The sequence below is a fragment of the Tardiphaga sp. 841_E9_N1_2 genome, assembly GCF_051811065.1.
Lineage (GTDB): Bacteria > Pseudomonadota > Alphaproteobacteria > Rhizobiales > Xanthobacteraceae > Tardiphaga > Tardiphaga robiniae.
This window is the reverse complement of sequence record NZ_JBPWQC010000002.1, coordinates 1-57,323: the sequence shown is the minus strand read 5'-3', so window position 1 is coordinate 57,323 and position 57,323 is coordinate 1. Positions and strand designations below refer to the sequence as shown.

Here is a 57,323-nt window from a genome sequence, read left to right as displayed (position 1 = left end):
TGGGATCCAAAGCTCATCAACGCAATTGCCCAAGACCGGACCGTCATCGTCTTCGACAACGCCGGTGTCGGTACATCCAGAGGCAAGACGCCGGACTCGATCGCGCAGATGACCCTCGACGCGGAACACTTCATCCAAGCCCTCCAGTTAGGAGAGGTGGATTTGTTGGGTTTTTCGCTGGGCGGGTTCATCGCGCAGTTGATTGCGGCGCGGGGGCAGGTGTCCGTCAGGAAACTCGTGTCGGTTGGAAGCGCCCCGCAGGGTGGTGAAGAGCATCTGCTGCAGGTTGTGACCGAAGCCTTCGCGAAAAATGCGGCCGACGTCCGGCTGCCGCTGTTCTTCACGCCATCCGCGAAAAGCCAGGCAGCCGGCAAGGCTTTTATCGACCGCGCGTCGTTTAGAAAGCACGAACGCGATCCCGAAAGTGGCGAGGATATCCGCAATGCGCAGGCCAAGGCGATCATCGCGTGGTGTGCAGACAAGACGGCCGGCAATGCGGTTCTCAAGCAGATCTCCCAGCCGACGCTGATCGTCCATGGCAACGCAGACACGATGTTTCCGGTGATCAACGCCTGGAACATGTTCAAGGCCATGAACGACGCGACGCTGATGATATATCCCGATTCAGCGCATGGCGCGCTTTTCCAATACGCCGATACGTTCGCATCCCACGTCGATCTGTTTCTCACCGCCTGATTTCAACCAAACCTGACAGGACATTCACATGGAAAAGCTCGCACAAAAAATCGTCGAGGCGCATGGCAATCTCGCCGACTGGCAGACATTCAACAGCGTGACGGCGACACTGAAGCAGGGCGGTGCGCTCTGGGGCCTGAAGGGGCACGCCGGAAAACTGGACGACACCTCCGTGACCGTCGGCCTCAAGGACGAGTGGGCGTCTCACGCGCCGTTCGGCCCATCGGGAAAGGTCTCGTTCTTCAGTCCCGGCAGCGTCATCCTCAAAGATGGCGACAGAAAAGTGCTTGAAGAACTCAAAAATCCGCGCGCGTCATTCGCCGGTCATCGCTTGGAAACGCCGTGGTCCGAGCTTCAACTGGCCTATTTCGCCGGCTGCGCCATGTGGACCTATCTCAACATGCCGTTTCTGCTCGCGCGCCCCGACGTTGTCACGTCGCCTCTTACAGACTGGACCGAGAACGGAGTGACGTGGCAGCGGCTGCAGGTGACATTTCCGAACCACATCGCAACGCATAGCAGGGTGCAGACGCTTTATGTCGATGCGGATGGTCTCCTGAAGCGCCACGACTATGACGTCGAGATCGCCGGCAACACGCCCGGCGCCCACTATGTGTCGGACTATGTCGAGGTGCAGGGATTCAAGTTTCCCACCACGCGAAAAATCTTCCCGCGCGGGCCGGACGGCCAATCGCTGCCCGATCCGCTCGTCGTCTCCATCGATCTTTCGGACATCAAGCTCGCACGTACGTAACCGGTCATGAGCCATCAATGAAAGTAATTACAATGTCAGACAACACACGCTTCATTGAGACCGTTGTCCGGATGTTGTGGCCTAGCGATCGATGACGCTGCATAGGCCGTAATGCCGATGACTGAATGCCTCAAAGCCGCACATAAACAGCAGCTATAATGGGCCGCCCTGTCGGCGCCACGTTCGCGACGGGACTGATGAACCCCCGTTGATGTCGTGGCGCTGACCGGCAATTCCGACGGTAACGGCATTCCATCCTGCGTCGAGCGAAACATCGTTCGCTTCGAAAGCCATCGGTGCCGTTCGGAGCACGACGCAACTGGGACCGGCGCTTTCGTAACTCACGGCATGCCAATGCGACAGCCAAGAACAACATAGCGCTCATGGATGCAGCAGTGGCGCCGGCTTATGGCTCACCGGCCAGCTCGCGACAAAGCCGCAACGTTTGCTGGGCAGGCTTAAATCAGAGCGCCAGCGGCCGCCTCGCCCAGAAAACCGTGTAGAGCAGCTACGACTTGCGCGCCTTCGCCGATCGCCCCGCCGACCCGTTTGACCGAGCCGGACCGCACGTCTCCAACCGCAAAGATGCCGGGAACGGATGTCTCCAGCGTTTGCACGATGCGCCCGTGCAGCGGCAGGCCCGTCGTCACGAAGCCAGCGCGGTCCAACGTCACGCCACAATTCTTGAGCCAGGCTGTTGCTGGATCAGCGCCGACGAACAGGAAGAGGTTACTGGTGTCGGTCGTCGCCGTTTTACCGGACAGCCGGCTGCTGGTTGTTACCTTCGCTAATCCCGACGCGGGATTGCCGTCGAGCGCCACAACTTCCGTGTTAAAGACAAGCTCGATATTCGGCGTCGCTTCGATCCGCTCGATCAGATAGCGCGACATACTGTCGGCAAGGCCACCCCCGCGGATCACCATGCGGACGCTTCGTGCTTTGCTGGAGAGAAACACAGCGGCCTGACCGGCCGAATTGCCTCCGCCGACCAGAGCGATGTCCTGGCCCGCGCATAATCTGGCTTCGATCTGCGATGCCCAATACCAGACGCCGCGGCCTTCGAAATCGGAGAGACGTTCGATGTCGGGCCGGCGATAGCGCGCTCCACTGGCGACGACGACCGACTTCGCACGGATTTCCTCGCCGTCGTCCAGGTCAAGCCTGAAAAGGCCGTCGGATCGCGAACAATCTAGTCTCGTCACGGTGACCGGAATCATCATGTCGACACCAAACTTCTGCGCCTGATTGAAGGCGCGCGCCGTGAGCGCCATGCCCGAGATCCCGGTCGGAAAGCCCAGATAGTTTTCGATCCGCGCGCTGGCGCCGGCCTGTCCGCCGAAAGCCCTGGCGTCGCAGACGGTTACCGATAGCCCTTCTGAAGCGGCGTACACCGCCGTTGCAAGGCCGGCAGGCCCGCTGCCGACAATCGCGACATCGTAAAGCCTGCCCTTCGCCGAACGCCTAACCATCCCCAGAGCGTGAGCAAGCTCGGATAGCGAAGGATTGCGAAGCACCGAACCGTCCGGCACCACTACCAGAGGCAGATCGTCGGAAGAGGGCAGGTAGCGAGCAACCAAGTCCGAAGCGTCCTTGTCCAAGGCCGGGTCAAGCAGGTGATGGGGGTGACCGTTCCGTGTCAGGAAGCCTTGCAGCCTGATCACGTCCCTTGAATTGGCAAGGCCAATGAGCGCCGGACCACCCGCAGCGTGTTCGATCAGGCCAACGCGGCGCAGGATCAGCGCTCGCATGATCCGCTCACCGAGTTCCGCCTCGGCAATCAGTAGGGCACGTAACCGCTCGGGCTGGATCAAGAGCGCCTCAACGTCGCCATCGGCGTGGCCGTCGATGAGTGCAGCCCTGCCTGACAATTGTCCGATCTCCGCGACGAATTGACCGGCGCCTTGATCGGTAATCGGCATCACATGACCAAAGCCGTCCCGTTTGGTGATCGCGACGTGGCCCGACAACACCACGAACATTCCGAGCGCGGGCTTGCCCGTTTCGAAAAGCATCTCGCCATCTTTGTAATGCCGGGCCTCCCCAAAGCGCCGCATACGTTCCATCTCGGAGTGCGACAGTGTCGGGAATGTCTGGTCGTGACGCGGCGAGAGGGCCGTTAAGCGTGGGATTGATGGCATCGTGTGCTTCTCTTTCTTGGGGAGCTGAGTGCGCGGGCTCAGGCTTTGCCCGCAACATCCAGCAGCTCGAATTCTTTATCGCTCAGCAAGATGCTGGCCGAGGCGACGTTCTCTTCAAGATGCTTCGGGTCCGCGATCCCGGGGATGGGAATGATCACCTTGCTGCGCCGAAGCAACCAGGCCAGTGCGATTTGACCGGGCGTCGCATTGTGGTTTTTGGCCACGACGTCGAGCGGTGTACCGCGCCCAACCAGTCGGCCCGCCGACAATGGAAACCATGGAATGAAACCGATGCCTGCGCTTTCGCAATAGCGACGCTGACTTCGCTAAGGCCAGCGTGCCGGATCACACCTGTGTCGAGCAGATGCTTCACCGCATCGAACTGCTCCGACGCGGGGACTGCCGGATCGATCCGATGAAGTTGCCAGAGATCCAGCGACTCGACGCCCAATCGCTCGCGACTGATCTCGGCCATCGAGATCAGATACTCCGGGTTGCCGCGTGGAATCCACTGGTCGGGCCCGGGTCGGAAGAAGCCGGCCTTCGTTGCGATGCGCAGGCCGGAATAGGGGTAGAGCGCTTCGCCGATTAAGCTTTCTGAGACGCGGGGGCCATAGGAGTCCGCGGTGTCGATTAGATCAACGCCGAGTTCTGGGAGGCGCTGCAGAGTTCGCATCACGCGGCCGTGGTCAAGCGGTTGTCCCCAAACGCCGGGACCGACAATTCGCATTGCGCCAAATCCGAGACGAGCGATCTTGAGGTCCCCACCGATCGTGACCGTACCGGCATCGCAGGCTGATTGATTGGACATTTCGGCGGCCTCGGGCGGTGACGATTGATTGGCTAGATCGCCCGTGAATAACCGGGTGATCGCAAAACCATTCTGCCGTCATCTTCAAGGCAAGATAAGCATACGCGTGTATGGTCGGCGCCATATCGGTGTAGCTAGGAAAGTGCAGACGGCTGCTCTCCGCGCAAAGCGGGCGTCGCGTTTTTTTGTACGGAGACCTTCTAGCGATACTGACGCTTCGTCAGAAACGGAATCGCATAACATACATTATGGAATATATTCCGCGCCCGGACCGGGACTCGCTGCTGTCGTTGAGCGCCCCATGACAGCCTCAACAGTCCTCCGCCAACGAGTCAGCGTTCAACTGTGACGCTGCAGATCCTTCACTCGAGAGGCAACGTGCCATCGTATCACGTGAATGACGTCTTTGCCCAGCCGGAGACGTCGACCGCTCTCCGCCAAATCGCGAATTTCTGATTACCGTTCTCGGAATGCTCGGTTCATCTGGTCGGTAAACGGCTTCACCAAATACGACGCTGCTGTTCTCTCCTTTGTCGAGATGAACACCTCGGCAGGCATTCCGGGAACAAGCCTCATATCCTTGATCTTCGACATGGCGTCATCCGTGAGTTGAAGATAGGCCATGTAGTGCTCTTGCCCATTTGACGGGTCCTTCACCGATGCCGGCGATACCATAGCGACACGCGCTGTAAGTTCAGGCGTGGTTGTACGGTTAAACGAGGTCAACCGCACCCGGGCACTCTGCCCTTCTCTGACCTGATCAATATCGGTGGGAGAGATCTTCACCTCGAACTTTAGCTCGACACCTTCGGGCACGATGGTGGCAATGCGCGCGGCCGGCGTGATGACCCCTCCAATGGTAAACACGAAGAGCTCATTTACGTATCCGGTGATCGGCGAACGAATCTCGGTACGTGATAGCCGGTCCTCAATGGCGAGCTTGCGTTCGTTCAACTCAGAAATTCGGGCATCGATTAATCTGAGATCACGCTGCGCCTCGGTGCTAGCGTTTTGATCGACGGCAATAATCTGTACGCGAATTTCGCTAGTCCGGACCTTTGCACGAGCAATACTGGAGATGATTTCGCCGCGTTCGCCCCGAATCCGTGCCCAATCCCGGTGAACCGAATAGACGCGGGCGTATTCGACGATCTGCTTGGCAAAAAGATCATTCAGCTTGTCCCGCTCGACGCCCACGAGCTTGATCTCTTCCTCCTTAGCTGCCAGACGCGCTTCCATTCCGTTTATTTCTTCGCCGGTTTGGGCAATGCTCAGTTCAAGCTGCTCCTTCTGGCTATCTCGACCAAGCTTGTTGCCTGCAAATAGGCGCCGTTCTCCCTGAACCACCGTATCAACAGAGGTCGAGATTGCTGGAAGTTCGGCAGGGAAATCAATGGACGGCAAGTTATCACGCTCGGCGATCAATCGTGCCTGACGCCCCAGGGATTCGCCAAGCTGCGAACGCACGATCAGGAGTTCAGCCCTAATCTGCACATCATCAAGCGTCGCGAGAATCTGCCCCTGCTTGACGAAATCACCGTGGCGGACGGCGAGAGTCTTTACGATACCGCCATCCCTGTGCTGAACCTCTTTTAGGTTCTGGTCGACTTTCGCTACACCCGACGCGACAACGGCCCCCTCCAGCATTGCCAACGCGGCCCATCCCCCGCAGCCGGCCACCAATAGCAGAACGAGTGTCAGACCTCCGACGACACGCGGCCATATACGGAAGGAACTGCCGCGAACGGGCTTCGGCGCAACAACTTCTGCCTCAAACTGTCTGGCGTCAAAATGTTTCATTGTCCGAGGTCCTGCCTGCTTTAGCTTATGGCAACGGTGAACTGGAGCTGGTGATGGCCGGCGACTTCGATGGAGAAAAAGTCGTCTGAATCCGATCGGTCATGCACATCCACCACGGTAAATTCACCATCATTCAGATGTTCGAACCGAAAGCGAACCGGTCGGTTATCCTGATTACCCTGCAGATAGATGTCGTCGAACATATCCGCGATCTGCTGCCCGTCGTCCGCTTCTTGCAAATAGGCGATTTCGTATGTCGCCGCAAAAATGCGATCGCCCACCGTGAAGTCGGTGATCTTACGGATCAGGAGCGGCTCATGGTCGTCATCGCTGCGTTGAAATTCAAAACGATCCCTGCCCAAACCGCCGGTCATGGAGACCGATCCTGAACCGGCAATCAGGCGATCGTCACCACCTCCACCAATGATTTTTTCAAACGAATTGATCAGGTCGTGACCAATGTCCTGGCCGTCCGCGCGTCCATTCGCAAGGTCGATGGTGACGCTGAGGGTCGCGGTGGCATAAGACAGTGTATCTGAGCCGTCGCCTCCATCGTATTGATCACTCGCAGCGTCAGCGGTTGCCGAGACGCGATCATCGCCCTCCCCGGTCTGCACGACGTCCTGGCCCGCACCATCCGCGACGACATCGTCACCAATTCCTCCGATCAATCTGTCGTTGCCCGCCGCCCCATCCATTGATAGCGACCACGCTCCAGCGGTGATTGTGTCACCGCCACTTCCGCCAATCACCGCTTCAAATCGCGCGATCTGGTCGTTTCCGATATCCGCGCCGCTCGCTGCATTATTTGCGACGTCGACTAAAACTCCGGATGTCGCAGTCGAATAATCCAAAGTGTCGATGCCCGCGCCGCCATCGTAGCTGTCCGCTTCGCCGTCTGCAGCCGCAATCAGATAGTCATCGCCCGTGCCGCCATCAACGGTGTCGCGGCCGACACCATCGAAAAGTGTATCGTTACCGTCACCGCCAGCGAGGAAATCATTGCCGGCACCGGCAATCACAATGTCCGCGCCATCGCCGCCATCGAGATTATCGTCACCATCTCCACCGTCGAGTGTGTCGTTGCCTCGATCGCCCCTAGCAAGATCTTCCCCCGCACCGGCAAGAATGATGTCATTACCTGCGCCACCGAACAGCACATCATTGCCATGTTCACCCATCAAGTTGTCGTCGCCGTCTTCGCCGTAGATCCGGTCGTTTCCTGCCCCGCCAAAGACGATGTCATTGCCAGAACCTGCAAATACAAGATCATTTCCCGCACCGGCATAGACGACGTCATTGCCGGCCCCAGCGACGATGTGGTCGTCACCCCCGTCACCGAAAATGACATCATTGCCTTCGCGCGCATCTATATTGTCATTGCCGTCGCCAGCGTTGATGGTATCAGCGCATTGCGTACCAAGAAGATTGTCGTCCCCGCTGGTTCCGAGAATCGGTGGCGCTGCCACGACATTAAAATAGGCTACTTGAGGTACAACGACGAACCCGTCAGTGATGAAATAAGTCAACTTGACCGGTCCGAGCATTCCCTGATCATGAACAAAAGACCAATCGCCGTCGGCGCTTTGGCTCACGCTCCCAGAGTTCGCAGACAAGCCGACAACACGAAGACTGTCGCCGTCAGCATCGCTAGCGCCTGCCAGAAGAGCGAGCATTGAAATCAAGAACGCCTGACAACCATATATGTCTTGGAGATATACCGGACCGTTGATGCGCGGCGCCCTGTTCCGCGCCGTCTCTGGATTCACGCCTCCGGGATTTGGAATGTCGATCAGGGGTGGACGCGGTCCTTGCGGCTGTGCGCCCGATCCTCTGCTGTCTCCATCTCCGCCGCCTCCGCCTCCGCCTCCGCCTCCGCCGGTTCGCCCGGTGTCACCCTGCCCCGCTGGCCGGTTATCCTTCGGGCGCTCCGGATCGATCGATGATCCGGAACTTAGGTGCACAACAGGTGGCCGTTCCAGCCCATTCCCATGCGTGACGGAGCTGTTCTGTACGCCCTCTTCCGATTTAGGCAGGACCGGAGCATCGGATCTCGACGATCCTCGCGTCCGTTCCGTGCCGCCAGTTACGTCCTCTTCTGATTCTGCTTCGCCTTCGACGCGTTGTTCGTTGTCGCGTCCGTCTTCGCTGCTCTCTTTATTAGGCTGTTCGTGCTTTTCGTCCGCGCGCGCTTCGACGCGAATCGGCAGAAAGCTGCGCAGATAGGCTACGCAACTGGCCAAAAATAAAAGAAAGACAACCGGAACAAGCCTTCCCTTGTGGTTGTCGCTCTCGACAAAATCATCGCGGCTCTGCTTCGCCGGTCCGGATTCCTGCTTGGTGGCCCTGGCTGTAATCATGCTGGCCTCCTGACCATTGTTTGCTGATCTTCTGTAACCGGCTTGGCAGCTCCCTGCAGACCCGGCGTCATAATGTCGTGCTTATTGCCGAAAGCGACCATCCGGCCATTCTGTACGATGGCGACGAGGTCCACCGCCACAAGCGCGCTTGGCCGATGCGCGATGACGATCGTGATCCCCCCGCGCTCGCGAATACCCTCGATCGCTCGCGTGAGTGCTTCTTCGCCTTCGCCGTCAAGGTTTGAATTCGGCTCGTCCATGACGACGATGAAGGGGTTGCCATAGAGCGCGCGTGCCAACGCGACGCGCTGTCGTTGACCGGCGGACAAAGCCGCGCCTTGCGGACCCAGTTGGGTCCGATATCCCGACGGCATCTTCACGATCATCTCATGAACGCCAGCCGCTTTCGCGGCGTCGACAACCTTACGAAAGTCCGGCTGCGGCTCGAACCGACAGATGTTCTCTTCGATTGTTGCATCCATCAAGCTAACTTCTTGTGGCAGGTAGCCGATGTGCTGGCCAATCTCGTCCTCGCGCCATTGGCTAAGATCGGCCCCGTCGAGCCTCACACTTCCACGCAGCACCGGCCATATGCCGGTCAGTGCACGCACCATGGTGGTCTTACCGCCCGCACTGGGGCCTATGATTCCAAGCGCCTGTCCCGCCTCGATCTCGAAGTTGATATCGCTCAAAATAATTTGGCCTGATCCCGGGGCAGCAATGGTCGCCTTGTCCACCGTTAGACGCATGCTCGGGGCTGGTAATTGCATTGGCTGGTCCGCCGCAGCAAGAGCGATCACCGTATCGCGTAGCCGCGCATGAGCCATGCGTGCTGCGATAAACGACTTCCAGTTTCCGATCGCGAGATCGACTGGCGCGAGCGCGCGCGAAGAGGCTACCGAACATGCAATGATCGCACCGGCGGACAATTCATTCTTGATTGTTAGATATGCGCCAAGCCCAAGCAGCGCCGATTGCAGGATCATGCGGAAGACCCGAGAGACAGCTGCAAATGTACCTGTGATATCGTTGGCCTTGGTCTGCAATTCCAGATGCTCGCCGTTTGCCTCGTTGAAACGACCCACAGCTCGCCCGGCAAAGCCCATGGCCTTGAGAACGTCGGCATTGCGCGCATTGCAGTCGGCAATCGTGTTTCGCGCGAGCGCCGCCTTGCGTGTTGACACGCTGAGACGTTTTGTCAGCACTTCGCTGACAACCGTCATAACCGTCAGAAAGAGCGCGCCCGCGATCGTCAACGCACCAAGCAGCGGATGAAGGAAATAGATGAATGCGAGATAGATCGGCATCCAGGGTAGATCGAACAGTGCTGCCGGTCCCTGACTGCCCAGGAAACCACGAACCGTATCGACATCGCGACCCCGCTCAAGAGCCTCCGATGTCGAAAAGCCAAAACGCGGCATATCGATCGCGACCCGGTGCGCGAGTGGCGCAATCTTCTTGTCCATCCGGGCACCGACACGAACAAGCACTTGGGACCGGATGACGTCGAAGCAGCCCTGAAACAGATACAGCCCCACAGCCAGACCTGAGAGCACGACCAGCGTCGGTATGCTTCCGCTGGTCAAGGCTCGGTCATAGATCTGCATCATATATAGCGAGCCAGTCAGAGCCAGAACGTTGATCAGCCCCGATACGATGAACAAGAAAATAACGATACCGCGCAAGCCGCGCGTGAGTTCTGCAAGGCTCCTGCGTTTTGCGGGAGTGAGTTCTTTTGATTTTACCATTGTGATGCCGCCCGGATTTCAAACTCAAGAGGACGAGTTTGGGAGCAGTGGATCAACGATCCACCGCTCCCAATCTTGCAGACTAGAGCCCGACGTTGGCCGCCGTCAGCTGCTGATGCCCAGCGATTTCGATCTTGAAATCGGCATCCGTGTTTCCATCGATGTTGCCCTGCACGATTGTGAAGTCACCGTCGTCTCGTGACACGAAGCTAACAGCCAGTTGGCCCGCGGCACTGAACGCGGCTCCATTGATCAGCTCGAAAGCCTGATCGCCAGTTGCAGTCATATTGGCATCGATGCCGGTGAGGTCGATCCGGTCGCCCGGCTGGAATCCGAGGATGGTGTCGCCGTTAGTAGCCGACGCGGATGTGAATGTGAACGTGTCATTACCTAGACCGCCGTTCATCACGTTGACGGCATTACTCGCAATGATGACATCGTTCCCGGATCCGGTTGTAACGTTCTCAATGCCCCAGATCGTGTCATTACCGGTCTGCGAGCTTGATACGCTTCCATTGGCAAAGGCGGCCGGGCCGGAGCCCAGATTGACGGTGATGTTGGCGGTGGTCGCCGACATATTGAGGGTATCTATCCCCGTCCCGCCTTCACTATCGTCACCGAAATAGACATCGTCGCCGTCAGCCACCTCCGCCACGATCAGGTCGTCGCCGGCACCGCCGAACACCGTGTCTGCTCCGGCGCCGCCATTGATCAGATCGTTGCCTGCTTCACCCAGGATACGGTCTGCTCCGGATTCGCCGTAGATAATGTCGGCCTGATTACCCCCGAACACCTGATCGTCGCCGTTGCCGGCGAAGATCACATCCCGGCCGTCGCCGCTGTTGACGAAGTCGGCACCGTCGCCCGCCGAAATCGCATCGGCTCCAGCATTGCCGATCACGACGTCATCACCATCGAATGCAATGATGTTGTCGTCGCTTGCCGTTCCGACTAGCACGTCCATCTGCTGGGTTCCGGTTCGGACTGCGCCGGTTGACGGGACAGCATTCCCGGCTTCCTCGTTGTCTTCGTCATCGCCACCACAATCATCGTCGTGATCGCCGGAACCCACCTGAGGGCCGGCGCCGGCTGCGACGTAGCTGATGCTGTGGGCACCGTTAGTTAGGGTCGTTACGCCGTTCGTGACCGTCTCATCGTAGTCGGCGGCCGTCGTACCTGCAGGCAGTTCGATCACATCCTGCGGACGCAGAGTTCCAATGATGGTGTCGTGGCCCCCATTGGAGCGGAACACGATGCGATGCGCCGAACTCAGGGCGGTGATATCCACGGTGTCGTCGCCGACATTGCCGTCGATGGTGATGGTGCTGAAGTTGAGGCTGGTGTTCGGCAGGTTGAAGTCGCCGATCACCGTGATCGTGTCGCCGCTCGAAGCACCGCCGTTCAGGCCGCCGCCGTCATTGGCGGTGACGTTGGTGGTGTTGATCTGGATTTCCTCGATGTTGTCGAGTTCGGCAATGACCGAGGCATTGTTGGTGCCGTTGCGTGTGATCACAATTTCAGTGCCAGCGGCGAGCGAGGAAAGGTTATTTCCCGCCACAGCACCCCATGCCGCCCTTGTATAGATACGGAAGGCTTCGGCAGCGGCAACACCAGTGAGCACGTAGGTGTCCGAGGATGTATCCCGGCCGGCGGTTATCGCGGTCGTGCCACCATCGATGATATCGCGGCCGTCGGTGCTGAGCTGAGTGATCGTGTCGGCGCCTGAACCGCCACGGATCGCATCGTTGGCCGCTCCGCCATTGATGGCATCGTTGCCCCCACCGCCCTCGATGGTGTCGGTACCGCCAAGACCCAGCAGGGTATTGGCATTGCCGTCGCCGGTGATCGTATCGTTACCGGCGCCGCCGGTAACGTTTTCGATGCCCGACACGAACGAGAAGCCCGATGCCGCGCCGTTGTTGAGATCCACCGTGACGGAACCCGCCGACGTATAGATCAGGGTATCGGTGCCACCGGCCAGGTCGGCCGTAACCGATTCAACGCCGGCAATGGTGCCGCCCTCGAATAGGGTAAGCGCCGTGCCGTTGAAGGACACGTCGAGCGTCTCACCACCGCCAGTCCCGGTGATTTCCAGCGCGTCGATATCAGCGCCGCCGTCCACGGTATCGGTGTCATCGCCGAATGTGTAGCGGATGGTATCGTTGCCGGCACCGCCGTTGACGATATCGTTGCCGTCGCCACCGGTCAGGGTGTCGTCGCCGATGCCGCCGTTCAGCGTGTCGGTGCCGTCCTGGCCGAGCAGCGTGTCATTGCCACCGTTGCCGTTCAGGGTGTCGTTGCCGGTTTGGCCGAATATCGTATCGTTGCCGATATTGCCGCTCAGGGTGTCGTTGCCAGCAACGCCGCCATAGATGATGTGATCGTTCGTAAGCGTTATGGCGATCGTATCGTTGGCGTTCGATCCGGTTCTGATCGTGAAGGTCTCGACACGGGTCAACCCGGTGTCGTCCGTTACACGGACATTGAGCGTGTAAGTGGCGTTCGTGCCCATTGTGCCGCCGGTGCGCGCCACCGTGCCGCCGCTGCTCACCGTAAAGCCCGCGCTGCTCCCGGCCAGCAAGGCGTAGGTGAAGGTACCTGCACCATTGGGATCGACTGCGCTCAGGGTTGCAATCGTGCCGTTCCCGGGGAGCGTTGTGTTGCCCGGCGTTACACCGTTCCACTGGATGTCAGTGGGCGGACGCGGCACGTCTATTTCCACGTCGGAGAAGCGCAGGCGCTCCATGTTGCGCAGGATATCGATGCCATCCAGACCACCGGGTGTGAACCCACCTGCCCCATCGGGAATCAGATGCTCCACCCGGATACTGCCATCCGCATTACCCGTGATCGTGTAGTTCGCCCTGATATCAGAGAAGACCGCGGTGTCGGTATCGCCAGTTCCAGTCGCCGAGACGATGTCGCGGACGATCTTGAGCTGCCCGGGATTGACTGTGCCGGACAAAACCGAGGAAACCAGCGTCGTCATCGAGTCGTGGTAGCTCAGGACCGTGTTACCGGTCGGACCATTGGCGTCGTAGCTGGACATGACCGCGATGCGGACCCTCAGCCACTTGTCGCCATCGAGGATGTCGTCGCCGCCACGGCCTTCGATGAGGTCGCTGCCGGCGCCCCCGAGGAGGATGTTGCCCCCGACAAAGCTGCCCTGGGCATCGAACGAGCCTGCCCCGGCTCCAACCAGCAGCTGCTGCAAACCCTGGATAAGGGCTATGCCCTCGGCATCCAGGGCACTGCCGCGGAAGCCTTCGGTCGGCACATCCGCGGCGGTGACGTCGGTACCTCGGATCACGTCATCCTTGGTCGAGCCCGAAGCGCCTTCCACCTGGGTGAAGGTGTCTAGTGCCACATTGGCTGGAAGGACCGGAACACCAGGAAGTATCTGCCGGGCGAGATCGACATCCACCGCGAAGTTCATGTCGCCGTAAGTCGTCCAATCGTAGCCGGACATGCCGTCGAACTTGCCGCGGCCGAGGCTGCCGAACCAGATATCGTCGCCGCCTTCGCCGATGAACTCGTCGAAGCCGCCGTCGCCGTGGAACACGTCGTGACCCTTGACCGCGTCGGCCTGGAACTGGTCGTCGAAGTTATCGCCGACCGCGCCGGTCCAGGCTCCGACTTCAATCCAGTCATCACCTTCGCCGCCAAGTGTCTGCTCGGTAGTCTTGCTGCCCAGCACGAAGTCGTTGCCGACCCCGCCAAAGGCCTCGTCAAGCATATCCGCACCCAGGACGATGAAGTCCTGCCCCGCGTCACCGACGATCAGATCGACGCCCGCGCCGGCATTGATGGCATCGTGTCCTGCGCCGGAGCGGATGATGTCGTCGCCGAACAGATCGGTTATGATGTCGTCGCCGTCGCCGCCAAAGTAGGAGTCGTTGCCCGCGCCGCCTTCGAGCCGATCATTGCCGCCGTCGGCATAGAGCGTATCGTCGCCTTCGCTGCCGATCAGGATGTCGTTGCCATTGGTGCCACCGAGCAGAACGTGTTCAACGCCGGTATATTTCAGGTAGTTCGAATCCGGGCCAACCGTGCCGGGGTTATTACGAATAACCAGCGGGGTAAGAATGCTGCCGCCGGTCGGATCGTTACCCAGGTTGTCGGCGGATTCGTCGATCGCTGTGTTCGGATCGTCCAATAGGATGCCGTCTTGGCCGGCAGTTTCACCGAGGCCGGGATTCCATTGCTTAGTCCGGTCGATTTCCAGAATAAGGCCGGGCGTCGAGAAGACGTCGGAGGGCAAATGGCCCGCGTCCGCGTTGAGGCTGATGATTTTGGCGAAGGTGTTGTTTTCCATTTCCGACAGGAAATGCATGCCATCCAGGCGCTGCAGATAATAGAACCGGTCGCCGTCCTGTAGTTGCTCGAGCTGGACTTCGAACACAAAGTTGAAAGTCGAGCCGAGCATGCCGCCAAACGGCAGGATCTTTTCGGCAAGACCACCAATCCACAGGTCGATGTTGTCGAGTCCGGTGGTCGTGACGCCGCTGGGCAAGCTGGCCCACGCGCCGGTGCCGTTCAAGAAATCCTCCGCGTCAGCCGGGACGCTGATCGTGCGGGCTTCATTCGCCGCAGTCGCCGGGTTATCGAGGATAGACTGTGGCGTGCCAAAGATGATGGCCATCGCCGCAGCGCGCTTACCTTCAATCGTTGCCTCGCCAGTAATCGAGCTGTGCAGGCCATAGGCGGCCATGAAGTTGATGACCGAGGCTTCATTCTTGAGATTGCCGGCAAACTCCACCCAGCTATCGTAGGGCTTGAGTTCTGGCGCGTGCGAACTTGCCTCGAAGAACTCGCGGCGAGCAGCATTTAGCGAAGGAACGCCTGCATCCCGGCCGCGCGCGAGATTGATGGTGGCCAGATCGAGCGGCAGCCCCAGCAGATTGTTGCGCAGCGCACTGGTGACGAACTCGTCGATTTCATTGCCAACCTGGCGCGTCATTCCGCGGATGATATCACCAGCGGCGATGCTGTCGGCGACGGCGTGGCCCGTATCGAACTCGATCGGGTTGAGAAAGCCTTCAATCAGGCTGATCTGATCATTGGTGAACGAAGCATCCAGCCGGTCGATCTGCTCGGTCAGCATGGAGTGGCCGAAGCGGTAAACCACATGGGCGAACTCAGCCACGATGGCCGGGTTAATGTCCGCGTGATACCCGTCCGGAACTACGAAGAAGTCGATATTGGGTTGGATTTTGCGCGCAAAGTCCTCGAACACCGTATGCTGATATTGCATTTCAGTGCCGAACTTGGCTGCCTGGAACAAGCGCTCGCCGTCCCAGGTCAAGGTAGCGGCATAGGCTGCAAGGGCGGCCGGGTTCGTCGGGATGGCATTGACCTGCGCTTGCGTCAGATCGATGTCCAGCCACTCGTTGATAAAGGCCATGTCCTTGCTGGCGAGCACGATTTCCTTGGTGTGCTCGACCAGACGGTTGTGCTCGGAGTGGAAAATGTGATGCACGGCAGTCAGGCCGATATTCTCGTTGACACGGCCGTCACCGGCGATGAAGTGCGCATCAAGCAATTCGTTGTCATAGACCGCCGGGTTGTTGCCGGGGTTCAGCAGGCCGATTTCAATGTCGCCGTCCGCAATGCCATTTGGCACCGCGTCATGGGCAATATCTGCCAGGAATGCCGCGTTGATGCGGATTGCGCTGGCGAGGCCGACCGGGGCGGCAAAGGTGCCGGAGATGACGACGTCATCGGCAGTATTGGGAACGCCATCGGCGCCAACGCCGGTGATTATCTGGGCAAACCCGGCGGCATTTGGGATGAAGTTGCCGTAGGCGTCGGTGCGGAGCAGTGGCACAGCGCCAACATCCTGGTCGGTCAGAAGGATGCCAAGCATCTTGGCCTGTTCCTTGACCTCGGCCCAAGTGGCCATGCCGCCCGGCTGAGCGCCTCCGCCTTCGATGAGTTTACCAGTGGCGTGCGGCTTGCCATCCACACCCATCGCGTACTGCCGCAGGAAAACCTGATGCGAAGCGTGCGAGGTATAGGTCTGATTCTGGTCAACGAAGGGCGTTGTGGTGTTGACCGGGCGGGTGTCGTCGGCCGTTCCCATGATGCCGTCGGCACCGGGGCCTACCGTAGCGCGTGTCAGCACCATGAAATTGGTCGGGCTGCCCGCCACATAAAGCGGGTCGTCCGGCTGCAGCGGAACAAACACTGTGCCGCTGCCGCCCTTGTTCACGAGATCAAGGCCGTGATCGAAGAACTGGCCGAACAGGGTGAACCAAGAATTGAATGGAGCCGACAGGCCTGCGTCAGGTGCCACGTTGGTTACTCTGACGTTATCGCCATCCATGACGATTCCGAACGGCTCAAGCGCCGCATCGCGAACGATGCTCGCGGCTTCAAGATTGAAAACCGCGACATCGTGCGCGGCAGTCGCCGCTGCCAGCGTATCTATCGCAGTCTGCTCGGCGGGAGTCGGGGGTGTGTCCGGATTGCCATCGCTGAGGGCGTTTGCCGCTGCTTTGGCATTATCCATGACAACGCGCGACTGGTATTCCGCATTGGAGACCGGCTTGTAAATGTCGTAAATGGCCTGCACCAGGGCCACGTTGGTGAGGTCCGCGGCCACGAGACCGCCAACCTGCAAACCCTTGATGATGGCTGCCGGATTGCCCAGGGTCTGGTCGACGATCAAGTTGGAGATCGTGCGCAGACTGGAGTCGAAGACCATCGAACCAGGATTGTTGGAGGGATTGTAGTTGGTCGGCACTGGGGGGCCGAAGCCGGGCGGGATGGTTTGGGCCGGCCGAAACACCGGATCGAGCAATTCTGGGAATGGCAGATCGGCCGCGCCCCAATGTTCCTGGCCCGGCAACAGGTTGTTGTATGAGCCGTCGACGGTGCGCAGCCCAAGGCTCAGGGTATACGCGGGAACCGAGCCGACCTGACCGGCATCGCCTACACCGTAGAGCGGGGCAGCGTTCGGATCATTCGGGTTGGCAACATAGGCAGCGTGCTTTTCGGCGATCTTGATCTGCTCTAGAATGAATTCCAGATCGCTCTTGATATAATTGGCCATATTGCTCTCCCTATGTAAGTCGTTTCACCCTTAAGCCCGTCTACGACTATTCCGTCCGACAGTTTTCGATGTTCAACGGAGGTCAAAATCAAGCTGGTGGTGATGGCTGGCCCCTCTGGCATCAGATCTCCACGCTAGGGCCGCCGTATTTGCTTGCTTAGGGGACAAGGTCCGAGCAGCACTCGGACTGAAGACCAACCACGATAGGACCTTGGTCTGACGACCTTTGTGTCTGTAAGGGAGAATGGTCTTTGTGTGCAGGAACCCGCTCTGGATCAGTGCGTCCGCCGCTCATGTTCTCTATTTGGCTTTGTATCGGACCCACGATCGGCGAGTTAGCTTTACGTGGAACAGCTCCCGATCCGACGGAGGCATAAGATGCGACAGCCCAATCCTGACGCTCCACTCAGTGATCGCTTTTAGAAGAATTTGAAAATTCGGCTTTATCCGCCCTACCTCAATTTTCTAAGTCTGACTAAGCAAATCAAACGCGATTTCAGTAACCCGATTATTCAAAGCGGAACCTCGCAATGATCTGGCACCGACCCGATATCGGTCAAAAGTCAAACCTCTTTCGACAATTTTTCATCGCCGCCACGCTGACGATCGTCATTTCCATGACTTTGCTCGCGTATTTCATCTCGCGCCAGCTTGAGACGAGCATGATGGAAACGGCAGCCGAGGAAGGCGCGATTCTGGTCGACGTATTCCTTGGCCCCTCCCTTCAGGAGCTGGCAACGTCCTCGACGCTAACTTCCAACACAGCACTAGCACTGGACAATCTGCTTAAGACAACCATGGGTGAGCGCACTAAGGCGCTAAAGGTCTGGTTACGAGATGGTACGTTGGCTTATGCAACCGACAAGCGGCTCATCGGGCAGAAATTTCCATCTGCCGAACGGGATGCGGCGTTTGCCGGTAAGGCCTTTGGTGGATTTGCGGATACGGACGATGCAGAACATCAGACAGAACAGCCATTCGAACGACCGCTGATCGAGATTTACGCACCAATCTATGCGACGGGAAGTCGCGACGTCATTGCAGTTGGAGAAGTATACAATAGTGGAGCGCGCTTCACCGCCGAACTACAGACGATGAGGGTGACCACAGCCAGCATTGTCGGCGCCGTTACCGCCCCCATGATGATCATACTGTTTGTGACGGTATGGCGCGCCAATGCCATTGTTTCGGGTCAGCGGCTCTCGCTTCAAAAACGAATTGACGAGGCTCAAGCACTTGCAGCGCAGAATGATCAGCTGCGCCGCACTTCCGAAGCCGTAAAACTCGCCGCCATGCACTCCAACGAACGCCTGTTAGGAGAAATCGGACAAGATCTTCACGATGGTCCCATTCAACTCGCCAGCGTTTTGGCACTTAAATTGAGTGAACTTGCTGACACAAATCCGAACACGACACGTGTATTGTTGACGAACGTTACAGACCTCACGTCCAGTATCCTCAAAGAACTGCGCGACATCTCAACCGGCCTCGTGTTGCCGGAGCTTGACGGGCTCACCTGCGCCGAGACAATTGAGCTCGCAGTTTCGCGCCACGAACGAAACACGGCGACCAATGTGACATGCGAGATCGACTCATTATCTTTCCGTCCAGAACAATCACTTCAAGTATGCGTGTTTCGTGTGGTTCAGGAATGTCTGAACAACGCATATGCGCATGGAGACGGCCAGGACCAACATGTGACAGCAATCCAGGATGCATCGTCTGTGACGATCATTGTGGGCAACAGCGGGATCACCGAACTCAGCACTAAACCTTCGTCTGGCAGAGGCGCGCGGCTCGGGTTGTTGGGCCTTCGCAGGAGAGTGACGGCGCTTGGTGGCAGCTTCTTCGTCGAACCGCAAGATGACCGTATGACAGTGACCGTAACACTTCCAATATCAAAAACATCAACGCCAACACAACCTTAAATAGCAACGTATAATCAGCTAGTGCTGGGCTTAACGCTAAGTTAAATTCGACATTTACAACGCCTCTAAAGCGTGCACAGTTTAGCTCATTGTTCATGCACACTAGCATGCGTATTTGTACATATTAGTCCTACTTGATTTGAAATCCTCAGCGTTTTGCGAGGCTTGTGATGAGTTTAATGTCCGTCGCTTTGGTGGATGATCATCCATTAATGATTGAGGCGATATCGTCGCTACTTCTCCGGTCCGGTAGATTTGACGTCATTGCTACAGGCGTGTGTGCGAATGATGTGGTGGACATTTGCACACGAAACGCGCCGCAGGTCATCGTCGTCGATCTGAACATGCCAGGCGATATTTATACTGCAATGTCGGCAGCCATTTGCGCGTCGCCTTCGACAAAGGTTATAGCCTTCACCGCTGCGACGGGTGTCGATTCAGCGATACGCGCACTCGACTCCGGCGCTACCGGCTATGTATTGAAAGGCAGTAGCTCACGCGAGCTTATCGACGCCATCACAGCTGCGCATTCGGGCGAAACCTACATCACACAACATTTTGCCAGCCGTGTCATTGCAGCGCTACGAGATACGTCATTACGACGTCGGGCTGCCGAAGCTGTGAAACTGAGCATTCGCGAGCAGCAAATCGTTCGCCTTCTCCTTCATGGAAAAACGAACAAGGAAATCGCGCTAACAATCCGCATTAGCGAGAAGACGGTGAAACACTACATGACACTGCTGATGCAGAAGCTTCATGTCCGAAATCGTCTAGAGGTTGTCATTGCAGCCCAGAAGCTCGATGAGCGAGGCGGGGCGGCAATGCACTAGGGCAAGCGGTTGTGACGACGCCCCAAGGACAGTCGCCGTTTGATAGCGACCGTATTGAGAACTGGGCTCGACGGCATCGCCCATCCGCGCTTCGAGCCGGACTAATCAATCGTATTGATGGTGGCGGAGTTGCTACTTGCATATGAGGATTCGTCCTTAGTTTTTTGATACTGCCGTCTTTCTTCCAGAAGCATCCGCATCCAAGCGGATGCGGTCTCTGTTTCGCAGCAAAATTTGTTATTGCACACCGGCAACATGATCGCACCGTATACAGTGGCCGCTGGTCGCTCTGTCCTCTAGAAGAGTCTCTTTCGAACAATCAACACGGGGGCGACTGGGCAATGCGTGCAGACGCGTGCATCACAAGTGTTCGCGTGTACCGCTTGCGAGGTGATCTACTGGCGAAATTCCAGGGGCTGCGACCCCGTGTAATGCAAAAAACCGAGCATACGGTCCCTACGCCCGGGGGGCCTCCCCAAAAACCTGCTGTCGTGCCCTGCCCCGCAGCGCTGCGAGAGCGGGCAAGAGCCGGTTTGGGCATGTGAGGCGCCATCAAGCCGATTGAGGCGCATTGACGGGCCTTCTTTCACCCTGCCCTCGCCTACTTCAGCGGCACACATCAGTTAATCAGGACTCTGATGCTGGACAGGGCGAACCACCACCCGCACGACACTGGGCTGCTCGGCTTGCCACTCATCGAGCAGCGGCACACCGAATTGGGCGGTGATGTAGTTAGCTGTGAACCTTTTTGGCGCCGCCAGCGTCACGATATCCGCCGTTTCGTCAACAAAGCTCAGCTTCATGATCCAGGCGGCACACTTATCATCGCCGAGCCGCACCCGGAGACGCGACGCCACGGCGGCCAGTAAGGGGTGCATGTCGGGCCGCTCGAACGGATCGGAGCGAACAACGGGCACAGCTGTGTCTGGTGTGTCTAGCTGCTTTATTTGGTCAGATCGCCCATCGTCTTCCATAACGCGCACTAGTCCCTCGATGAGCTTGCCCAGCAATTTCGCATCGGCATCATCGACCTTGCGCAGTGTGTCCGCCAGGCGAAACAGACGGTCCGTTGAAATGCTGCCTGTCATGAGACCCTCCCGGCCAACAGCTCAAGCCGAACCTTTGCCAGGCCTTCTTCAGATAGTCTGCCCGATCGCTGCTGAGCGGTAAGCTGGTCGAGCCTGCCAGGGCTAAGTTTCTGGAGCATTCCCCAACCCAGCTCGACATCGCCTTCGCCAAGCCGGCTGGCGACTTGCGATTGCAGCTCCTGGGTTTGGAGAGGCGGTGAAGTTGAAGGGGGTCGCGCGCGCGCAGCAGTAGAGCTCGCTTCAAGAAGAGAAGGTTTAATATAATCAGTACTTAGTACTTTCATTTCTTTATATGCAGCCGCCTTACCCGGCGCCGGGTCAGCCGGAGCCGGGTATTCAGGCTGAGGTAGAAAAGCCACAGGTTCTGTGACGACGTCGGCATCCTCATCATCGATGTCCGTTACCGGTTCGGGCTCGTCACGGACGACGTACTCGAGGGCGACGATTACGCCAGTTTCATTGCGGACAACTTCCCGGGTGACGTAGCCGGCAGCAATTAGCGAGCGGAAGATCCGCTGCATGCGATCTTTGCCGACTTTCATCACATATCCGACCTGCGAAAGACTCACCTTCCAAGTGGGCGGGCGTGACAGCAGGTAACCTAAAACGCCCTTCTCATCGGCGCCGATCCGACCGTCTTCCCAGACCGCGTTCGGGAACGCTGCGTAGCGAGAATTGTGTTTTCTTCTGATAATTGTCATCGACGCTCGTTCCGTTCGGGCGACTGGGGGATCGACGCACCCTCGCGGGGCGCGCGCCTGCATGCAGCGGGAAGGGTTATGAAAGAGACACTCTCAGTCACGAGTCTCGTCCTGACATCCACCGGCCGCCGACATGGTCCCTTGCCGCCGTTCCCATTCGATGATCTCGACTTCATAAAAATAGCGACGACCACGAATCAGCGTGGGTCTCGGGAAGCCGAGAGTTTCGTCGTTCAGCCAGCGAGCCAGCGTCCGGTCTGTTTTGCCGTAACGCTTCCATACTGCTGGCGCTGGCAGCATATTATCTTTGGTTGGGGCCATCTTCCGCTCTTGTCAGTGATTGACTGCGAGTCGAACGATGAACCAGCCGGTGCTGCCGCGAACAGGAAGAATAATTGAGAAAAACGAAGAATAATGGGGCGTTACTCAAGGCTCTGATAGCGCTTCCGATATTGCCGCGATAACCGAATAATAATGCTCTCTTTCGTAATTCCCTCGAGTGCAAACAACCCTCCGAGCACCACTTGGCGAGCGGCATCGGTTGCGGACTTTGCGCGTCTCGATTCAATCAAACGGTGCATTTCGTCCACAGCCGCGGCGTCGGCGGCTTGGTAGCCCGTGCCCTTTGGTCTGCCGGCATTTTTCCGTTCTGCGGCCGCTAAGGGTGGCGGGGCTGTATCGGCAGTCGCCGGCCAGATCGCATACAAATGCGGTTCGGAAATCACGACGCCAAAAGCCTGGATGGACGGACTGTACATCGTCGCCGCCGGGAATTTCCGCCCACTGGTTTCCCACACGCCCCACTGGGTCACGCTCGTGGACTCTTTTTGCGATACAGATGAACGACCCCAATCAACGACAAAATGTTTCCATTGATCAGGCGTGAGATAGTGGTCACGCGCCACCGGCGGTGCCGCCTGCTTTACCAATCGATGCGGCACCAAATGATAGAGTGCTGCGCGGGAGGCGATTTTGGCATTCACAAGAGCATCACGGAGCGCGGTCTCAGCCAGCGGCGGAGAGTGCCGATAGGTCACGACGTGTTCTAACGCAGAGCGCAGATTGATCCAACGAGGGGAAGCAATCGAACTTTTCAACCCACCCTACTCCGAAATCCGAATTGCTCCCAATTAGCATGCTGCTTCACGATTCGAAGCAGGTCGCTACGCAGTTGCGCGCCGCTCATGGCTGCACTCCCCCGTCCTGGCCGGTGCGAAGAATTGTTCAACTTCGGAACATTTCTTGAGACCAAACTTTGCAGGAAAACTGTTCCGGAGAGGAACAGTTTCGGCCAACGTCATCGTTTAGTGCTGTACTCTTCAAGAACAGCACTTGCGGCTTTACCGATGCCCGCGTCCCCGTAACCTGTTCCGGCGCGGAACAGGTTTTGTCGATGCTGCCCCGCTCCCGCTCGCGCGCCCGATTGAGCGGATTACTCGTGAGCTGATCGGCCATGCGTCACGCCCGCCGCTTTTCACGAAGCTTCGAATTGATCTGCGACATCAAAATCGGACCGAGTGAGAATTCCCCGTCCCTCGCCTTCTGCGTCAACCCGCGCAGGTAGCCGCCGGCGGATCTGATCGCCTCGCCGCGCTGCAGGATGCACGCAACAACAATCGCGGCCGGCGTTTCTCCGAGCACCTTTTCGGCCTCCTCCCAAGCGCTTGGACTGATCCCCAGCATCGACCGGATGACCGCGGCGGTGGCGAGAAAATCGCGCCAGTTCGCAATTCCGCTCTTCGCGTAATCGACGATGTCGGGGCAGGCGTTCAGCACCATCCCTAACGGATAGGTCGCTTCCACCCTCGCCTCTGCCCGCGGCTTTGTCTCGAGAATTTCAGCCCTGCCTTCTGCAAGGCTAGGTTCAAGATCAATAAGGGGGTCTGTATTTGAACTCTGTATGTGACGCTCGGAATGGGACTCATTGGCGCTCGTATTCTTGGATTTAATGTGTGTTTCGAGAAGATTGAGGACATCGTCAGCAAGCTGCGAAAGCTCCTCGGCGATCGGCTCCAACTCTTGCCTGGTCGCCGTGCGCGGAATCCCATCCACGATGGAGCGGAAGGCCGTGTGGACCTCCTGCCAGTCGGCGGGGCCCTGCCCTCCGCTGCGTGTCGGGACATCATCCTCGATGCCCGTAGCGATCATCTTGGCGATGTCCCGCCGGCAAAGCGTGATCCGCTCACGGACAAGCTTGAGCGCCCGCGCTTCTGCCTGGATCTCGGCGGCGAGGCCTGCGAACTCTTCCGATCGAACAACCAGCGGAGACAGGTCGAAGCCGAAGGCGAATTCGATCTCACCTGCGGTACCCTTGCGGGCGTAGCGCTTGCCGTTCGGGCTATCGCGCCGAACGACCAAGCCGGCATCGACCAGCACGGCAAGATGACGCCGTAACGTGGATGCCGGCATCCCGTGCGCGCGCAACGACAATTGATGGTTGGACGGGAAGACGATCAGATCGCCCTCACCCGTCAACGTGGTCTCGGGATGGAATGTCAGGAGCGCGTTCAGCACCGAGAGCGATCGCTCGGAAACCGCGAGCCTTGGTCGGGCGGCACAGATGGTCTGATAGACCTTCCATTTGTGCACGACCTTCTCAGGTGGCCTCTCAGTGGCCACCATCTGGCTTGCCACATGGGCGAGCGTCAGCGACCGCCGCCCAAAGGGCGTCGTGGGGGAATGTGACTGCATGTCATTGCCTCAGTTAGGGCAAAGAAAATGCGCTCGTCAAAACGACGCCGTCTCTCACGAGAGACTTGACTACGATTCGCGGAGGTGATTCTCTGTCAGTCGCCAAACACGACAGAGGCTTCCGGGACGGTGACGTTTCGGGGGCCTTTTCTTTTGCCTTTGATTCTCCGGGTTGGTTGCGGGTCTTGATCCGGTCGGCTCATTCCGCCGGACAAGCTGGGATTCACGCCGACTGGTCGCCGGCTTTAAATTCATCATAAAGCTTCTGCAGCCGCTCCTTGACGAAGTCGCCAAACTTCGGCGCAACGCGATCGTCAAATGAGAGGGTAAGCTTCTTACCCTCACGCGATACTTTGGCGGCCTGGGTCCCGTCATCGGCGGTCCAAGCTTCGGCGCGTGCGCGAGCTATCCGCCCGCGCACGCCAGCGGCAACCGTTTCAAAACGTCGATCAGTGTCCATCGCAGCGAAAGTGGGTGAGTTCACAATTTCAACAGCCCGGCCGCGCTTGTCGTCATCTTGTAGGAGGTCGCTTAACTCCTGCCAGCGCACACGGCCGATGGCCGGCGCTGGTCCAATAGCGTCAATCACCAATGCGGGCACACGAGTGGCCACGGCGATAAGCCGGGAAAGAGCAGCCTTGTCGACGTTAAGCGAAGCCATAATGACCTCGCGCGAAAATTTACGATCTTCAAGGCGCGCAGCAAATCGCGCTCGCTCGATAAAGGTAAGATCCGTACGACCGCTGTTCTCCTGACCCTGTGCAATAACTAATTGCTCATCCGTGAGGGGTCGAACTACTGCCCTCACCTTGATATTGAGCTCGCGAGCGGCCCTCAGGCGGCGATGACCGAATGCGACTTCATAGCGTTCCGGTTCTCGAGTGTGGGGACGAACAAGAATAGGAACATTCTGACCGTGTTGGCGGATGAGCTCGCGAAACGCTGCGAATTGTTCCTCTGCTCCCTCCATCCGGTCTGCAATAAACGAGTTATCGATGAGGCCAGGATCCAGTTCGACAATAACCTGCCCTTCGATGAGCTTCTGTTCGATTTCGTCCGCCCGTTTGACCTTCTCCGAAATGCCGCCCAGTGACTGTGATATGGCACCCAGCGCGCCCGACTGCTTGATCGTGCGCTCAAGCCCGAGGAGAGGGCGCGTGCGTAGCGCTGTCCCCTCACGCGCTTCCGGTGCGGCTACTGCCGGGGCGTCTTCGCTTGCAGGTGGGTCGAAGTTGATTTTTCGCGCCATAATCAGCTCCTGCCCCAGACCTGTCTAATCAGTCCTTCGATTTCGCCGTTCACTTCGTCGAGCGCTTCAATTGCCCGGTCATACGTGCCGCGCGTGAACTGCTGTCGTTCAACCTCATAAAGGGTTTGCTTAGTGAGCCCTGCATCCGCAATGGCAGTGCTCTTCACCATCGGGTGGGTCAGCACGCGCGAACCAAAAATCGAGCGCATGAGGCCAACCATTGTCGTTTGTGGGCCGTCGCTAGGCTCGTACCTGGTAACCAGGTATCGCATCCAATCGTACTGGGTTGCGCCACCGGCATTTGCTACGACATCGAGCAGACTTCCGGTCATATTAAGAAACTGAGACATCGACATTACGTCGAGCATCTGTGGGTGAACGGTGATCAAAACCGACGTTGCAGCACAGAGTGCCGACAGTGTGAGAAAGCCTAGCTGCGGCGGGCAATCGATCACGACAACATCATACGCGTCGCTGACTTGCGCTAACGCCTCGCCAATCCTCGCGAAGAACATTGAATCATCGCTCTGCCTCGTCATCAGCGCCTTTGGCGTCTCATGCTCGAACTCCATAAGTTCGAGTTGACCCGGGACGAGGTGGAGGTTGGGAATGTAGGTACCACGCACAATCTCCGCCATTTGGCGGCGTTCAGCGTCGTAGCGGATAGCGCCATAAATCGTTTCGTTCTCGCCGACATCGAGTTCGGGCTGATGTCCAAACAGGGTCGAAAGACTGGCTTGCGGATCGAGGTCTATTGCAAGGACGCGGTAACCTCGAAAAGCAAGGTATTGGGCGAGGTGAGCCGTGGTGGTGGTCTTACCGCTACCACCCTTAAAGTTCATGACGGAGATGACTTGGAGTGCCTCAGAATCTCGCCGGTGAGGCACGTAGCGACGCCCCCCCTTGCTCGCGCCATCGAGATTGCTGCGGAGGGCGTCGACGTCCTCGATCGAGTAACTTCGGCGGCTGTTAGCCGGCGCAGCCGGCCCCTTCCCTTCAGCGACAAGCTGCCGCAAATACCCTTCAGCGATGCCAATGAAGCGGGCCGTTTCAGCTGAGGAAAATCGGCGGATAGTCTTTTCAGCGGCCGGCGGAAAATCACGAAGTTGCTGAGCGCGTAAGCGTGTAGACAGCTCTTCTGCATCTGCGTTGATGAGTGACCGCAAATCTTGGAAATTATGGTCTAGGGACTTTGAAATCGGCATATCGGATCATCTCTGCATCTGCGGAAATTTGAGCAGTTGGCCCAAAAATGCGCTGATCCACACTAATGCCCGATTCTTGCGCCCCCGCAAGTATTATTGAGTTAACAAGCGGTTAACAGCGTGGCCGCAGATAGTACCGCCACACCTGTTGTACGCGTACAACTGAACGCCGTTTTCCTCCGAGTTGTACGCTGACAACTGAACTGCCAGACGGCCACCGACTGCTTCGGAAGCCTCACGTGCATCATATCGAAGGCTCGTCGATCCAAGGGTTGAACACCGGCACCCCCAGTGGAACGAAATCCTTGGTATTGCGCGTGACAAGAACAAGCTCGCGGACGAGAGCCGTCGCGGCGAAAAATCCATCCATGACAGAGAGCGCTACACCGCTCTTTCGCGCGTAAGCCATTAGATCCCCCCAGCGCTCAGCAATCTGGGAATCGATCGGGATGATGCGCTCACCGAAGCGAGCAGGCAAATCCTCAGCGAGCCAGACCGACAACGTGTCACGGCGCCTGCCCTCATCCATAAGCGCCACCCCGCGCTTCAACTCAGCGATTGACGCGACGCTGATGAAGGCCCGGTCTTCGTCTAACGCATCCAGCCACCCTAGAACCTTTAGGTCCGGAGCAGGTCGACGAACTTCCGAGAGCACGTTGGTATCAAGCAACACGTTCACAGATCGATGTCTCGTGGCTGATCGTGAAGACGCTCCAGATCGAGATCAGAATCTCGGAGTGGCGACTGCATCAAAAACTCTGCCAACGAGCCCTTTCGGATGGTCTTGCGCGCCCACTCGTCAGCCGAGACAACGACGACGCTGGGTTTGCCATGCCGGGTGATAATTTGCGGATCGGTTTGGGCTCGCTCAATCACTTCGGAAAACCTCGCCTTTGCGCCTGCAACGGTCCACAGGTCCGACCCGCTTGTTGAAGCTGTTTGGGACATTACAACCACGCTCCCTAACTAATATGACTAGTATGACTATAATGAGCGCCTCGTCGATTTTCAATCGCGTCCCGGCCCAGCTACCTCCGCCTGAGGATGACCGACTTCTGACTACAGCCCTGCCGCTTTGGTCAGATTGACCCGGAACCGATCTCGGCGCCGCTGGTACTTCCGGGTCTGTTCGGCGCCGGCGTGGCCGAGCTGTTTCTGGACGTAGCGTTCGTCGACCTCGGCGGAGGAAGCCAGGCCGGCGCGCAGCGAATGCCCGGCGAACTTGCTCTCCCGGTCGCCTTCATCCAGATCGGCGCGGACGCCGGCAGCGAGCGCGGCCCGCTTGACCAACCGGGCGACCTCCTGGTCGTGCAGCCGATCCGGGCCGACCTCCCTGCCCTGGCCGGTGACCCGGCGGAACAGCGGGCCGTGGCCGATGCGGGCGAGGTTCAACCAGGTCTGCAGCGCCGTGACCGGGCAGGTGACATCCGACGAGCCACGGCCGATCTCGATCTCGCGCCAGCCGTTCTTACCGCGCAGAGTGACAAGCATGCCCTTCTCAAAGATCTCGACCCAGCCGCGGCCGTCCTCGGTGTCGTCCCGGTGCAGATCGAGGCCGACGATCTCCGAGCGCCGCAGCCCGCCGGCAAAACCGAGCAGCAGCATGGCGCGGTCGCGCATCCCGCGCAGGGTGCCGCGCCCCAGCGTCTCCAGCATGGCGATGATGTCCTCGGGCAGCACGGCGTCTTTCTGCCGGGGCGGGGCGCCATGGGTGTTGCGGATGCCGGCCATCACGGTGGCGATGTGGCAGTCGGCCCGGTCCAGCGCAGTGCCGCGCTGCGTGCAATGCCAACTCAGTGCCGACAGTCGGCGCTCGATGGTAGACACCGAATTCGGCAGGCCATCGGCGACCGCGGCGCCAGAGGCACAGGCGGTGACGTAAAGGCCGACGGTCTGCGGCGAGGGCGGTAGCACCTCGAGGTCATGGCGGCGGCACCAGGCGGCAAAATGCGTCCAGTCGGCGGCATAGGCGCGGCGGGTATTGGCGGAGCTTGCGGCATCGACATAGTCGCGGGCGCGGTCGGCCAGCCGGGCGAGCTGCGGCGGCATCCGGAGATCTCTGGCCGGGACGGGCAGGGTGCTGGGGCCGTCACCCGCCGGGTCTGCGACCGCACGATCGCCGGCGGCGGCCGCGCCGTCAGGCAGAGCGGCGCCGTCTGAAGTCTCGGATTCGGCGCTGGAGGGGGCGTCAGGACTCATGCCAGCGACTATTGGCAAAACGAACGATAAGGCAACATTATCGTTCGTTTTTATTAACCATAACCTGGGGCGGTTTGGGCCGATTTTATGGCAATAAGCGCCGCGCCGACTTACGCTGCGGCATGCCGCCATCCGTGCCCGAACGATTCCGGCGCCGCTCACCGCCGCGCCAAAACTGTGCAGTAGGGATGCCGGCGCGATGGTGGCGATACTGCTCAGCCAAGACGCCAGCTGGCGCGGGCAGGGCAGGAAACCGGCCAGTGAGCGACAGCCGCCAGCTGCTCAAGCGGCTGTGTCGCTCGGCGCCGTCCGCGAACTGACCGGCCCGCCCCACGCTGACGCATCTGCCGACCGCATAGCGCTGGTGTGAATGGGTGGGCCGGGTCTAAGCAGTGATCCTTTGCATCGAGCGAGCCCGTCAACCCGATGCTGGCGAAGGTCGTCGGTCTCGAACAGGGCCGGGGCGGGGATCCGACCAGCGCCGCTGATAAATTGCCTGTACGGTTTTCCGGAACGATAAGCCCGAACACGCCGGGACTGTCTGGATCCACAAAGACCCGCACAGCGTGCACAAGGGTGTAGCCATAAACCATTAGCTGTGAGCATGTTTGGTATTCGCGCTCCCTTACTAAGGGTGTTAGCGAAAAAAATGTTCGTCGCCGTGACCCAGCAATACTGGCTTACCGAAGAGCTTGGCGCCGGTTTCCATCGCGTCAAGGGTTCGCACAAAGCCGGATTGCCGTGGCAACACGCGTGACACGGAGCGACAGGCAGGCAAAGCGATCACCACTGAGCTCGACGGTGGCTCTCGTCACCGGTGGCGCGGTGATGGTAGGTCGTTATTGCGCGCTGCTCGGGCCTTCGCAGCGTGGCCCTTTGCTTCGGAGCACACTATAGCGGTCATCTTGAGCGGCGCAGCTCTTCCAAATTCAGTGGCTGCTCGGAAAATGTCGTCGCCCTTGAGCGGAAACATGTCGAATCCTCCATCATCCTTTTGCCAAACGCCCCAAACGACCTCATAACTTTCAAACAGTGCATCCATGAAGGCTTGAGCTTCATCGTCTGTTTTTTCGCGGATGATCTTATTGTGCTCATTCGCAATGTAGATGTTGTTTTCTACCATGGCGCGGATCTGGTCATCGCTCATCGCTGATCTCACCCGTTTGATTTACCGATCGGATCTCCTGCAGCATCTCCGCTGACTGTGTGACAATGCCGGTGACGATAATGGAGTCTCGGAACGCTATCAAAAACGCGGAGATATCGCCTGCATCGTCTCGCCCATAACGATAGAAAAACTGCTCGGATAAATCTTTACTATTGCGAGCAAGACGCGGTGCTGCTGGTAAAGCTTTATAGAATGATGAATCCTCATCGTTCTCGAAAACACTAAAATATGCGTTTGTGTACCAAGTGAAATTGACGCCAAGTGCGTCGTGAACAATTTTGCCCGTGTGTTTCCAATGAAGGGCTCGCAATAGTTTTTCGATGGATGTCTCGAAGAGATTCTCAGCCGATCTTGCTTCGATCCCCACAGCGTGCAGCTCTGCCAAAGACTGGCCAGGCGCACGCTGTATACCTGACGATTTGAAGAATTTTCTCTTGTCGTTTGCGGAGAGGGGCTTGAGCAGGCCGGGAAAATTATTGCGCATCCCTGCGAGATACTTGCGGAATTCCTGTCTGCGGGTCGGATCGTCCTCTCGTTCAGACTTCACGCGGACCAATAACGCGAGCTTATGCTCCGCATCCTTCGAAGCCTGGTTGCACTGTTCACAGGCTGGGAAGGCGTAACCCTCTGGCCACTCTCTGCGATCGAATAACGATCGTGCCGGCTGGTGATCGACCGTTGTCGCAGGGCGCAACCCCGCACAAAAAATGCAATCGCGAGTTTCGGACACAATCTTTCTGACCCGTACTTTCGACTCGCCCACCACAAGCCCTTCCGCTGCATTGAAGCACAGAGCATCGATCAGGAATTCTCCGCGGTTACCGAGTAGAATGAACCGCCGATGGGGAGAACTTGACTTTGTAGCGTGATCTTTGAGATGTCAAAAGCTGATCGCGACAGCTGGACCAACTGGCCTGCCCGAACAGCGCCGATAATGGCTGCCCAATTTGGGCTCGATCAGATGGCGCTGACGATTTACCTTGAGGAGGAGGCCCGGCAGCATCTCACCGAGCGCTCCGACCCCAAACTGCGTTTTGAAGTGCCTAGCTAGCTAGGTGTCCTTGAAGGTCCGGCCGTATCGGCCTCGCCGTGGCCGCTGTCGATTTCGCTAATTTGGGGCGAGAACTCTCCGAGCTGAGCGCAAGAAATCGTCTGCTCGGCGTTCGAGTATGAATATACGATCGCGCATTTCTCCGATGTCTCGCGAGTCAAAGAGGGCAACGTTCAGATCATCGTTAAACAAGGCCATATCGAAGTTTATGTTCTCCTCGCCATCCACGCCGAAAGCGGCAAGCACCATCTCAAGACTCACGATCTGCACCTTCAGGGTGTTAATCGCGCTGCTGACCGAGTTGAGGGGCTGCATCAGAGCCTGCATCTCCTGCTGATTAAGAGGCAGTCTAATGCCGAAGCCCGCCGCTTTGTGGTCAATGGCCGTTCCGCCGGTGCCTGAGATGTGGGCTCGCTCGAGCTGACGTACGGCTTCTCGCGTATTGTGGAATAGATCGTCTAGAGTCTGCTGAACTTGCCTTAGGCTTTCGCGGATGTGGACCTGCTGTGCCTCATTCCGGTTGCGTTTGCCAACCTTTCGATACTCACTCCACGAAGTCGCTAGCTGCGCAATGCTCGACAAACCTGACAGGGCCGTAACGAGCAGGTCAAAATAGTCGGGATCGATATTGCGTATTTGACGATCAACTTCGGTCATCTCGCATTCCCCATGGTCACATGTCGTTTTTATTCAGCGATCAGCATTGTCTGGGTTCGTGCCCACGAAAAGGTAAATTAGGTCGCCCCATTCGGGCACGGTCGGCTTATCCAGTTCTATCTTGTATGGAGTGCTCGCTTCGATGGCCTGCTTAACAAGTCCGGCTTTGCCGGTCCCGGCGCCCGCTATGATGCCAAGGTGGGCGCCGCCTCCGTCAGAAAAAGTTGCTCCTTCCCAGCCTGCCTTTTGAAATGCCCGATAAAATGACTGAGCAAGGTCCTTCCCAAGCTGATTGCCATACATGACCTGCACTCGATGCTTTTGCAGCGGCGCGAGACGATTGCTCAGGTCGGTGATCTGTTGGTCAGTTAGCGGCTTCCATCCATAGCCTATGGTAACCGAGATGATCCGGTTCAATCCCACAAGTTCGCCCTGCAGGCGATCGACTTTAGATTTTGCTTCGTCGGGTGTCGAAACCGCGAGCTTGTTCTTGAAGTCATCGCGCTGCTCTCTGGCGAGCGTTGCTTCTCCCTTCGCAGTGGTCACCTGGCCGGAATAGTAAACCGACGCCAAGGTCCAGATGCCGCCCGCAACGAAGGCCGCGAGAAGAATGAACGGCAGCGGATTGGCCGTGAAGATGGCCCAGTTTTTCTCAATGAAGGCTAGCATCAGTCGCGGTACCGCTTTCCGCCGGCTAGAAAGATAACGCGCGCTTCTTCGACGAATGTTGCGTCATTATCGATGGCGCAGTTTGTCAATGACGGATCTCTCCACGGCGAGTATATGTTCATCGGTTCGCCAGGCTTCACATCCACCATCTGTTTCGTATCGCCCTCTATCAGCACGCGAGCCAATTCTTCGGTTTCTGCGTCGATCCAACATTCTTCTTTCAGAGATGTCGCTGCCCAGCTGTCATTATTCAACGAGTCCTTGACCGGCTGTAACTTGTAGATCGGCATTTTTTGATTCTCCCTCGAATTAATCAATCAAGCGCAACCAGAGCGGGAGAGCAACGAGACTTTAGCCGGACCAGTGGAGGTCGCTTCCCCCAATGGGGGACGAATAGGGTGCCGCTAGCGTCCGCTTCGGGGCAACGCGCCAAGGCCAGCTTGTGGCGCACTACGGTGAAAAGCATCAATCGCCTGGCCGCATCGACCTTGGCTGACCTGGTTTGCGATTAATCGATACAAGGCGATCTGACCTGCAGCCCAGGTTTCGAACTCCCACAGAAAATCGGGCATCACCGTCACTGCGCGGCCGCCGGGATCAACTGCAAAGCAGCCGCGTCTCTCTGCCTCATTGAAGATATTGCCGATATGCTGGCGTGAGAGACGGAAGCGCTCTGCCAGTGCGCCGTAGGAAAGCAGCACAGGATCAGCCTTATCAACGCCGCCGCCATAATGCGCGCTCAGCACGGCCGAGAGAACCGGGTAGCCGCAATCTTGCTCAGTCAGCCGAACAATATTCCCGAAAGGGGAAAAGTAGAGGTCTTGCTGGACGAACAGATCGTAGGAATAGCCGAGCCAGTCGCCCAGCATGGCGCTTTCGACGCGTAGTTGTGTGGCGAGCGGTCGTGGCGGTGGATCAATGCGCTCGGAGGCTTCCAGAAACGCCAGCGGAGAGCGAGCAATTTCCAGCAGTAGCGTCATCGTAGGCTGCAGCCGCACCACGCGCCGATCGTGAGAACAGCGAATTGCGACGACATATCCGCCCAGCTTCAACGATGCGACGAGATTAGATACTTGCCGGGCGCTCGCATGCGCCGCCCGTTGAAGGGAGGAAAGCGTCGCCAGCTCTCCTCCGCTCCTCCGCCAGCGGGCATCTTGACCGATCAAGGCGTAGGAAACGAGATAACGCAGCTTCTGCCCGAAGAACTTATCCGCCGGCCAAGCCATCTCCGGCGGCTGCATCATTGCCCTACAGTAAGCATGCAAAGCCGGGCGGAATGACGCCGAGCGGAGCAGGTCTCCCGCTCGGGACCACACTGGCCATTCCGCATAAGCAGCCACCGCGGGATGCAGGCGCCCGGAGTTACAAGCTGGCTCGAAACCGTTGTTCATGGCGCGATACATGCAAAGTTTGGACTTCGCCGTTTCCGGCATCTGTACGAGAACCGGTTAATCCAACGCGGCTTCCCTCGGTTTACGCGAGTCGTACTACTAACGCTTTTCTATACTCCCGAGTCCGGCCCCATGAACGTTGACTTAATCAACATGATCGCCGCCTCGCCTGATGCTACCGGGCAAAAATGGCCCCGATGAAGATCGTTGACAAATCTCGGTTCGTGCAGAGCTCCCGTTTCATTACAAGGAACGTGCGACGTTCGCTCCTGCGCGGAATTGCTCACCCCGTTGTTCTCCTTGTTCTGATTGCGCCTCACCTCGCTGCTGCCCAGTCCGGAGGCAATGGCGGATTTGGCAGCGGCGCCCAGCCGGGCGGTGCAGGCGGCGGGCCCTTTATGGCTGGAGGTCCAGGCAGCGGCGGGGCCGGAGGTGGCGGCGGCGGAGGCGGCGGGCCCGGCCAAGCAGGCGGCATCTCATCCTCCGGCTCAGCCGGCGGTGCGGCTGGCGTGGACGGGCACTTCAGCAACGGTGGTAATGGCGGAAACAGCAACAGTTCCGCGGGCCCGGGTCAGAGCGGCAGCGGCGGTGGTGGCGGCGGCAGCGGCCTGGTCACCGCCGGCGGGCCTGTGAATGTCAACAGCACCTTCGTCGGAGGCACCGGCGGCCGCGGCGGATTGGCCTTAGAGGCTGGCGGTGGCGGTGGCGGCGCGGGCGGTTACGGCATTCTCACCACTGGAGCAGGCGCGATCGTGGTCGATGTCGGAACATCGGGTGCGATTGGCGGTGGGGCCGGGGGTAATGGATTTGGTCCGGCGTCGCTCAACGCAGTGACGCATATCGGCGGCGGGTTTGGAGGCGGCGGAGGCGCAGGCGTCGGCTTCACCGCCGCGGGCTCACGTCTCGAACTGTTGTCTGGCACCCTCGCGGGTGGAGCGGGAGGGATCGGCGGTAGTTGGGGAGGGGCTCAACAGGGGTCCACGATCACTGGTGGGGATGGAGGAGCAGGGGGAGTCGGGGCGCTGGGCTCCGGCCAGGTCATCAATTCCGCCGGCACGATTATTGGCGGTGCGGGCGGAAGAGGCGGCAGCTCATATGACGCGCCCGCCGGTTCCGGAGGAACGGGCGGAGATGCCATCCACGGATCGGGCAACACCATCTTCAACAGCGGGACTATTTTGGGTGGCAACGGCGGTGCAGGCGGATCCATTTATAACACTGCGACGACGGGCGCCGCTGGCTTGGGCGGGATCGGCATTTCAGGTTCGGATCTGTCGGTCACCAATGCCGGGTCGATAAGTGGCGGTTTGGCGGATGTGGGCGCCGGCCCGCGAGCCAATGCGATATTGTTCAGCGGCGGCGTGAACCGGCTTGAACTGCAAGCCGCGCCTGCTGGCGGGACCTATTCCGCGATCACCGGCAATGTTGTGGTCGATACCGGTGCAGGCGCCAGCGGAACGCTCGCCCTCGGCGGGACGAATAACGCTTCATTCGACATCTCACAAGTTAGCGCATCCGGGCAATATCGCGGCTTCGCGTCGTTCGAAAAGCTGGGTGCCTCAACCTGGACTCTTGTTGGCACGACCTCGAATGCCACGCCATGGTCCATTAATGGTGGCACATTGTCGGTTGCATCAAATGGCAGTCTGGGTGCCGGTGTCGCGGGCCTGAGCTTCGACGGTGGGGCCCTCCGCGTGACCGGAACGGGATTGCCGGTTCTTGCCCGCACTATAATCTTGGCGGCCGGAGGCGGCACGATCGAGGTCGCGGATTCGACACACACGTTGCTGCAATCCGGCGTGATCAGCGGCACGGGCGCTCTAACCAAGGCCGGCCCGGGATCGCTGCTTTTGAGCGCCGCGAACTCATATTCAGGCGGCACGACCATCGCAGAAGGTTCGGTCACGCTGGCGGCCGCAGACGCGCTCGGCACGGGCGGCCTGAACATGGCCGGCGGAACACTGAATGTCGGCGGCTTCGACTTGCGGTTGCCTTATCTGCAGGGGACCGCAGGCCGTATCAGCAACAATGTCGCCAGTGCCGCATCGCTCAGCGTGGGGGCTGGCTCTTTCAAGGGATATCTGGAGGATGGGGTTGGCCGTCTGTCTCTGGTCAAGGAGACTTCGGGCACCCTGATATTGGAAGGCAATAGCGTCTACACCGGCCCGACCCTCGTGAATGAGGGGAAGCTGATCGTGAACGGGTCGATCGCGTCATCGTCAAGCGTGACGGTGGCGGCAGGGGCTCGGCTTGGCGGCTCCGGCGCGCTCCCCACGACAGTCATCAATGGCGGCATCCTGGCGCCAGGCAATTCGCCGGGAACTTTGACCGTGAACGGCAATCTGACGCTCGGTGCAGGCTCAGTCTACGAGGCGGAGATACAGGGCGCGGTCTCGGATAGGGTCAACGTCACCGGCACGGCCACGCTCGCTGGCACGCTCAAGATCATTCCGCTCGGCGGCACCTACGTTTTCAACCGGCCCTATACGCTGCTTTCGGCGGCTGGTGGCCGCACCGGCACGTTCAGCCCCGTCGATGTGACCGGCACCTTCGGCGCCGGCGTCGCTATGGCAATGGGCTATACCGCGACCGACGTCCAACTGACACTGGCTCCCAAGCAGTTGACGCCGACTGTTGGCGCTCCCAATTCCGCTGGCTTCGCACCGGCCAATGCCTATTCGGTGGCCACGGCGATCGACACAGCCGTCGCGGCTGGGGGCGATCCCTCCCTGCTGTTCGCGATCTACAACCTGCCGGCTGCGGCGATCCCAGCTGCGATCAACCAGCTTTCCGGAGAGATCCACACCGCCGCCCCGGCTATGGCCAATGTGGCAGCCGACCAATTCCTGCGCGCGATGCTCGATCCGATGGCGGCCGGACGACTTGGTGCCAGTGCGGCAGGCACGGGATCTGCGACCTTCTCGGGGCTGGTCCACAGAGGCACCGAGAAAACGGGCGTCGCGTCGCAGCTCGATGCATCCGGTTATTCGGTTTGGGCCTCGGTCTTCGGTTCCCATGGCCGCACCAACGGCGACGCGGCGATCGGTTCGGCGCAACGCGCCATCGACGATACGCATCTTGCCACGGGCATCGATATGCGATTGACGCCGGACACGATCGCCGGCCTCGCCATCGCCGGCGGCAAGGCCCGCGCCTTGCTGCCGGGGAGCGTTGGCAAGGTCGATGCCGATGTCTTCCAGGCCGGCATCTACGGCACGATGCAGCTCGGCCCAGTCAAACTCGGCGCCGCCGGGGGGTATGCAAGCCTCGACAACGACATCAGCCGGGGCATTCCGGCGCTGGGCTCGACCTTGTCCTCATCCTACGCGACCACGGCCTGGAGCGGACGCCTGCAGGCGAGCGCCGCTGCCTTGACCTGGAACGGACTCAGCCTCTCGCCCCTGGCCGCACTGCAGGCGACGCATATCCGCAACCCGGCGACTGTCGAGGCGAACTGGACGGGTGCCAGCGCGGGGGCGCTCGCCTTGAGCAGGCGTAGTGAGACCGCGGCACGCAGCGAGTTCGGCCTACAGCTCGACACCGACGGCCTCTTCGGCGGCGTTCTCGCCACCGGTTATGTCCGCGCGGCCTGGGCATATCACTTGCAGCGCGAGGGCGACCTAACAGCGAGCCTAGCAGGGCTGCCCTCCGCCGCCTTCAGCGCCACGGGAGCGGTCACCGACCGCAACAGCGCGCTTATCGCCGCCGGCATTAGCGCCCGCCTCAGCGAACACATCAGGCTCGGCCTCAACCTTGACGGAGAACTTTCCGCCAACGCCAACCGCATCGGCGGGTCAGCGCAGATCAGGGTCAGCTTCTGAAGGACTGTTTGGTGTACTAAAGAAGCGCGTCGCCAGCTTTGGCTGCTGGGGCTTTGTGTTGTGACGGCTGGATCCCTCTCCGGCGGAGATGCGAATTCACGTTGTGGGCGTTCCATAACATTCGAACGGCGAACACCGGGTGTAGCAGCAAAGCTAGAGCGTCCGCGCGGCCCACCTATCCTGGTCGCCTATGGCTTCCCCGCACTCGGAGGCCGCCGAGCCATCTGCCAAAGGCGGCGATCGCGAGAACAGGCGCCAGCAACAGCGGCACAGTGAAGATCGCGATATAGGCTTGGCCGGCGTCGCGGACACCACTGGCGATTGCGGCGCCCCAGATGCCATGCACCATGGCGACCATCACCAACGCCATCGTGGCGACGACACCGCCGAAGCTGCCGGTTGCAGCCACGGCCCCGAGCGACCACGCGAGCATTAAGAGATAGAGCCCGATCCCGACCTTGTCTGAGCCATGCGTCACAAAGAGCAGAACAAATGCTGTTGCTGCGAAGGCGATGCCGACGGCGTGAACGATTGCCGTCCGCTCCGTGCCGAGGCGTCGCGCCTCCGCTCCGATCAGGTGCACGTAGCCGCTGCCGGCCAACGCCACTAACCCGTTGGTGACGCCGTCGACTCCCAATCCGTAGAGCGCGCCCGACAAAGGGCCGTTTAATGACAAGCGAGAGAAGTACAAGCATCCCCAAGCGCCGAAGCCGAGGGCGGAAAGGCCCGTCGCGATCAAGTGGGAACGGGTCAGCATGAACAGGCCGGCGCCGGCCAGCAGCGGCAATAGCGGCACGACGACAACGAGGTAGAGCAAGTCGAGAAGGGGCATCGTCGATTCCAATCCGCCAAGATGACGTCCGAACCGTGCCACAGCCGAAAGCGATGGCAATGAAAACCGGCCAAACTGCTGTGCCTTAGTGGCCCGGTCCTGCGGTTCGGTTCATGCGGGCGAGTATCGGGGGTGGCAAGCATGTCGGCGTCGATAGCAACGGAATGCCGGTTCGCCTTGAACTGACGACCGGTGAAGCCCACGACAATCGGCTCGTTACCGAGCTGCTGTCTGATCTAAAATCAGGCGCGATGTTGTCGCCTGATCGAGGGTACGATGCAGACTGGATTAGGGCATTCGCCGGTGACCGAGGTGCGTGGGCCAACATTCCTCCGAAGCGAAATCGCAGAGACCCAATCTGTTTTAGCCCATATTTGTATCGGGCAGGCAATTTGGTGGAGCGTTTCTTCAATAGGATAAAGCAATGCCGGCGCGTCGCCACCCGATATGACAAACTCGCCGCAAATTACCTCGCCTTCATAAAGCTCGCAGCCATTCGGTTTTGACTGCGCGCTTATGAGTCTACGCCCTAGACTGTCGGCACTGAGCAAAGTTCAGATGTCAGTTCCAGTCCTTTTAGGAGGCGCCGGTCTGTTCGGTGACGCCGGAGCGGAATTGGTCACCATAAGCGAGAACGAAGCCTCAAAGCCCAGATTGGCCGCGGCGGCGTTATCCCGCGCGATCACGAGCACGCTATCCAAGACTCCTCGGCACTTGAGACGTCTTTGAACCCGAAGCCACGGCTGCGACACCAATAGTTCCATGACATCTACGATGCCGTGACAGTAATATAAAAAAGGGCGAATGGGGCACGAGTTATTGCCTCCTCTCAAGAAGCCGTTTGTGCTCTTCGTCATTCAGGTCCGGCGCATACATAGGTGCCCAACATCAGAATCCTCCGTGTCACATGACAGTCCCCAAAGTCACGTCCTTCCGACTTTTTGTTCTGGCTTCCTGCCTGACGCTGCTGTTTTACCTTTCGCTTCATTCTGCCAGCGACTTCGTCGGCGGCATCATTTTCCTTTTGGTGGGTGGAGCGCTGCCGAGCTTGATCGTCGTCGCGCTCGCGCTCGCGTTAGCTTGGCTTCTACCGACGACACGCTTTGTTAGATTTCTCACAGCGATCGCGTTGACTGTCCCGATCGGCTTGAATTCGTCTCTGCCGGACGTTGTCGCTTCCCCGGGATATCGCGCCGAAGTATCGTCCGACATTCGCGGCCGAGTAGTCTTGGCCAATGCCGGTCCGTTGAGAAGTGTCGACGTCAAGTATTCAAATTGGGGAGCATTCTTTGTTCATCCGGCAAGGGCGCGGGTGGAATTGGGAGGCGACGAGGGGTGCGGATGCTTTTATTTTCTCGACGCAAAAACGAATCTTTACAGCGACCTCATTATCGAAAAGCTTTTTGCTACCGTTATGCGACGAGGGGCCTTAGTAAAGTACGACGCGCTTGACGATCCGTCCCAAGAGCGGCGCGATGTCCACCTCGAGCTGAGCTTCTGGCAAGAGGCGAGTTCATATCGCTCGCTTGTCGAAGTCTTCGATCGCGGCATCAAGATCGCAGCGTTTGCACACACCAACATCCCCATCCGGGCTTACGTTGAGCCAATCGGTGTAGGCCGGGGACATTTTGATAAGAACTTCTGGCAAAATGCTACGGATATTCTGCTTCATTCGAACCTTTGGACATGGTTGGCCGATCAAATCTTGCCAAACTACTTCCCGGATCGGGAGTTCGAACGTTTCATTGTCGGTGTCATTTCTCCCTTGAAGTAAGGGATCCGGGACTCTGGCATCTGCGAGTGGAGGCTGGCCTTCTGACGAACTGCGGCCGGATAACCAGCCTTTTTTGCTCCGCGCCAATTAATGGCTCACCGACAATGACGATTATATTGCCCAATCACCCGGTGATATCATCGGACTTCCAGCCAGCGTTGTCAGTCCTTAATCAGGACGGCTGCTTTTGGCCTCTTCGGTAATCTGAGCCCTCGTTTAGAGGGTGGCTGGTGGCTTGGGCTGCTGTCGATCATCGTTTGGTCTCGCACCGATGCGGTCTGTCCATCCATACCAAGCTATGCAGAAAAACGACCATGCCATTAGCTTCCAAGAAGGCTGCAGATCGCACCACGCGGCGACGATAGGTAACGGCAGCCCAAAGACGATGGGCCGCACGACCCAACTTCGCCAGGCATTTCGTGTGTCGATCTTCAACAAGGTTCGCACTCTGACTAAAATGGTATGTCGCTTGCTACGCTCGCGTGGTTCGAAAGCTCATTTGCCCTTTGGGTGGTATGCGTGATGAGATGGTGGACGTCTGAGCGATATAGTGGCCAACATTCGAGATGATCCATAACCTCCGTTTGGCGAATGCCCAGCGGCGGGTAACTGAGCCGAGCGCGGATCACGGCACCGCCCAGCGCCGCTCCGATGGCGACGCAGGTCCGCCCCTGCGGCCAAGAGCTGTCACGCCGGCGGGTTGAGCAGCACCCAGAGGCGAACGATCCGACCAGCCTCGATCTCCGCCGCGTCGGCGCCGGTGACCGCGATAGGACCGTCCTTCGGCCCGGCGTGCCAGCGCAACACGGCGAGGCCGTGATGGCCAACGGCAGGGCCATCGGGCACAAAAGAGAAATCTGGACCGAACTGAGCCAGCAGCTTGCCAGCGACGTCCGAGATGTTGCTGCGGCCTTGCACGACGCCGGTCGGCTCGTACATCACGGGATCGGCTACGAACAGTTCGGCGATGGCAGCGTCACGCCGAGCCGCATCGCGCTCGTTGAAAACGCGTTCGAGATTGTCGCGAAGCAAGCGGTCGTAGTCCGGCATGGTCTCTATCGCTGTCATGGTGGATCCCTGGATGCGCAACGTTGAAACGCCCAATCTCGCCGTTCTATCTAGCAACTGTCAAAATGCTGAGCGAAGCGGGGGATTCACGTTGAACTTGATTCCGATGTGAATGACGTCGCGCCGACGGACGACGAGATCACCACTTTTGATGACGGCAAAGCCGACCGGCGTCCCAAGAGTAATAAGTCGCGTTTCGAGCAAAAAAGTGCGTTTAGCAACATAACATCCTAGGCTAGCCCAATTACATCGCTCTCTATTGCGTTTCGGAACCACTCGGTCTATATTGCTTGCATGATGGCTACCAATTCTCAACTACCTGTCGGCCGCCCCCGTGAGTTCGATCTCAACGAGGCGGTGAGGCGAGCAATGCAGGTCTTCTGGGATCGTGGCTATTACGATGCCTCGTTGCCCGACCTTCTTGCGGGAATGAAGCTTTCGAAGGGCAGCTTCTACAAGGCTTTTGGCGATAAGAAGTCTGTCTTCCTGCGCGCGCTCAAACTCTATACCGATGACGGCGTGCGGAACGTCCAGGAGGTTCTTCGATCGGATCCTTCGCCGAAGGCGGCAGTCCGCAACGCTCTCATACGGTACGCGGATTTGTCTTCTGGAAGCAAAGGTGTTCGCGGATGCTTCGCAGTCCTGACTGCCGCTGAGATGTTGCCGGGAGATCCAGACATCGCAGACCTGATCAAGCGTCTTTTCACTAGGCTTCAGGACCTGTTCGCAGCGACGATCGCGAAGGGGCAAGCTGCCGGCGAGATCCGGAAGCATTGCGATGCCGGGGTCATGGCGCATTTCATCGTCTCCCATGCTCAAGGCATGAGGATTCTTGGAAAAGTCGGATCGCGTCGCGACGACATGCTGAAAAATATCGATCTCCTGATGGAGACAATTCTTTAAACTGCAATTTGGAACCGAACGGTCCTTATTGCGGATAGATCGAAGGTCAGGCGACCTCAGGAGCTTCAATGTTCGACGCAACGGCGCGCATGTTTGGAATTGGTATGATGATCATAAAGGCAAGGCACTTCGCGCGCCTCTCAGGGATCGCTGTAATCACAGTCTTACTGGCGGGTTGCGCCAGCCGCAGTAGCAGCTTGGCGGAGAAGGAGATCAACACAACGCCTGCCGCCTACGCCAAGCTCATCGACGGAATTCACACCATACCGGAAGTCGATACATCCGGCATTGATGCAGCCATGTTGCGGCAACGCGTGGACTATCCGACGGATGAGCCGGCCGGAACGATCGTCGTGAATACGGCTGCTCGTCACCTCTACCTGGTGGAGGGTGACGGGAAGGCCATGCGCTACGGCATTGGAGTGGGCAAGGAGGGACTCGCCTTTGCGGGCGCTGCGACCATCAAGCGGAAGGCCGAGTGGCCGCATTGGCGACCAACGCAGAACATGATGGATCGGGAGCCGGCGCGGTATCGCCATCTCGCCAGCGGGCTGGCGGGCGGCCTCGGCAATCCCCTCGGCCCCCGTGCGCTGTACCTCTATCAGGGCGACCGGGACACGATGTTCCGTATCCATGGAACGACCGAGCCGGAGACCATCGGCAACGCCGTTTCAAGTGGATGCATTCGATTGATCAACCAGGACATCGTCGATCTCTATAGCCGGGTCAAGATCGGAAGCCGTGTCGTCGTGGTTCAGGGCGGCCGGGCGCTGAGCTCATAAGCGCGGCATCGACAGCAGAGCTTTCGTCGCAACGGCCTTGGGAAACGCGGCAGCGGCGTCGGGTTCTGAGCCCAGCACCCATCTGAGCAAAAGGAGATAGAAGATGCAGGTCGGATTTATCGGTCTTGGCAGTATGGGCTCGGCAATGGCCCTGAACCTGGTGAAGGCCGGCCATGACGTATTGGCCTGGAACCGAAGCAGCGTCATTCAGGACAGCGTTCGCGGGGTCACTCTGGTCAAACACGCGGCGAACGCTTTCGCAGCTGACGCAGTGTTCACGATGCTGTCCGACGATGCGGCCATTCGGGAGGTGATCCTGGACGCCGGTCTGCTGGCCAGCGCGCGGCCAGGCCTGACCCATGTCGTCACATCGACGATCTCGGTCGCTTTCGCGCGAGAGCTGGACGACCTGCACGACGAAGCGGGCCTTGGCTATGTATCCGCGCCGGTGCTCGGCCGACCGAGCGTCGCGACGCTTGGTCAGTTAAACATCCTGGCGGCGGGCAAGAGCAATGCAATGGCCGCGATCGAGCCGCTGCTCGCACCGCTCAGCAAAAAGGTCTGGAAGCTCGGAGAGAGCCCCGCTCGGGCGAATACGGCAAAGCTCGCCTGCAACATGATGATCGGCATGGCGATCCAGGCAATGGCCGAGGGCGTCGTGCTGACCGAGAGTGCGGGCCTAGACCGTGCGGACTTCTTCAAACTCATCCTGGGCACCCTGTTCTCGGGCCGCGCCTATGAGAGCTACAGCGCGCAGATCACCGAACGATCTTACGAGCCGGGTTTCAAAGCCGGGCTCGCGCTCAAGGATATGCGCCTGGCGACGGAGGCCTGCAACGAGATCGGACGCACGCTGCCGATGCTGGACGCCGTCCGCGAGGGCCTCAGCAAAGCCGTCTCGGCGGGCCTTGGCGAGAAGGACTGGTCGATCATGGCCGATATGACGGTTCGCGGCGGCGGCCGCGCGGCGACATCTGAAAACAACTCGGAGAAGAAGTAATGAAAACCTGGCTCATCACAGGCTGCTCAAGCGGCTTCGGTCAGCGGCTCGCGCTCGCTGCAGCCCGGCGCGGCGACCGAGTGATCGCGACGGCCCGCAATGCCCAGACCATCGAGGAGATGGCCAAGCCGTTCGGCGACCGCATGATTACCTTGCCACTCGACGTGACCGATGCGACGGCCGCCAGGGCCGCGGTCGCAAAGGCGGTCGAGACCTTCGGCGCGTTTGACGTGCTCGTGAACAATGCCGGCTACGGACTGTACGGCGCGATCGAGGAGGGCACGCCCGAGGAATATCGGCCGATGTTCGAGGTGAACGTCTTCGGTCTGATCGAAACAACCCGAGCCGCCCTGCCGATCCTGCGACGCTCGGGCGGAACGATCGTCAATATGTCGTCCGGCGCGGGCATCGCGGGCGGCGGCGGTGGTGGTTATTACAACGCTGCCAAGTTCGCCGTGGAAGGGATATCCGAAGCGCTGGCCGACGAGCTGAAGCCGTTCGGCATTCGTGTGCTGATCGTCGAACCCGGACCGTTTCGCACCGACTTCCTTGGTCGTTCGATCACGATAGCGGCCGGCGAGATGCCGGAATACGCCGCGAGCTCACGCAGGCACTATCGCGAGACCAACGACGGCAGTCAGGCCGGCGATCCCGACAAGGCTGTCGCGATGATCCTGAAGGCAGTCGACGCCGACGACGCCCCGCTGCATCTTCCGCTCGGCCCGGTCGCGCACACAATCGCCGAGCGAAAGCTGGCCGCGTTCCGCAGCGATATCGACGCTTGGCGCGACCTCACAATCGCCACCGATTTCGATCGGCCATGAGCGCTGGCGACGAGCTCCGTTTGAACGTCAACACCTGACAGGAAAGCGATCATGATCGCAACTTTGCAAGGGTTCACCCAGCAACTGGTGCCGGTGAATGGCATCAAGATCAACGCTGTCACGGGAGGCTCGGGCCCGCCGATCCTCCTGCTGCACGGCTGGCCGGAAACGTGGTGGGAATGGCACCATGTGATGCCGGGACTGGCCGAGCATTTCAGTGTGGTGGCCATGGATCTGCGCGGCGCGGGCTTTTCCGACTGCCCGCTCGACGGCTACGACAAGGCGACGATGGCGCGCGACGCGCATGACGTCATGGTTGCTCTCGGCCATGAACGCTACGCCGTCTGCGGGCATGACATCGGCGGAATGGTCGCGTTGCCCCAGGCCGCCATCTATCGGGAGGCTGTCACTCACCTGGCCGTGCTCGACGTTCCGCTTCCCGGCTGGACGGGTTGGGAGGCGACGGCCGCCGGGCTCTGGCACTTCAGCTTCCATATGAATCGGGATCTGCCCGAACGCCTGATCTATGGCCGCGAATATGATTATGTGTCGGCCTTCATGGCTGAGCGCTTCTACGATCACAGCACCTTCAATCCGGTTGACGTCGAGATCTATGCGAAAGCGATGGCGCTTCCCGGCCGCACCCGCGGCGGCATGGAGTGGTACCGCGCCTTCGCCGCCGACCATGCGGCCGCGCTCGAATACAAGAAGCAGCCGCTCGAGATACCGGTGCTTGGCCTCGGCGGAGACCACAGGTTCGGCGCGCAGATGGTGCCGATGCTCAAGGAGTTCGCTGTCCATGTGACCGGCGGCTCGATCGCGCGGTGCAGCCACTATGTCGCGGACGAGCGCCCGGACGAAGTCGCAGCTGCCCTGATCGAGTTCCTCAAGGCCCATTGAAGCTGGCGCCCCCCGCTATCGGGGGCGCGTGCCGATCAAGTCAACAACAAAGGAGAGTGTCATGACCACACCCGTCATCCGCGGGGTCAATCACATCGGCATCACGGTGCCCGACATCGAAGCAGCAAAGTCGTTCCTGTTGGAAGCTTTCGGCGGCCAGGTGATCTACCAGTCCTTCGGGCCGCAGGATCCGCCGCGGCAGGGATCCGAATTCGAGCGGGCCACTGGCGCCTTTCCCGGAACGGTCGTGCGAGCGCAGGCGATGGTCAAGATCGGAACCGGACCGGACATCGAGCTGTTCGAAATGCACGGCCCTGAACAAGCCCAGCCGGTCCGGGCGAGCGACTTCGGCATTACCCATTTCGGTGTCTACACCGACGACATCGACGCTTCGGTCGAGCGCTTCGCAAAGGCCGGAGGCACTCCGCTGACCGCGCCGCGCGCTATTCCTTATGTCACCGAGAAAGGCTCAGGAAACAAGGTCTGCTACTGCCGCATGCCATGGGGCACGACGATCGAATTCATCACCACGCCGGACCGCATGGCCTATCATGACCAGACGAATCTGCGCAGGTGGCAGGACGAGGACTGAGCAGGGCGGGAGAGGGACCCGTATCAATCGTCAGAATTCCATAACATTCGAACGGCGAATGTCGGGTGCTTGGCCAGAAGACTGCCGCTGCAGCCTGATCTTATATTATTCGCAACGTAGCGAGGCCGTCTTCCCGAATCTGGAACGGCGGCCTATTCATGCGACCGGCAGCAGGATCTGAACAGCCGTTCCCAGGCCCTCCGAGCTGCGAATGGAAAGCTGGCCGCCGTGGCGATCGGTGAAATCCTTCACCGACCAGAGGCCAAGGCCCGACCCTTTGGCAGGACCCTTGGTGGAATAATACGCTCGACAGGCATATTCGATTGCATCCGGTGACATGCCCATACCGGTGTCGGCCACCTGCAGGCCGACGAAGCTGTAGGAGCGCTCCTCACCGGGTGGTACGACCACGGTCTCTATCAGGAGTGCTCCGCCGGCGGGCATGGCATCGCGCGCATTGTTTACAAGATTGACCAGAACGTTTTCGATGTCCCGGGCCTCGCAAAGCACCTTTTTGCCATGGGCTGCGAGGCGCAGATTGACCGCGATATCATCGCCTATGGTAGCGACCAGCAGCGGCTGCAGCGATCTGACGACGTCATCGATGACCGTTGGCCGTGCCGATGAGGCGCGCTCTTTCATGCAAGATGCCAGTTCGCGCACCCGCAAATGAGCCTTGTCGGTCGACGTCAGCGCGATGTCCATCAGGTGATCGAAGTCCTTGATGCTGCCCGGGCTGATCCGGCACTGCAAAAGATTCAATACGCTGACGATCGCCTGCAACGAATTGTTGAAGTCGTGAATGACAGCGCCGACGCGGCAGTCCATCACATCCGGGCCCGATGTGATCGGGATGTCCATCAACGCTGGCAGCATGGTCAGATCGACGATGGAGGATTCCACATCGTCGATCTCGCTCTGGGCCGCATCGCGCGGCATTGTTAGGTCGGAGTGCATCATTGCACGGCCCTTTCTCGGAATAACACAAAATTGGCTTGGTTCAGTGAGCGAGTACGGACGCGCCGCTGAATTCGACCGCGCGGACCAGATCGGGCACATTCCGCACCGCCATCTTCCGCATCATGCTGCCGCGATGCAGCTTCACGGTGATTTCGCTCAGCCCCAGGACCCCCGCGATCTGCTTGTTCATCAGGCCGCGCACGACATGCCCCATCACCTGGCGCTCGCGTGCAGTCAGCCTGGCAAGCTTGGCGTCGGCCTTACGGCGGCGTGCATCTTCCGCATGCCGTTCCCTGTCCTTCTGCAAAGCCGTCCTGACGGACGACAACACCTCCGCCTCATGCAGCGGCTTCAGCAGGAAATCGACCGCGCCGGCTTTCATGCCGCGGATGGACCAGTTGATGTCGGGATGCTGGGTCATCAGGATGACCGGCAGATGAATGCCAACGGCCGGCAGGATCTCCTGGAAGTCCAAGCCGTTCGCGGTCGGAAATTCGATGCTGAGAAGGAGGCAGCAGGCCTCGGCTTCGCGCCGCGCCTGAACAAAGGCTGCGGGCGATCGATGGTTTTGTACGTCGAAGCCCGATGACTTCAGCTGGTTAGAAAGTCCGTCGGCGAGCGTCACGTCATCGTCCACGACATGGACGAGCCCCCGCAGATTGTCTTCACTCAAGCAGATCATCATCAAGTCCTCGTCATGACGCCGGTACGATCACCGGCCCGTCGTCAATGTCGGGGGATGCGCCGGAAAACACGAGTTCAGAGTTGTTAAATCGGCTTAACGGCGCACACATGACGAAAAAGCGGTGAGATATCAGTGAGCTGACACGCGCGCCTGTAAACGGCAGCGGGTGTCCCATACGCCTGTATAGGTGGAAAGCCATCCAAGACAGGCCATCCTCGCTGCGTCATCAACGACGAGGCGCTGTGGGGGGAACATGACTGACGAGAGTGTCAGCAAAGCCGCGGAATTGAACCCGCGTACACGACGGCTACTGGAGGAGTCGCTGATGTCCAACATCATTCGTCTCGCCATTCCCAATACCGTTGTCATTGCGGTGCAGGTGATGATCGGTTTGCTCGAGATTTTCTTCGTGTCGCGCCTCGGCGTCGAGGCGCTGGCGGGTGTTTCTCAAGTCTTTCCGTTAGTCTCGCTGATCGTCGGCGTGTCGCAAGGAGCCGTCGGCGGTGGCATCGTCACCTCGATCGCGCGCTGTCTCGGACGTGGCGAGGTCAAAGCCGCCAGCAATTTCGCCTGGTATGCCTTGGCACTCAGCGTGGTCTTCGGTGCGTTGACGACCGCCCTGATGATTGCCTTCGGTGGATGGTTTTACGCTTCGATGGGTGCCAAAGGCGAGCAGCTCGAGATCGCGAGCGCTTATTCTACGATTATCTTCGGGGGCGCCGGACTGATCTGGTCGTTCAATCTGCTGATGGCCTGCGTGCGCGGCACCGGCAATCTGTTCGTGCCGGTGATGGTTGTGTGTGTAGGCGCGGTCATCACAGTTCCAGTCTCACTGCTCCTGATTTATGGCGGACTGGGTTTTTCCGGCGTTGGTCCGTCGGGTGGTGCGATCGCCATGCTGCTTTATTATGCATTTGGCAGTCTCGCATACGCTTGGTATTTATGGTCGCACCGCGGCGTCCTGCGGCCCGACCATAGCCCACCGCGGTTGTCGCTGGCGCCCGCACTCAAAGTGCTGCGGATCGGCGGCATGTCGGCGATCGTTGGCAGCACGACCAATCTGACCCTCGCCATCGTCACCGCCTATGTCGGCCTTCATGGCGTGCAGGCGCTTGCCGGCTATGGCGCAGGCTCACGCCTCGAATTCCTGCTGATTCCTCTTTCCTACGGAATCGGTGGTCCGGTGGGCATCATCGTGAGCACCAATCTCGGTGCCGGCTATATCGACCGTGCCGTAAAGGCCTCTTGGCTCGGTATACTCATCGCTTTTGGTATCGCCGAGATTGTCGGTGTATCGGCTGCGCTCTTTCCGGAAACCTGGATCAGCGTGTTCAGCGGCGATCCACAGGTTGTGGCCGTGGGTAGCAGTTATCTGCGCATCGTCGGTCCGTTCTTCGGCTTTTTCGGCATGGGCTATGTTCTCTACTGCACGGGACAGGCCACCGGCCGCATGACCTTGTCCGTGCTCGGCGCGCTCGTCCGAGCCGGCGTCGCCATTCTCGGCGGCTATGTCCTGATCGTGACGGGGGCCGGTTTGCGCGCAAATTTCATCGCCGTGTCGGTCGGCATGGCCGCCTTCGGCGTGATCGCGCTTCCCGCACTGATCGGCCGCGTGGGCTACCAGACACGATGAGCACAGAACTCAGCAAATTTCTCAAATCTTCGAGGAGATGAAAATGCCCACAATTTTGAACGTCCCGGCAAGCTATTTCGGCATGGTGCTCGGACTTGCCGGCCTTGGCGGCTGCTGGCGTGTGGCGGCCCGGCTGTGGGGGCTGCCTGCGATGATCGGCGAGACGATCATCTGGATAACTGTTGCCGTGTGGGCGGTGTTGAGCCTGCTCTACATCGGGAAATGGAGCTATCGCACCAGCGACGCTGTCATGGAATTCGAGCATCCCGTGCAATGCTGCTTCATCGGGTTGATGCCGGTGTCGACAATGCTCGTTGGCATCCTACTGATTCCCTATGGTTCATTGGCTGGCGCAATCATCGGCACCATCGGCGCCGCGGGGCAGGTCACATTTGCGGTCTATCGCACAGGCGTGCTCTGGACAGGCGGGCGCGATCAGACCACGACGACTGCGGTTCTCTATCTGCCCACGGTGGCGGGAAATCTGGTGTCGGCCAATCTTGCCTCGGCGTTTCATCTGCCGGATATCGCCGCCATGTTCTTCGGTGCCGGCGTCCTGGCCTGGTTCGCGCTGGAATCCGTGCTGATGCATCGGCTCTACACGCAAGCGCCGATGGCCCCGGCACTGCGGCCGACGCTCGGCATCCAGCTCGCGCCGCCGGTGGTCGCATGCTCCGCCTATCTGGCGCTGACATCCGGCGAGCCGGATCTGCTCGCAAAAGGGCTGCTGGGCTACGGTCTGATGCAGGCCCTGATCCTTGCGCGTCTGCTGCCCTGGCTCATCCAGCAGTCCTTTACGCCGGGCTACTGGGCCTTCACCTTCGGCTTGACGGCGCTGTCCTATGACACGATGCGATTTGCCGAGCGTGGCGGGTCGCACATGTTTACAACTCTGGCGGAAGGCGTCTTCGTGATCGTCAATCTGCTGCTGGGCATCATCGTAATCGGAACTCTGATGTTGCTGGTACAGGGGCGACTGCTCCCAAGCGCCACACCCGCTGGACCGAAGACAGCCTGAGCCGTCAGAGCTGCTCCAGAAAGTCGTTCGCTTCGACGAGATCGCGGGTCTCAAATCCTTCGTCGAAGCGCGACATCACATCCGATAGCATCTCGCGCGCGTCAACGGAACGATCTGCGCTGGCCCACAAGCGAGCCTTGCTCACCGTTGTTCGCAATTCCCAGCTCAGTGCGCCCTGATGACGGGCAAGCGAGAGCGAACGGTCCAGAAGCGCTTCACGTCCGGCCACGTCGGCGAGCCGTTCGGCCTGGAGTCTGAGCAGTTCAGGCGCATACCACCGCGCATCATTGCCCTCGAGCTGTGCGAAGTCGTCAGCAGACAGGGCGTCCGGGCAGACCGTCAGCAGCAATTCACTGATGAACGGGTTTCGATGCGCCTGGCGATCGGGCTGCGGAACGTTCGTCAGGTTCCCCGACAGATGATCGAGGGCGCGGAGATAATGCGTGCCGAAGCTGCCCCAATGCGAGTAGCCATAGCTCGATGCAAGGGCGATCAGCCTCTCGGCATAATAGCGCGCCCCTTCGAAGTCGCCGATCCACATTGAGACAGGGCAGATGCCTGTCACCAGACTGTAGCAGTAAGACAGGATATGCTTCTTCTCGAGCGCATAATCGGCGGCATCTTCCGCTGCCTGCAGCGCGAGGTTCGGCTTTCCGTGCAGCCAGTAAACGCGGCTCATCAGCGAGTCGCTGGTCACCTTGGCGTCGAGCAGGATGCCTGGCCAGCCGCTCGCAATAGCGGGCTGCCTGGCTTGCATCTCCTGCGTGATAGCGCTCGCCTTTCGCTGCTCGCCAAGCCAGTGCAGCGAAAGTGCCTTCATCCGCAGGTTGGTCAGATAGTCATGCGGATTGGCGACCGGGTCGACCAGTGCCGCGTGCAGGTCGGCGATCGCGAGCGCCTTGGACTCGTCGCCAGCGATGCTGGTCGCGCGCCATAGACCCCACAGCGCGAGCAGGCGGCTGGGCGTATCCTGCAGCCGTTCCGCAATGTCCGACGCCTCGCTGAAATAGCGGATCATCTCGGACGGGCGGCCGGTCGTGTGCCAAGTTACATAGCCGAGCGAAATGCAGATTGACATGCGTTCCGGATGCAAAACCTCGTTTCGCTTGTCGAGCGCCGCCAGGGCGGTCTGCAGGCGCTTCAGATATTCGCTGGTCAGCGATAGCTGAAACCAGATCGTCGATGAACGCGCGACCAGACGAATGCCGGTAAGCTTGTCCTCCTCGGAGGCGGCGTCGGAAAATGCGAAGGCGAGTGCGGACCGCACATCATAGACATAGGCGCCGTGCGCCTTGATCCATGCATCGGCCGACTGATTGCGCCAGGCGCTATCGGCTTCCTCCACGGCCCTGAGGAGGTAGTCGAGATAGCGCTGCTTGGTCTTGTACCGAAACGGTGCGCCTTCAAGCTTGAGCGCAGCGTAGGCGCGGGTCGCGTCGAGTAGGCGATAGCGCGGCTCGGTGCCCGTATTGTCGACCGTGACCAGCGAACTAGTGACGAGGTATTGAAACACCTCGCGGAAATCACAATTTTCGCCGCAAAGCGGGGCGGCCACGGCCTGCGCGGCGCGAATCCGGAAAGCACCCTGAAAGCTCGATATGGCAGACAGGACCGATCGTTCGTCCGGACCCAGCAGCGTAAAACTCCAGTCGATCAGGGCATCGAGCGTCTGGTGTCGCGTCGGTGCGGTGCGCCGACCCTTCCAGAGCATCTTCACACGATCATCCAGCACGGCATGCAATTCCGGCAAACCGTAGGTGTCGCAGCGCGCCGCCGCCAGTTCGATCGCCAGCGGAAGACCGTCGAGTTTGCGGCAGATGTCACCGATCAGTGCGGCGTCTCCGTCTTGCAGAGGCGCAGCGGAACCGGCAGCCGCTGCGCGCTCGACGAATAGTTCCATCGCCGAGAAACGCGCAATGTCCGCGACCGTCGCCTGTTCATCGATGCGGGGGGCGTCTAGCGGACCGACGCGCAGCAGGTGCTCTCCCGCCACGCGCAGCGGTTCGCGGCTGGTCGCCAGGATATGCACATCCGGTGCGGCAGCATGGATCTGCTCGACGATCGGCGCGGTGCCTTCAATGACATGCTCGCAATTGTCGATCACGAGCAGCAGCGTCTTGTCGCGCACGAACTTCAGCAGATTTGTGGTCGGATCGTCTGACGACACCGAAAGACCGAGACTGGATGCGATCGTGCTGGTGACCAACGATGCGTCGCTAAGCGGCGACAGATCAACGAAGCAGATTGCCTCGTCGAACTTGGCGCTGAGATGCCGGCTGACGACCAACGACAACGTGGTCTTGCCGACGCCGCCGGGGCCGGCGATCGTGACGAAGCGCTTGTCATGCAGTCGTTCGAGAACCTGCTCGACGACCTGATCGCGTCCGATCAGGCGAAGGGGATAGTTCGGCGGCTTGCTGAGCTTGTCGCGATAGAAGATGTCCGGACTGGATGTCCTGCCGCCCTGGGCTGCGATCTCGCCAGAGAATTGGTAGCCGCGCCCGACGATATTCTTAATAAATTCATTGCCGAGGATCTTGCGCAGCGCGGAGATGTGAACCCGGATGACGCCATCTTCGACGTGAACATTCTTCCAGACCGCCTGTTTGAGATCGGCGACCGTGAAGACGTCATTGTTGTTCTGAACCAGGACGCACAGGATGTCGAAGGCGCGATCGCCCACGACAACCCTTTGACCCGCCTCTTCCAAAATACGGGTAGCCGGCCGCAACTGGAACGGTCCGAACTTGAAGATCCGGGATCCCGTAATTTCCGTCTTTTCCATCATGACAGACTGAAAGCGCGCAAATTCATCCCAGCCGACAGACAGCTGATACGATGCAAAATTCATGCGATCACTACCCGATCCGGGCGTATGGGGCGAATAAAATTATTTGACAGCCAGTGTTAGGGATTTTAACAGCCATGGATGTTCCGGCTTCCACCGCTTGAAACGCTGCGCGTCTTTGAGGTTGCCGGAAGGGTCGGTAGCTACTCACGCGCGGCAGCAGAACTGGGCGTCACCCATGGCGCCGTCAGCCAACGCATCGCCCAGCTCGAGACCCATCTCAATGTGCAACTGTTCCAGCGCAGGGGAAACCGGATGGCGCTGACGCCGAGCGGCGTCAGGCTGCACGCGACGGTGAGTCAGGCCCTGTCGCAGCTCGTAACGTCGATGCGCGGTCTCTCATCTGTAGCGACGGACAGCGAGATCAATGTCAGCCTGCTGCCGGTGATGGCGTCGCGCTGGCTTGTGCCAAGATTGCCGCGCTTCAATGCGATCTACCCGCGGATCTTCGTCAACGTGACGGGCAACCGCACACTCGCCAATTTCAAGACCGATGGCATCGACCTCGCGATACGCCTCGGCAACGGACACTGGAAAGGCGCGCGGTCCAAAAAACTGTTCGATGAAGACGTGTTTCCGGTCTGCAGTCCGATGTTCAATGGCGGCAAGTTGCCGAAGAAGCCGTCCGATTTTCCCGGTCTGCCGCTGCTGCTCGACCGCAATATCCCGTGGTCGCTGTGGTTTCGTGCCGCCGGGGTGAAGGTCGATCGCCGCCTTCTGGGAACGTCATTCATCGATGCCAATCTGCTGATGGATGCAGCATGCGCGGGGCAGGGCATTGCCCTCATCAGGGCCTCGGTTGCGGCGCCAGACCTGAATAGCGGTCGGCTGGTGCAACTCTCCAGCCTTCGTTACAAGCTGCCGCTGTCCCATTATGTGGTCTATCCACCTTCGGCAGAAGCCGATGACAGCGTGATGGCATTTCGGGATTGGCTGCTCGAGGAAGCGCAGCTCGTTTAGCAGCGCTAAGATGGCAGCCGCTCGAAGGAGACCAGTTCGCTGGATTGCCGATCTGCCTTCTCGCGTGTGCCTCGTCAGCGGTGCGCTATATGCGCCCCTGTATGAACGCCAGCATGTCGGCATTGATCGTCTGCGGATGCGTAGTGCACATGCCGTGCGGGAAACCCGGATAGGTCTTCAGCCTGGCGTCGTTGACCAGTTGGACCGCAAGCCGTGCGGAATCCTCGATCGGGACAATCTGATCGTCCTCGCCATGCATGAAGAATGTGGGGACAGCGATGGCTTTCAGGTCCGATGTGAAATCGGTTTCCGAAAACGCCTTGATGCAATCGTAATGAGCCTTGGCGCCGCCTTCCATGCTCTGCCGCCACCAGTTGCGCACCGTCGCTTCGGACTTCACGGCATTCGGCCGATTGAAGCCGTAGAAAGGGCCGCTCGCCACATCGAGGAAGAACTGCGCGCGATTGAGCGCCAGCGACTTTCGGAAGCCATCGAAGACGTCCATCGGAAGGCCGCCGGGATTGGCCTCAGATTGCACCATGATCGGCGGCACGGCACCGACCAAGATCGCCTTGGCAACCCGGCCTTTGCCGTGTCGTGCCACATAACGGGCGACTTCGCCGCCGCCGGTCGAGTGGCCGACATGGACGGCGTCCTTCAGGTCTAGCTCCTTGGCGAGAACCGCGACGTCGGCGGCATAGGTGTCCATGTCGTTGCCGTGATCCGTCTGGCTGGAGCGCCCGTGACCGCGCCGGTCATGCGCAATCACGCGATAGCCCTTGTCGAGAAAGAACAGCATCTGCGCATCCCAGTCATCTGACGACAGCGGCCAGCCATGATGGAAGACAATCGGCTGACCAGACCCCCAGTCTTTGAAAAATATCTGCGTACCGTCGGAGGTCTTCACGAAGCCGGTGGTCATTGGGCGGTTGCCTTTCTTGGAAGATGGGGTGCCGGTGAGTTGTGCGAAGGACGGTGTCGTCAGCGCCAGGGCGCTTGCGAGCGCCAACGAGGCGGACACGACGTCGCGACGGGTTGGGTGAATGCTGGTCAGCGTCATGATCGCCACGCTCCCGGTATGTGACTTCGTCGGCCGTGAATTCCGGCTCTTCCAGACCATGCGCCGGGGAACCAGTCCGCGACATCGCGCACAGATCTAGGCCGGCCTATACCTTGGTAGGTAGTGCATCGTCAGGTTGGGCATCGGTAAATTGCGCGCGATATACCGCGGCACTTGCAAAACAGTTTTCGCCGGCCTTAAACGTCACCGCTCGCAAGAGCCGCCAAACAACGGGTCTGGTTGCCGAATGTCGATGCGCCGCGCGCTGTTTGTCCTGCTGTCGGTTCTTTGTTTCTTCCCGCCGGCGCAGGCTGAGTTTGCCGATCGGCCCGTCCGTCTGGTGGTAGCCCTACCGGCGGGAGGATCGGTCGATGTCGTGGCCCGCATCCTAGCAGACCGGTTGCGCGACGGGCTGGGAGAAACCGTCGTTGTCGAGAACAGGGCAGGCGCTTCCGGCAACATAGCGGCGCAATCGGTGGCTACTGCGGATGCCGACGGCTACACCTTGCTGTTCACAACCTCGGCCATCACCAGCAGCACGCACCTCGCGGCAACGAGTTTCGATCCGCCGAAAGATCTCGTTGCGGTGACCCGTGTCGGGCTTTCTCCCTATGTTCTCGTCGTCCGCTCAGAATCGCCGATCACGACGCTCGATGATTTCGTGGCAAAAGCGCGGTCTGAGCCCGGCACATTTTCATGCTCGACCTATGGGGTCGGCTCGCCACCGCATCTTGCGCTTGAGATGTTGAAGCAAGCCGCGGGGCTCGACATCGTTCACATTCCCTATCGCGGTTTCAACCAGTCCTATCCCGATATCAGGTCCGGCCTTTTGACCTGTGCGATGGAGGTTCCGGCGAATGTCGCGCCGTTCGTGAAGGACGGCACGTTACGCGCGCTGGCGGTGACGACGGCAATGCCGATGACGCTGTTTGCAGGCGTGCCGACAATTGCTTCCCGCTTTCCGAATGTCGTTGTGGAAGGATGGCAGGGCGTTTTCGTGCCGGCCGCGACGCCGCAACCGATCATCGATCGGCTTAACGCGGAATTCGTCAAGGCGCTGCGGGACCCGGAGGTCATCCAGCAACTCAGGAAGCTCGGCTTCGAGCCGATAGGCGACAGCAGCGCTGACGCGGATAAAATCTTCCGCCACGACTACGTGCGTTTTGGCGCCACGATCGAATCCCTCAAAATACGCTAGGCGCCGCTCGGCCCGCATCGCTGCGTCAGCGATGACGCACTACCCTCAATGAGGGACGCACCTAACCCTCCGTATGATTTCGAGCGGGGTGAAAATGAACGACACCGGATGGCGTTTAACTCACCTCGAGGAAATCGTCATGGACTCCAAATTCGAAACGACCCCCAACCTCTACGTCGTTGCATCTGATGGCGTAGAATACGCGTACAGGAAAATGGAGAAGCAGGGAACGACACCGTTGCTGTTCCTGCAGCACTTCACCGGGACGATGGACTCC

General features: G+C 59.4%; 44 protein-coding genes and 2 pseudogenes. 18 read left to right on the top strand and 28 right to left on the bottom strand.

Annotation, left to right across the window (positions count from 1 at the left end):
- Positions 1 to 696 (top strand): alpha/beta fold hydrolase (locus AB8A50_RS30230; RefSeq protein WP_439080095.1); only part of this gene is annotated, 696 nt, incomplete at its 5' end.
- Between the two features lie 28 nt (positions 697 to 724).
- Complete coding sequence (locus AB8A50_RS30225; RefSeq protein WP_439080094.1) at positions 725 to 1,450, top strand: hypothetical protein; 726 nt, start codon at positions 725 to 727, stop codon at positions 1,448 to 1,450.
- Positions 1,451 to 1,908: 458 nt separating this feature from the next.
- Here AB8A50_RS30225 and AB8A50_RS30220 read toward each other — a convergent pair whose 3' ends face one another.
- The 6 genes and pseudogenes from AB8A50_RS30220 to AB8A50_RS30195 all read right to left on the bottom strand — a co-directional run bounded on the left by AB8A50_RS30220 (position 1,909) and on the right by AB8A50_RS30195 (position 17,361).
- Positions 1,909 to 3,588 carry an FAD-dependent oxidoreductase gene (locus AB8A50_RS30220; protein WP_439080093.1) on the bottom strand — a complete coding sequence of 560 codons (1,680 nt, stop codon included), beginning with the start codon at positions 3,586 to 3,588 and terminating at the stop codon, positions 1,909 to 1,911.
- Between the two features lie 38 nt (positions 3,589 to 3,626).
- Positions 3,627 to 4,399, bottom strand: a pseudogene (locus AB8A50_RS30215) (aldo/keto reductase).
- Between the two features lie 456 nt (positions 4,400 to 4,855).
- Entirely contained in the window at positions 4,856 to 6,199 is a 1,344-nt protein-coding gene (locus AB8A50_RS30210) for an HlyD family type I secretion periplasmic adaptor subunit (protein ID WP_439065981.1), read from the bottom strand.
- Positions 6,200 to 6,219: 20 nt separating this feature from the next.
- Entirely contained in the window at positions 6,220 to 8,559 is a 2,340-nt protein-coding gene (locus AB8A50_RS30205) for a calcium-binding protein (protein WP_439080092.1), read from the bottom strand.
- Positions 8,556 to 10,307, bottom strand: a complete 1,752-nt coding sequence (locus AB8A50_RS30200) for a type I secretion system permease/ATPase (RefSeq protein WP_439065983.1) — start codon at positions 10,305 to 10,307, stop codon at positions 8,556 to 8,558. Before AB8A50_RS30200 ends, AB8A50_RS30205 begins: the two co-directional genes overlap by 4 nt.
- 82 nt (positions 10,308 to 10,389) lie before the next feature.
- Positions 10,390 to 17,361 (bottom strand): peroxidase family protein, encoded by a 6,972-nt coding sequence (locus AB8A50_RS30195; RefSeq protein WP_439080091.1) that lies wholly within the window; start codon positions 17,359 to 17,361, stop codon positions 10,390 to 10,392.
- Between the two features lie 530 nt (positions 17,362 to 17,891).
- Between AB8A50_RS30195 and AB8A50_RS30190 the strand changes: the two genes are divergently transcribed.
- Both AB8A50_RS30190 and AB8A50_RS30185 read left to right on the top strand, forming a co-directional pair.
- Positions 17,892 to 19,289, top strand: a complete 1,398-nt coding sequence (locus AB8A50_RS30190; RefSeq protein ID WP_439065985.1) for a sensor histidine kinase — start codon at positions 17,892 to 17,894, stop codon at positions 19,287 to 19,289.
- A 179-nt stretch (positions 19,290 to 19,468) separates the two neighbouring features.
- On the top strand, positions 19,469 to 20,119 hold the full coding sequence (locus AB8A50_RS30185) for a response regulator (protein WP_439065986.1): 651 nt from the start codon (positions 19,469 to 19,471) through the stop codon (positions 20,117 to 20,119).
- A 623-nt stretch (positions 20,120 to 20,742) separates the two neighbouring features.
- On the opposite strand, the gene AB8A50_RS30180 is transcribed toward AB8A50_RS30185, so the two are convergent.
- The 12 genes from AB8A50_RS30180 to AB8A50_RS30125 all read right to left on the bottom strand — a co-directional run bounded on the left by AB8A50_RS30180 (position 20,743) and on the right by AB8A50_RS30125 (position 31,183).
- Positions 20,743 to 21,207 carry a DnaA N-terminal domain-containing protein gene (locus AB8A50_RS30180; protein WP_439065987.1) on the bottom strand — a complete coding sequence of 155 codons (465 nt, stop codon included), beginning with the start codon at positions 21,205 to 21,207 and terminating at the stop codon, positions 20,743 to 20,745.
- Positions 21,204 to 21,908: a hypothetical protein gene (locus AB8A50_RS30175; protein WP_439065988.1), complete on the bottom strand. Its 705-nt coding sequence runs from the start codon at positions 21,906 to 21,908 to the stop codon at positions 21,204 to 21,206. The genes AB8A50_RS30180 and AB8A50_RS30175 overlap by 4 nt, the downstream gene beginning before the upstream one ends.
- A 93-nt stretch (positions 21,909 to 22,001) precedes the next feature.
- The gene (locus AB8A50_RS30170) at positions 22,002 to 22,229 is read right to left on the bottom strand and encodes a DNA-binding protein (RefSeq protein WP_439065989.1); all 228 of its coding nucleotides are present in this window, start codon (positions 22,227 to 22,229) and stop codon (positions 22,002 to 22,004) included.
- Positions 22,230 to 22,330: 101 nt separating this feature from the next.
- Entirely contained in the window at positions 22,331 to 23,005 is a 675-nt protein-coding gene (locus tag AB8A50_RS30165; protein ID WP_439065990.1) for a hypothetical protein, read from the bottom strand.
- Positions 23,006 to 23,366: 361 nt separating this feature from the next.
- Positions 23,367 to 24,599, bottom strand: a complete 1,233-nt coding sequence (repC, locus tag AB8A50_RS30160; RefSeq protein ID WP_439065991.1) for a plasmid replication protein RepC — start codon at positions 24,597 to 24,599, stop codon at positions 23,367 to 23,369.
- A 223-nt stretch (positions 24,600 to 24,822) separates the two neighbouring features.
- Positions 24,823 to 25,848, bottom strand: coding sequence for a plasmid partitioning protein RepB (gene repB, locus AB8A50_RS30155; RefSeq protein WP_439065992.1), 1,026 nt, complete (start codon positions 25,846 to 25,848; stop codon positions 24,823 to 24,825).
- Between the two features lie 2 nt (positions 25,849 to 25,850).
- Entirely contained in the window at positions 25,851 to 27,053 is a 1,203-nt protein-coding gene (gene repA, locus AB8A50_RS30150; protein ID WP_439065993.1) for a plasmid partitioning protein RepA, read from the bottom strand.
- A gap of 244 nt (positions 27,054 to 27,297) precedes the next feature.
- Positions 27,298 to 27,732: a type II toxin-antitoxin system VapC family toxin gene (locus AB8A50_RS30145; RefSeq protein WP_439065994.1), complete on the bottom strand. Its 435-nt coding sequence runs from the start codon at positions 27,730 to 27,732 to the stop codon at positions 27,298 to 27,300.
- A complete protein-coding gene (locus AB8A50_RS30140) occupies positions 27,729 to 28,001 on the bottom strand; it encodes a type II toxin-antitoxin system Phd/YefM family antitoxin (RefSeq protein ID WP_439065995.1) in 273 nt (90 codons plus the stop codon). Before AB8A50_RS30140 ends, AB8A50_RS30145 begins: the two co-directional genes overlap by 4 nt.
- A 111-nt stretch (positions 28,002 to 28,112) precedes the next feature.
- Positions 28,113 to 29,252, bottom strand: coding sequence for a site-specific integrase (locus AB8A50_RS30135; RefSeq protein ID WP_439080090.1), 1,140 nt, complete (start codon positions 29,250 to 29,252; stop codon positions 28,113 to 28,115).
- Positions 29,253 to 30,063: 811 nt separating this feature from the next.
- Positions 30,064 to 30,399: a hypothetical protein gene (locus tag AB8A50_RS30130; RefSeq protein WP_439080089.1), complete on the bottom strand. Its 336-nt coding sequence runs from the start codon at positions 30,397 to 30,399 to the stop codon at positions 30,064 to 30,066.
- Entirely contained in the window at positions 30,389 to 31,183 is a 795-nt protein-coding gene (locus AB8A50_RS30125; protein WP_439080088.1) for a hypothetical protein, read from the bottom strand. Before AB8A50_RS30125 ends, AB8A50_RS30130 begins: the two co-directional genes overlap by 11 nt.
- 114 nt (positions 31,184 to 31,297) lie before the next feature.
- Here AB8A50_RS30125 and AB8A50_RS30120 point away from each other — a divergent pair, with 114 nt between their 5' ends.
- A complete protein-coding gene (locus AB8A50_RS30120; RefSeq protein ID WP_439080087.1) occupies positions 31,298 to 31,471 on the top strand; it encodes a hypothetical protein in 174 nt (57 codons plus the stop codon).
- 57 nt (positions 31,472 to 31,528) lie between these two features.
- Here the strand turns inward: AB8A50_RS30120 and AB8A50_RS30115 are convergent, their stop codons facing one another.
- The 4 genes from AB8A50_RS30115 to AB8A50_RS30100 form a co-directional block, all read right to left on the bottom strand.
- Positions 31,529 to 32,128: a hypothetical protein gene (locus AB8A50_RS30115; protein WP_439080086.1), complete on the bottom strand. Its 600-nt coding sequence runs from the start codon at positions 32,126 to 32,128 to the stop codon at positions 31,529 to 31,531.
- A gap of 33 nt (positions 32,129 to 32,161) precedes the next feature.
- Positions 32,162 to 32,797 (bottom strand): hypothetical protein, encoded by a 636-nt coding sequence (locus AB8A50_RS30110; RefSeq protein ID WP_439080085.1) that lies wholly within the window; start codon positions 32,795 to 32,797, stop codon positions 32,162 to 32,164.
- Positions 32,797 to 33,087 (bottom strand): hypothetical protein, encoded by a 291-nt coding sequence (locus AB8A50_RS30105; protein WP_439080084.1) that lies wholly within the window; start codon positions 33,085 to 33,087, stop codon positions 32,797 to 32,799. Before AB8A50_RS30105 ends, AB8A50_RS30110 begins: the two co-directional genes overlap by 1 nt.
- 114 nt (positions 33,088 to 33,201) lie before the next feature.
- Positions 33,202 to 34,188 carry a MarR family transcriptional regulator gene (locus AB8A50_RS30100; RefSeq protein WP_439080083.1) on the bottom strand — a complete coding sequence of 329 codons (987 nt, stop codon included), beginning with the start codon at positions 34,186 to 34,188 and terminating at the stop codon, positions 33,202 to 33,204.
- Between the two features lie 398 nt (positions 34,189 to 34,586).
- On the opposite strand from AB8A50_RS30100, the gene AB8A50_RS30095 reads away from it, so the two are divergent.
- Complete coding sequence (locus tag AB8A50_RS30095) at positions 34,587 to 38,009, top strand: autotransporter outer membrane beta-barrel domain-containing protein (protein WP_439080082.1); 3,423 nt, start codon at positions 34,587 to 34,589, stop codon at positions 38,007 to 38,009.
- Positions 38,010 to 38,184: 175 nt separating this feature from the next.
- Here AB8A50_RS30095 and AB8A50_RS30090 read toward each other — a convergent pair whose 3' ends face one another.
- A complete protein-coding gene (locus AB8A50_RS30090) occupies positions 38,185 to 38,841 on the bottom strand; it encodes a hypothetical protein (protein WP_439080081.1) in 657 nt (218 codons plus the stop codon).
- 140 nt (positions 38,842 to 38,981) lie between these two features.
- On the opposite strand from AB8A50_RS30090, the pseudogene AB8A50_RS30085 reads away from it, so the two are divergent.
- Together AB8A50_RS30085 and AB8A50_RS30080 are read left to right on the top strand one after the other, a co-directional pair.
- Positions 38,982 to 39,347, top strand: a pseudogene (locus AB8A50_RS30085) (IS5 family transposase); the annotation flags it as partial.
- A gap of 401 nt (positions 39,348 to 39,748) precedes the next feature.
- Positions 39,749 to 40,615, top strand: a complete 867-nt coding sequence (locus tag AB8A50_RS30080) for a hypothetical protein (RefSeq protein ID WP_439080080.1) — start codon at positions 39,749 to 39,751, stop codon at positions 40,613 to 40,615.
- 687 nt (positions 40,616 to 41,302) lie between these two features.
- Here AB8A50_RS30080 and AB8A50_RS30075 read toward each other — a convergent pair.
- Positions 41,303 to 41,683 carry a nuclear transport factor 2 family protein gene (locus AB8A50_RS30075; protein ID WP_439080079.1) on the bottom strand — a complete coding sequence of 127 codons (381 nt, stop codon included), beginning with the start codon at positions 41,681 to 41,683 and terminating at the stop codon, positions 41,303 to 41,305.
- A 369-nt stretch (positions 41,684 to 42,052) separates the two neighbouring features.
- On the opposite strand from AB8A50_RS30075, the gene AB8A50_RS30070 reads away from it, so the two are divergent.
- The 6 genes from AB8A50_RS30070 (at position 42,053) to AB8A50_RS30045 (ending at position 46,684) form a co-directional block, all read left to right on the top strand.
- On the top strand, positions 42,053 to 42,586 hold the full coding sequence (locus tag AB8A50_RS30070) for a TetR/AcrR family transcriptional regulator (protein WP_439080078.1): 534 nt from the start codon (positions 42,053 to 42,055) through the stop codon (positions 42,584 to 42,586).
- A gap of 107 nt (positions 42,587 to 42,693) precedes the next feature.
- Positions 42,694 to 43,368, top strand: a complete 675-nt coding sequence (locus tag AB8A50_RS30065) for a L,D-transpeptidase (protein WP_439080097.1) — start codon at positions 42,694 to 42,696, stop codon at positions 43,366 to 43,368.
- A 103-nt stretch (positions 43,369 to 43,471) separates the two neighbouring features.
- The gene (locus AB8A50_RS30060; protein ID WP_439080077.1) at positions 43,472 to 44,368 is read left to right on the top strand and encodes an NAD(P)-dependent oxidoreductase; all 897 of its coding nucleotides are present in this window, start codon (positions 43,472 to 43,474) and stop codon (positions 44,366 to 44,368) included.
- Positions 44,368 to 45,192, top strand: a complete 825-nt coding sequence (locus AB8A50_RS30055) for an oxidoreductase (RefSeq protein ID WP_439080076.1) — start codon at positions 44,368 to 44,370, stop codon at positions 45,190 to 45,192. The genes AB8A50_RS30060 and AB8A50_RS30055 overlap by 1 nt, the downstream gene beginning before the upstream one ends.
- A gap of 51 nt (positions 45,193 to 45,243) precedes the next feature.
- Positions 45,244 to 46,092, top strand: a complete 849-nt coding sequence (locus AB8A50_RS30050; protein WP_439080075.1) for an alpha/beta fold hydrolase — start codon at positions 45,244 to 45,246, stop codon at positions 46,090 to 46,092.
- A 61-nt stretch (positions 46,093 to 46,153) separates the two neighbouring features.
- On the top strand, positions 46,154 to 46,684 hold the full coding sequence (locus tag AB8A50_RS30045; protein WP_439080074.1) for a VOC family protein: 531 nt from the start codon (positions 46,154 to 46,156) through the stop codon (positions 46,682 to 46,684).
- A gap of 156 nt (positions 46,685 to 46,840) precedes the next feature.
- Here the strand turns inward: AB8A50_RS30045 and AB8A50_RS30040 are convergent, their stop codons facing one another.
- Positions 46,841 to 47,623, bottom strand: a complete 783-nt coding sequence (locus AB8A50_RS30040) for a sensor histidine kinase (protein ID WP_439080073.1) — start codon at positions 47,621 to 47,623, stop codon at positions 46,841 to 46,843.
- Between the two features lie 61 nt (positions 47,624 to 47,684).
- Positions 47,685 to 48,326, bottom strand: coding sequence for a response regulator transcription factor (locus AB8A50_RS30035; protein WP_439080072.1), 642 nt, complete (start codon positions 48,324 to 48,326; stop codon positions 47,685 to 47,687).
- A 328-nt stretch (positions 48,327 to 48,654) separates the two neighbouring features.
- On the opposite strand from AB8A50_RS30035, the gene AB8A50_RS30030 reads away from it, so the two are divergent.
- Both AB8A50_RS30030 and tehA read left to right on the top strand, forming a co-directional pair.
- Positions 48,655 to 49,962 carry an MATE family efflux transporter gene (locus AB8A50_RS30030; protein WP_439080071.1) on the top strand — a complete coding sequence of 436 codons (1,308 nt, stop codon included), beginning with the start codon at positions 48,655 to 48,657 and terminating at the stop codon, positions 49,960 to 49,962.
- A gap of 43 nt (positions 49,963 to 50,005) precedes the next feature.
- On the top strand, positions 50,006 to 50,980 hold the full coding sequence (gene tehA / locus AB8A50_RS30025) for a dicarboxylate transporter/tellurite-resistance protein TehA (protein WP_439080070.1): 975 nt from the start codon (positions 50,006 to 50,008) through the stop codon (positions 50,978 to 50,980).
- Positions 50,981 to 50,984: 4 nt separating this feature from the next.
- Here the strand turns inward: tehA and AB8A50_RS30020 are convergent, their stop codons facing one another.
- Positions 50,985 to 53,831 (bottom strand): winged helix-turn-helix domain-containing protein, encoded by a 2,847-nt coding sequence (locus AB8A50_RS30020; RefSeq protein ID WP_439080069.1) that lies wholly within the window; start codon positions 53,829 to 53,831, stop codon positions 50,985 to 50,987.
- Between the two features lie 78 nt (positions 53,832 to 53,909).
- Between AB8A50_RS30020 and AB8A50_RS30015 the strand changes: the two genes are divergently transcribed.
- Positions 53,910 to 54,788, top strand: coding sequence for a LysR substrate-binding domain-containing protein (locus AB8A50_RS30015; protein WP_439080068.1), 879 nt, complete (start codon positions 53,910 to 53,912; stop codon positions 54,786 to 54,788).
- An 85-nt stretch (positions 54,789 to 54,873) separates the two neighbouring features.
- On the opposite strand, the gene AB8A50_RS30010 is transcribed toward AB8A50_RS30015, so the two are convergent.
- A complete protein-coding gene (locus tag AB8A50_RS30010; protein WP_439080096.1) occupies positions 54,874 to 55,710 on the bottom strand; it encodes an alpha/beta fold hydrolase in 837 nt (278 codons plus the stop codon).
- A gap of 385 nt (positions 55,711 to 56,095) precedes the next feature.
- Here AB8A50_RS30010 and AB8A50_RS30005 point away from each other — a divergent pair, with 385 nt between their 5' ends.
- Positions 56,096 to 57,046, top strand: coding sequence for a Bug family tripartite tricarboxylate transporter substrate binding protein (locus tag AB8A50_RS30005; RefSeq protein WP_439080067.1), 951 nt, complete (start codon positions 56,096 to 56,098; stop codon positions 57,044 to 57,046).
- Positions 57,047 to 57,323: the final 277 nt, after the last annotated feature.

Bases quoted from the DNA above. Each gene is read 5' to 3' on its own strand.
- AB8A50_RS30105 (WP_439080084.1), bottom strand. From the start codon at position 33,087: ATGCCGATCTACAAGTTACAGCCGGTCAAGGACTCGTTGAATAATGAC.
- AB8A50_RS30100 (WP_439080083.1), bottom strand. From the start codon at position 34,188: ATGAACAACGGTTTCGAGCCAGCTTGTAACTCCGGGCGCCTGCATCCC.
- AB8A50_RS30130 (WP_439080089.1), bottom strand. From the start codon at position 30,399: ATGAGCGATGACCAGATCCGCGCCATGGTAGAAAACAACATCTACATT.
- AB8A50_RS30170 (WP_439065989.1), bottom strand. From the start codon at position 22,229: ATGGCCCCAACCAAAGATAATATGCTGCCAGCGCCAGCAGTATGGAAG.
- AB8A50_RS30185 (WP_439065986.1), top strand. From the start codon at position 19,469: ATGTCCGTCGCTTTGGTGGATGATCATCCATTAATGATTGAGGCGATA.
- AB8A50_RS30110 (WP_439080085.1), bottom strand. From the start codon at position 32,797: ATGCTAGCCTTCATTGAGAAAAACTGGGCCATCTTCACGGCCAATCCG.
- AB8A50_RS30070 (WP_439080078.1), top strand. From the start codon at position 42,053: ATGCAGGTCTTCTGGGATCGTGGCTATTACGATGCCTCGTTGCCCGAC.
- repB (WP_439065992.1), bottom strand. From the start codon at position 25,848: ATGGCGCGAAAAATCAACTTCGACCCACCTGCAAGCGAAGACGCCCCG.
- AB8A50_RS30195 (WP_439080091.1), bottom strand. From the start codon at position 17,361: ATGGCCAATTATATCAAGAGCGATCTGGAATTCATTCTAGAGCAGATC.
- AB8A50_RS30010 (WP_439080096.1), bottom strand. From the start codon at position 55,710: ATGACCACCGGCTTCGTGAAGACCTCCGACGGTACGCAGATATTTTTC.
- AB8A50_RS30140 (WP_439065995.1), bottom strand. From the start codon at position 28,001: ATGTCCCAAACAGCTTCAACAAGCGGGTCGGACCTGTGGACCGTTGCA.
- AB8A50_RS30175 (WP_439065988.1), bottom strand. From the start codon at position 21,908: ATGACAATTATCAGAAGAAAACACAATTCTCGCTACGCAGCGTTCCCG.
- AB8A50_RS30205 (WP_439080092.1), bottom strand. From the start codon at position 8,559: ATGATTACAGCCAGGGCCACCAAGCAGGAATCCGGACCGGCGAAGCAG.
- AB8A50_RS30135 (WP_439080090.1), bottom strand. From the start codon at position 29,252: ATGAGTCCTGACGCCCCCTCCAGCGCCGAATCCGAGACTTCAGACGGC.
- AB8A50_RS30020 (WP_439080069.1), bottom strand. From the start codon at position 53,831: ATGAATTTTGCATCGTATCAGCTGTCTGTCGGCTGGGATGAATTTGCG.
- AB8A50_RS30005 (WP_439080067.1), top strand. From the start codon at position 56,096: ATGTCGATGCGCCGCGCGCTGTTTGTCCTGCTGTCGGTTCTTTGTTTC.
- AB8A50_RS30035 (WP_439080072.1), bottom strand. From the start codon at position 48,326: ATGATCTGCTTGAGTGAAGACAATCTGCGGGGGCTCGTCCATGTCGTG.
- AB8A50_RS30050 (WP_439080075.1), top strand. From the start codon at position 45,244: ATGATCGCAACTTTGCAAGGGTTCACCCAGCAACTGGTGCCGGTGAAT.
- repA (WP_439065993.1), bottom strand. From the start codon at position 27,053: ATGCCGATTTCAAAGTCCCTAGACCATAATTTCCAAGATTTGCGGTCA.
- tehA (WP_439080070.1), top strand. From the start codon at position 50,006: ATGCCCACAATTTTGAACGTCCCGGCAAGCTATTTCGGCATGGTGCTC.
- AB8A50_RS30115 (WP_439080086.1), bottom strand. From the start codon at position 32,128: ATGACCGAAGTTGATCGTCAAATACGCAATATCGATCCCGACTATTTT.
- AB8A50_RS30055 (WP_439080076.1), top strand. From the start codon at position 44,368: ATGAAAACCTGGCTCATCACAGGCTGCTCAAGCGGCTTCGGTCAGCGG.
- AB8A50_RS30080 (WP_439080080.1), top strand. From the start codon at position 39,749: ATGACAGTCCCCAAAGTCACGTCCTTCCGACTTTTTGTTCTGGCTTCC.
- AB8A50_RS30180 (WP_439065987.1), bottom strand. From the start codon at position 21,207: ATGACAGGCAGCATTTCAACGGACCGTCTGTTTCGCCTGGCGGACACA.
- repC (WP_439065991.1), bottom strand. From the start codon at position 24,599: ATGCAGTCACATTCCCCCACGACGCCCTTTGGGCGGCGGTCGCTGACG.
- AB8A50_RS30095 (WP_439080082.1), top strand. From the start codon at position 34,587: ATGGCTGGAGGTCCAGGCAGCGGCGGGGCCGGAGGTGGCGGCGGCGGA.
- AB8A50_RS30060 (WP_439080077.1), top strand. From the start codon at position 43,472: ATGCAGGTCGGATTTATCGGTCTTGGCAGTATGGGCTCGGCAATGGCC.
- AB8A50_RS30090 (WP_439080081.1), bottom strand. From the start codon at position 38,841: ATGCCCCTTCTCGACTTGCTCTACCTCGTTGTCGTCGTGCCGCTATTG.
- AB8A50_RS30225 (WP_439080094.1), top strand. From the start codon at position 725: ATGGAAAAGCTCGCACAAAAAATCGTCGAGGCGCATGGCAATCTCGCC.
- AB8A50_RS30120 (WP_439080087.1), top strand. From the start codon at position 31,298: ATGTCAAAAGCTGATCGCGACAGCTGGACCAACTGGCCTGCCCGAACA.
- AB8A50_RS30030 (WP_439080071.1), top strand. From the start codon at position 48,655: ATGTCCAACATCATTCGTCTCGCCATTCCCAATACCGTTGTCATTGCG.
- AB8A50_RS30065 (WP_439080097.1), top strand. From the start codon at position 42,694: ATGATCATAAAGGCAAGGCACTTCGCGCGCCTCTCAGGGATCGCTGTA.
- AB8A50_RS30045 (WP_439080074.1), top strand. From the start codon at position 46,154: ATGACCACACCCGTCATCCGCGGGGTCAATCACATCGGCATCACGGTG.
- AB8A50_RS30075 (WP_439080079.1), bottom strand. From the start codon at position 41,683: ATGACAGCGATAGAGACCATGCCGGACTACGACCGCTTGCTTCGCGAC.
- AB8A50_RS30015 (WP_439080068.1), top strand. From the start codon at position 53,910: ATGTTCCGGCTTCCACCGCTTGAAACGCTGCGCGTCTTTGAGGTTGCC.
- AB8A50_RS30040 (WP_439080073.1), bottom strand. From the start codon at position 47,623: ATGCCGCGCGATGCGGCCCAGAGCGAGATCGACGATGTGGAATCCTCC.
- AB8A50_RS30190 (WP_439065985.1), top strand. From the start codon at position 17,892: ATGATCTGGCACCGACCCGATATCGGTCAAAAGTCAAACCTCTTTCGA.
- AB8A50_RS30220 (WP_439080093.1), bottom strand. From the start codon at position 3,588: ATGCCATCAATCCCACGCTTAACGGCCCTCTCGCCGCGTCACGACCAG.
- AB8A50_RS30210 (WP_439065981.1), bottom strand. From the start codon at position 6,199: ATGAAACATTTTGACGCCAGACAGTTTGAGGCAGAAGTTGTTGCGCCG.
- AB8A50_RS30200 (WP_439065983.1), bottom strand. From the start codon at position 10,307: ATGGTAAAATCAAAAGAACTCACTCCCGCAAAACGCAGGAGCCTTGCA.